Raw genomic sequence first — 57,671 nt, 5'->3', positions numbered from 1 at the left:
AATTCCTTTGTAAAAGGTAATGTTTTTCAAATCGTCAAAAATCATACTCTTTCCTTCGTTTCTGATAGTTAACTAAAATCATTCTTAAGTTAATAAGTGTCTGACAAAACTTCATAAAGTAACTGCATACCCTCCATTTTGTAGACACTTATAACCTCTATATTCTCTAAATCTATAAAATATATTTCTGTATCTTGATAGATTGATTTTCCTATACTCAATGAAAATTGAAGACCAAACTAGGAAGCTAACCGCAGGCAATACTTAAGTATGGCAAGGTGACGCTGACGTAGTTTGAATTCGATTTTCGCAGAGTATTATCCTTTAACCGCTCCCATAGTAATACCCTGTGTGAAGGATTTTTGGAAGACTAGGAAGACTGTTACGATTGGTACAGCTGCAAGAGCGGCACCTGCCATGATCAGACCATAGTTGGTTGCCATTTCAGCCTGCATGGTCGCAACCCCAAGTGAGATGGTCAAGTTTTGACGTGAAGTCAACATTACCAATTGCATGAAGTAGTCGTTCCAAGTGTTGATGAAGGTGAAGATTGCAAGGGCTGCAAATCCTGGTTTCACAATTGGGAAGGCTACGCTCCAGAAAGTGCGAATCTCACCACAGCCATCAATTTTAGCTGATTCAAGCAATTCTGTTGGGATGTTTTCGCTGAATTGTTTCATGAGGAAGACACCAAACGGCCATCCAATCAAAGGCAAGATAACTGCCCAAAGAGTGTCATGGATTCCCATGAAGTTGACGATACGTACCAATGGCACAAGGACAACTTGTTTTGGAAGAGCCATAGCAGCGATGAAGATGGCAAATAGGATACGTTGACCATAGAAACGTTTTTTAGCCAATACATAACCTGCTAGAGAAGAGGTTGCACAGACTAGGAACATGGTTACCAATGAGATAAATACTGAGTTCCACATCCATTGCATAGCAGGGTTTTGCACCATGAGTTGTTGGAAGTTTTCCATGGTTGGCATTTTAGGGAACCATTGTGGTGGAATTACGATTGTGTCTGGCTGAGATTTAAAGGCACCTGTCAAGATCCAGTAGAATGGAAAGATGAACAGCACAGTCAACAAGAGCAAGATAATAGTTGAAATAACAGTGAAAGCTGTTAAGGGTTTCTTTTGTGTAGATTGCATAGCTGTCTCCTTTCGTTAGTATTCTACATCGTTTCCAAGCACTTTAAATTGAACAAAGCTGACGATAGCAATCATAACCGCTAGGAATACACCGATTGTGTTGGCATATCCATACTCTGTCAATTGGAAGGCTTTTTCGTAAAGGTAGTACATAAGTGTACTTGTTGAGTAGTTTGGACCACCTGAAGTCAAAAGCTGAATCAAGGCGAAACACTGGAATGAGTTGATTGTTGTAATGATTGCAATATAAAGGGTTGTTGGAAGAAGGCTTGGCCATTTAATCTTCCAGAAAACTTGAAACTCAGTTGCACCGTCAACACGCGCCGCTTCAACCAGTGAATTGTCAATATTCCCCATAGCAGCGATATAAAGGATAATCGGCTGACCAACTGAAGTTGTCAAAAGGATAATCATAATCGCCATCAAAGCCCAGTGTTTGTCTCCTAGCCAAGAAATGTTCTGGCTGATGATATGACTTGACTTGAGGACAAAATTTAGAATCCCTGATAGTGGGTCATAGATCCATTTCCATACAACTGTTACGGCAACGCTACCTGTTACAACAGGAAGGAAGAAGACGAAACGGTAGAAAGATCTGGCAATAGCATTTTGGTGATAGGTTTGTGATGCTACAAAGAGCGAGAATAGAACAACAACTGGCACAGATCCAATAACCAGGATAACCGTGTTGATCAAAGACTTCATAAAGACAGGGTCTTTAAACATACGGATATAGTTGTTTAAGCCTACAAACTCAAAGTTTGTCATAGAGTAATTAAAGAAACTTGTAATGAATCCCATTACCATAGGAGCCAATACAAAGATGACAAAGAAGAACAACACTGGTGCTAGGAAAGCATAGGAAATCACTGTTTCCCGCATACGAATTTTATTGACTTTCACAGTCGGCACCTCTCTTTCAAATAGAATAATTTTTTGACTTTCTTGAACTGTTTTAAAATCAAAATGAAATTTTTTAAGATTCGCTTATGTAAGAACTTCATTTTAATTTCGTGACAGTTCCTTACATTTCAAACAAAAGCCTCCCTTTTCTTACATAGACTATGCACAGGGAAAAGGGAGGAATCAATCTGATTTAGTGCTTATTGTTTTGTAGCTTTTTTAATTGTTTCGTTAGCTTTTTCAGTGAAGGCTTTCAAAGCGTCCGCTGGTTTTTCGTCACCATTTGATACAGATTGCAACATTGGGAACCAAAGTGTTCTCATTTCAGCAAAACCATTGATAGTGTTGTAATATGGTGAGTAGTATTTAGTCCAACCACTGATTGTTTCCATACGTTTGTCTTCATAAAGTTTGCCAAATGAAGTACGAACTGGGAAGGCACCTGTACGAACAACGTCTTTTGGACCCCATTCTTTATCATCCGCCATAAATTGGATGAATTTCTTAGATGCTGCAACTTTCTTGTCATCTTTGTTGTTGAATACTGCAAATCCGTTTACAAGGTATTCAAGAGATGGTTTGCCTGAATCTGATGGGAATGGTACTTCTACCACTTCTACTTTACTTGCTTCCAAGAGTTTAGCTTGGATACCGTTTTGAGCTGGTGCCCAAAGGATTGTGTAAGATGTTTGACCGTTGGCAAAGTTTTGGATATCTGCTCCACCGTCAAATTGTGAACCGTTGTTCAACAAACCGTCTTTAATCCAGCCAGCTGCTTTTTCAAGACCTTTGACGAATTTAGGATCATCAGTTGTATATTTTGTTACATCTTTATCTGTTACAGAAGCTCCATAAAGGTTAGAGATGAAGGCTCGTGTTCCTTGGTCTCCCCCTTGACCAGAACTGAACAATGAACCTGGTGTGTAACCTTTGTCTTTAAGCGCTTTCAAAACTTTTTCAAAATCATCAGTAGTCCAACCTTCTTTTACAAGGTTTGCAACTCCAGCTTCTTCCAACATTTTCTTGTTCATAGCCATGTAGAATGGTGCTGAACTAATTGGATACATGTAGGCTTTATCTCCAGCCTTACTTGCTTGTACGATATTTTCATTGTTGACATCTTTGACAAATTCATCTGTGAAAATATCATTCAATTCAGCTAATTTACCATTTTTACCGTATTGGATGATACGTCCTGGTGCGTCAAAAAGTACGTCTGGAGCTGTTCCTGCTTCGATAGCTGTTGTGATTTTTTCAGGACCTGACTTGAAGTCGATGGTTTCCAATTTCACTTTTACATCTGGATTTGCTTTTTCAAAAGCTTCGATGATTGATTTTTCATATGTTCCAACGCCGTCACCAGTTTTTTCTTGAGTGAAGACTGGGAATGCCCACCAAGTGATTTCTGTTTTTCCGCTATCGCTACCAGATTTTCCAGCATCTTTACTTCCACCAGAATTACCACATGCAGCAAGGCCAAGAATCGCAGCACCCGCAAGTACTGTACAAGCTAGTTTTCTAAATTTCATTTGTATTCTCCTAATTGATAAGCGTATCCATATTGGATAATGAGTTCTTGCATTTGTATACGTTTTCATTTCATCCTACGCATCCACCACTCTCCTCTGTTTTAAGATTGTGTTATTTAAGACCAGCAACGAAGCGTTCTGTAATCTCTTTTGGTCTAGTAATAGCGCCACCAACAACGATACCTCGCACTCCGTATCCCAGGATTTGTTTGGCTTGTTCTGGTGTATGAATTTTCCCTTCGGCAATGACATCTACACCAGCATCACAAAGTTTTTTGATCAATTCAAAATCGGGACCATCCACTTTAGGACTGTAAGATGTGTATCCTGATAAGGTTGTTCCGACAAAGTCAATTCCTGCTTCAACAGCCGCCAATCCTTCTTCAAAAGTACTTGTGTCAGCCATCAAGAGCTGGTTAGGATATTTCTCCTTAACCTGACGAATGAACTCCTGAATCTCTAAACCATCATAGCGTTCGCGTTTAGTACAGTCTAGAGCAATCACTTCAATATCTAGTTCTGCTAGTTCATCAACTTCTTTCATAGTAGCCGTGATGAAGGGTTCTTGAGGTGGATAATCTCGTTTGATAATCCCGATAATCGGAAGTTTTGTAACCTCCTTGATTTCTTTGATATCACGAACACTATTTGCTCGGATACCGACTGCTCCACCTTGCTCAGCTGCTTTGACCAGCAAGGGAATGACTCCTCCCGCTTCTGTATAAAGCGGTTCGTGAGGAAGGGCCTGACAAGAAACGATGATTCCATCTTTGATTTGTTCAATCAAGGCTTCTTTAGTAATCTGTGGCATCCTCTTTCCTCCTTTTCTTTGTTCTTATGAGTTTATTATATATCATTTATGAAGCGCTTTCAATACTTTGTAGTAGGATAGATTACAGTTTCAAAAGTATTTTATAGAACAGCTGTTTCTGAAAGTAGTTTCAGATAACATAAATATCCGTATATACAACCAAATGAACTAAAACTAATCATGACCACCCGTCAAACGGGTGGTTTGAACCAGGGCAATAAGCCCAAATTACCAGCCAGCGCCTAAAGACGCTGGCTTTCACGTTGTTCAAGCCTTATTGTTCTTGACTCATCACTTGCCTCTTAAAGAGGCTTTGGTATTACTTACCACTATCCCTAAAGAGATCCTCATATTCTTCTATACTTAATTTATCTAGTGCTATATCATGCTTTACTCGTTCTCAAATTTTCATACTCGTGAAGAAATCATCCACTGGATAATTTCTTTAATCTTGACTCTATTTCAATTGTGGCTTTATTAAGCCCTACTGTACTTACATAATAACCTTCCGCCCAGAAATGCCGATTCCCAAACTTGTACTTGAGATTGGCGTGTTTGTCAAACATCATGAGTGCACTTTTACCTTTTAAATACCCCATGAAACTTGAAACACTTATCCTTGGTGGAATACTTACTAACATATGTACATAGTCTGGCATTAAGTGACCCTCGATAATTTCAACTCCTTTATAACTACACAAGCGATGAAATATTTCGCCAAAACTACTTCGATATTGATTATAGATGACTTTTCGTCTATACCTAGGGGTGAACACAATGTGATAGAACAGTGCCACTCTGTGTGCGATAAACTATGAGCCTTTTGTGCCATATTTTTCTCCTTTCGCTTTACAATTGGATTGAACACCTTTATTGTATCGCGTTCGGAGTTTTTTTGGTATAACCTTCGACGCGCACCCGCATAGCGGGTGGTTTTTTTGAGGCTGGGACAAAAAGATTTTGATTTTAGGAATTCTTTATTATGACATTTTAAAATCGATAGATTAGACAAAAAAGCGAACAAAACAGAATTCTGAGTGTCAGATGACTCGTTTTGTTCGTTTTTTATATTTAAGGTTAGACTTTTGTCCAAGACTCGGACTAATAGTCACATAATAAGAATCACAATAAGCTCATTCATAAATGGTTACCTAAAGAAACTAAGAAAACGACTCCTAAAGAAGTCGCATTCATCAAAAATTGGATTAACAACTATCATAAAAAATGCTTGAACTACAAGTCTCCCAGAGAATTTTTTGTTGCTAACTAACTTGAAATTTAGCGTTTATATTTGAACGACAAGTCTAACACAAAGATGTTTTCTTATGTCTATAATTAATTAGCTTTTATTTACTCAAGAAGTTCCAATTAAATTTCTTATAAAAAATTGTATAGCGATTTTGCCTATTCTCGCTATGTTCATATAAAATTCCGTATTCTCCGTCACCTAAGTCTTGTAATGAATTATATGCAAATTCCCCACCTTGAATTAGATTATGCTTCAGCCAAGTTAACTCGCCATTTTTCTCAACACGTGCCAAGTGAACTAGACCATCTTTTCGTTCGCGTCCTGGTCCAGCAGCATTGCTAAGAATAATATACTCTTTCCCATCATGCATAGTATGAATAGCTGACATTTGCACATAGGCATCTTTTACTTCTGGATAACGTTTTATTGTTTTCTCCCAAGTCACTCCACCATCTTTACTAGTAGCAACCTGAAGATCTCCAGTCAAGCCACGCATGAAGAGTTTGACATCACCATTATTTAATTGAAGAACAGTTGATTCTGTATTTTGAGCGCCACTATTATTCATATTAGACGAGTGGATGACACTATTTCCAACAGGTCGATTATCATTTGGGGCTTCTCCAGCATGCCAAGTTACCCCATGATCATCCGAATAAATTAGACGCGAAGACTGCGAACCACCTAAATGCGAAATACTGTTTGTTGTATAAGCTGGTACCAATATCCGTCCCTTATGCTCACCTGTACGTAATACAATACCTGTTCCAGGACCTGTTCCAAGGAATTTCATCCAATCTTGTCGAATCCCTGGTGTGATATCTTTCGGTGCAGACCATGTTTTACCATCATCATCACTATAAGACATCCATAAATAGCTAGTATTTGCAACTCTAAAAGGATTTTTCGTACTTTGTGCAAAGTAAACATTACCAATTAAATCCTTCCCTTTATACAAATCACCTTTGTCGCTATATCCTAGTTTTTTGGGATTTACTACAACATGATAATCTGTTTTTTGATTTTTAGAATTATAAACTTCACCATTTTCACGAATTGTATAATATCCTTTTTCGCCTGTTTTATATAAAATTTGATACGTTTTATCCCCTATACGCTCGTATGCTTTTTCAGGTTTAGCAGGCATACCAAATACTGCTTTTCCTTCTGGGAACATATCATAAACCGAAAAGATTCTCTTAGTTTCCGGATCTTGAACTAATACCATATCAATATTTAATGGCGACGGAGCAGTTTTGTCTTTGGCATCTGGATTATCACGAAGATTAGAAATTGTTATTCTATCTCCCCACGTCTCTCCTCCGTCCTGACTTCGACGAACTACCATACCAATATCTCCCCAATCTGCGAATTGTAAACGTCTTTCATCCGCTCCGGCAATTAATGTGCCTTTATCTGTTTTTAGCAGTGCTGGAATTCGGTAAGTATTAATTCCATCCTTATTCAATCCACCATTTACACCACTTACAAAAACTTCCTTCTTCTCTGTAATTTTTGCACTTTCCGATGATTTCACTTCTAAATCCGCTATAGGTCCTGATACAGATGTTCTACTTTCTAAAGTAGTTTCAACCTTATTTGCATCAATATTAGTATTGGTTTCTTGTGCTAATACTGGTGAAATACCAGACAAGACCGAGCCGATAACTATAGAAGCAACTCCGATAGTAAATTTTCTAATACCATATCGGTTTTTACGATTAATAAAACTCTGATTCATATAACTCCTCCGACGCTTTTGCTAAGCGCTTTTTTAAAATTTTTGAATTAGTTAAAAAGTTAGCACTGGAAAGCAATTCAACTAATACGATTGCTTATTCTTGATTAATCTATGACTCTCTAAAAGTAATTATTTTATTTCCTAAAAATCTAGATTTTTCTTTATTATACAATAAAACAATATATTTTTCTACATTAATCTACAATAGATTCTATTTTCAGAAATATTTTTATACTTCTATCTTCTTTAAACGTACTTTCGACTTCTATAACAAAAAGAGAAATAATATATTCTCCAATGTCATTAAGTTAGGACTAGGCTTTCTCCTTCAATAAAGAGTGTAAACGATAACTCCTGAGCCTTTTGTTCCATATTTTTCTCTTTTCGCTTTACAATTAGCTTGAACACCTTTACTGTATCGCGTTTGGAATTTTTTGAGTATAATCTTCGACGCGCACTCGCATAGCGAGTGGTTTATTTTATATGAACATAAAAGTTCAAATAACAACTGAAGAAAAATTATCTATCTTTTCGCTTATAAGAAATCATTACTCCAAGGATCATTCCCACAAAACCAAGCAAAACTGTTGTTATTGATTTATTTTCACCTGTATTTGGTAACTTAGACTGCTCATTATTACTTACTTTATTCTCTAATCGATTAGATTCAGAGTTTTCATTTGTAGATAACAATTTAGATGACAGTGAAACTTCTTCAGCCTTGTTCTCTTCTGTAGGATTTTTAAATGGTGGATTGTCAATGGAGTGTCGGAAAGTCATCGCATAAATACTAGAATTGTTAATTTCAAAAATAATCTTTCCATCTTTTTGTTCGAATTCAATAGTGTGTAGTTTCCCTTCTGGATCTACAGCATAAACATTCTCAACTGACTGATCCGTAGCAAAAGTAACTAGGACTTTTCCGTTAGGCTGAACAGTTCTAGCAGCTGTATCCTTCAATTGAAGATCAAATGCTTTATAGTTTAATGAACTTAAATCACTAACTTGAACTTCTTGAATTTGAATACCTATCACATTTTTCAATACTTCTTCTGAAGCTTGAATTTGCACACTTCCTGCTTCATTTTTGAAAATACGTTGTGAACTAGCAATTCTTGTGATAACTTGTTTCATTGTTGCTTCATTCTTACTATCTCTATTGTTATCATGCATAGGACTTGCTACCACATTCACTCCGCCTGTGAAGTTCTGTTTTTCAACTGTTAGGGCCGAGTCTTCTGCTATTGCTAATGAACCCTTATACTCTGGCATTTCTAGTATAGGAGATTCACCTCCGTTCACTCCGCCTGCGAAGTTTGGAAGGTAATGGATCTCAGCATCCGCACCATTCACGCCACCTTTAAACTCTGGCTTAGCTACTGTAGGAGCTGGAGAATTACCTAATGTGGATAGGAAGCCTCTGTACTCTGAAACTTCTGTAACGAGGGAGGCGCCTCCATTCACTCCGCCTGTAAAATCTGGCTTAGCTACTGTAGGAGCTGGAGTGTCTCCTAATGTGGATAAAAAGCCACTATACTCTGGAACTTCTGTAACAAGGGATTCGCCTCCGTTAACTCCGCCTGTGAAGTCATGCCGTTCAACTGTTGGAGCCGAGTCTTCTCCTGAGCTTGATAATGTATCACCCATATACTCTGGCTTAGCTACTGTAGGAGCTGGAGTGTCTCCTAATGTGGATAGAACACCGCTATACTCTGGAACTTCTGTAACAAGTGAGTCGCCTCCATTCACTCCGCCTGTGAACTCATGCTGTTCAACTGTTGGGGCCGAGTCTTCTCCTGAGCTTGATAATGCACCCGTATACTCTGGGATTTCCAGTATAGGAGATTCAGTGAAAGGAACTCCTCCTGTGAAATCTGAAAGATGATAGACCTCAGCATCCGCACTATTGACTCCACCTCTAAACTCTGGCTTAGCTACTGTAGGAGCTGCAAAGTCACCAGATGTACCTAAAATACCAGAATCTTCTTTTCCACTATCTTTTTTTGGATCTAATTTCCCAGCTAAATCCTTATCCGAATCCTTCTTAGAAGGTTCCACTTCTTTATCTTCCACATAGACAGGATCTTTTGGTTGACCCTCAATATAAGAACGAACCCAATCCAGCTGCTCTTTTGATAAAACCAAACCACCACTGCGGCTTCCTACAACACCATTTTGGTGAACTCCAATTAAAGCACCTTTATCATTATAAAGACCACCACCAGACGCTCCAGGTTTCGTACCTCCATAGCTAATTCCCTCTATTCCAGAACCGAAGTCTGTAATTCCTACTACTTTGCTATCTAAAACTGGACTTAGCTTGTTATCTGGAAAACCATAGACCGAAACTGAATCCCCCTCTGCAACTTTCGAAGATTGTTTTACAACCTCTACAGGAGTTGATCCTTTTACCTCTTCTTTTAATCGAACCAAAGCTAAGTCATTTTTAAATCCAAATACTGAATCTTTCTTATTCCAATAAACAATATCATCATCTGAAAAATTCACAGACAACCCATTCGGTAAAGTTGCTTTATACACTGTATTGGTGCGACCAGATTTAGTAACTACCTCAGAACCTTTAACTGTTAAGAAATTATGAGCGACTGTTAACACCAAATTTGGTGCAATTAAAGTACCTGACCCCGACCCATCTGGCGTTTGAATGTGCGTTGTAGCATAGAAATTTTCTGAGCCATTCGGAGCTTGTAACACCTCTTTACTAGGTACAGGTAAATTCGATTTACCACTCAAATCGACTTTACCAACTTCAGTTCTTGCAAAATCCGAAGATGAACTAGACGAAGGAGTTACCGAATCTACTACCGCTCTTATAATTGTATCACCCAAAGCTAACTTACTGACATAGTCATCAGGCCAACTTGTATCACTTGCTAATTTGTTAATTGGCACTCCGTTATAAGATACCACTTTAGCTGTTGGAGAAGTTGCTATTAACTGTTTGAAGTCCGGATTTTGTCTTAAATGAAAATTCAAACCACTTCCAACAGGTCCTTCCTGAACAACCTTATCTGAAATCAAACGAGTTCCTTTAGTGTCTTCCACTCGAAGTAGAACACGACCTTTTTCTTCACCTTTTACTAAGGTAGCACGACCTTTTTCATCAAAACTATACCAAGCACCGTCAATCTCAGACTCTACATCTTTTAAAGCTATATGATTTTCATCATAGTAGTAACGGTTTGCACCATCTATATACCAGCCTGTGATAGCATATTTATCAATCATTGACTGAATCCAAGCTCTGTGCTTTTCCGTAAAGATAGTACCACCACCAATACGCTCACTCTCAGAAGCACTTGGAGTATTTGTTCCGTGCTGGTGGATACCGACTACCTCTCCCTTATCATTAAACAAAGGAGCACCTGAAAAACCTCCTAAAGCTGAGGAATGATAAGTGACTGCACCACTCTCTTTATTGATACTGCTTACAGTTGTTGAGACTGAATAAGCCTTACCGTCTTTCAAGCGAGCTTTATTCTCTTCACTTAAATTTGGAGTCGAAAAATCATTAGGGTAGCCGACCATAGAGATGCTATCACCCGTAGAAACCTCTTTATGACTTAGCTCTCTTGGTGAATCTTCTCCACCTGTCATAGCTTCTACAGGCTTTTTAGTAACTACTACCGCTAAGTCATTACCATATTCTTTACCAAAATTCTTCTCATCATACAAATGAATAGAACCCTTTTCAAGAGCTTCCGATACACCAGAAGTAGGTACTTTATTGCTCTTCTCCGTCTCTGAGTTCATCACCACATAACTACGAGCAGACTCCCCACCACGCAATACCGCAGACTTATCCTCTTGGTTTTTATCATAGTAGTTATGAGCTACTGTTACCATCACATTCGGCGCTACAAAGACACCGCTTCCTGATGCGGTTTGTTTTCCACTTGTTCCGCTATCATAAGTGGTATAAGTCATAGCAACACCTTCTGCAGATTTACTATGAACATCCACATCGTGAATATCGCTACCACCTTGAATGACATCAGCATAAACAACCCCACCACCAATAACTGGTAACTCTGGTGCAGCTAAGCCAAGCACTGCTGATAATGTCAAGCAACCAACCAAACCATAAGCTTTGGATTTACGAAATTTCCCTAAACCCTTTAAACATACAAACATACATTACCTCACTTTAACTTTCAAAGTTAATTTATCCAAGTATATTCTAAAAAATAAAATATTACAGTTTCCATTAGCATAACACTCTCTACTTTGATTCTTACAATAAAAATAGACATAGACTATTTTGCTACTTTACAAATGATATTTAAGTACTGTATCTCCAAGAATATAGTTTTTTATAAGATATTATCCTAATCAGAAAACCATGTTATACATAAACTTATATATAAATGTTCATTTGTAGCGAAACTGTATATTTTCTTATAAATTATAACACATTTCACAGGCGATTTTCAATGTATTGAAAGAACTTATACCAAACTAGATAGAAAATGAATTGTTTGACACCAAGGTCAAGAAAAAAACTTATACTAAATGAAAATCAAAGAGCAAACTAGGAAACTAGCCGCAGGCTGCTCAAAACACTGTTTTGAGGTTGCAGATAAAGCTGACGTGGTTTGAAGAGTATAAGATAACTGATCACTCTCCGCTGATTCATACTAATTAAAAATCAAAAAAACAGAAATTGCAGCTTCGAAGTATTCGTATTATAGTCCATATTAAGAACTCTATCATTCTTTCTCTAAAATACAGTGATAGCTATAAAAGCTGTTGAATTTCAAAGTATATATGAACTAGAATATTTGCTGACTAGACTCTGTACAAAAAGAGAGCTACTGGGCTCTCTCATTCATCATTTTATATACTTAAAAGGAATCTCACTACCACAGAGCCAATTGTAGACTTGGTCATTGACAAATACATTCATAGCTTCATGGGCATACTCCGGCATGATGCGATGGGCTTTATCGCAGGTCAGACGGTTGTATATCGCAAACTGGGTAATAGGATAGCAAACATCATCGTCCAAGCCCGTAATCATCTTAACCTCACCCTTGATACGATGGGCAAGATTTTTCACATCGATATAGGCAAGGGTCGCCATGATTTTCTCCTCAGTTTCATGGAAGGGGTCGTGAAACTTGAAATAACGGAAAAGTTCGTCGTAAGCCTCGCTAGTATTACCAATCTCAAGCACTCGTCTGAAGTCTGACAAGAAAGGATAGATGGCAACTGTTTTCTGAATCCGAGGATTGAGCGCTGCCGCAACCAAGGCTAGAGCCCCTCCTTGCGAGGCACCATAGCTAGAAAGGCGCTTCTCATCTACCTGAGGCAGACTAGTAACAATTTCGACCAACTGGTAAATATCCAGATAAATATCCTTATAAAAGAGGTGATCCCGACCTTCCACAGCCCCACGGATAATATGTCCCTTAACCGTATTTCCTAGAGGAGAACGCAAACCGTCCTGTGAATAACCTGACTGGCCCCGCACATCCATGGAAACAACACCGTAACCAGCCACGGTGAAGGCCAGCATGTCGGCCCAGTCCCAGCCACGTCCCATATAACCATGGAAATGGAAGATTATCGGAACCTTCTCCTCACTCTTTGGAAGAACGACGCGTGCATAGACCTTACCTTCATTACTTCCTTCAAAAGTGAGCTCATAGCACTTGACTTGAGGAATGTGGAAATTTCTTTCCTCCAAGTTGTAGGCTGGAAAAGTTGAAACTTTTTTCACTTCCTCATCCCAGAAAGCATCAAAGTCTTCTGGAACCTCATCTCTTCCTAGATAGGTCTTAATTTCTTCTAATAAAGCCGGATTTTTCATAGCATGCTCCTTTTATTTTGTAATCGTTATCACAACTGTAGCATATCTAGAAAAGCAATGCAAGAAAGAAAAGCAAATAGAAAGTGATTTTAGATTCTTTACTTTTAGGATGATGGACTGAAAGTAGTTTTAGAAACGAAAAAAGAGCATTTCTGCCCTTCTTCTCTGTTCAATCTTATTTTGTTGCTTCTTTCTTTTGGAAAGTGGTTTGGTAATTTACTTTAATCGTTACTGTCATGTGAGAGTCCTCGTTTCTTTTTGATGACTCTAGTATAAGGGCCAAACCTGAAAGCTAGCTTAAGATTTCCTTAGAGAAAGCTTAATCCAGATGTTCTCTCTTTTCCAAATGAAGAGCAATCATGCGCCACTCTGGATCCTCTTGCCAGCCTTCTATGGAACTAATGTAGCTAGCAACCTTTCTGGCTTCTTCTAAAATCGGAAAATCCTCGATAATATCAGCCACTTGGAACTCTGGGAGACCTGACTGTCTGGTTCCAAAAATCTCACCTGAACCCCGCATTTTCAAATCTTCCTCCGCAAGGACAAATCCATTGGTCGTTTCTGTCATGATGCGCATGCGGTCTTTCCCAGAATCAGTCTTGGGATTGGCAACGAGAACAGCATAGGACTGCTTGTCTCCCCGACCGACACGACCTCTGAGCTGGTGAAGCTGGCTGAGCCCGAAGCGATCCGCATCCATGATAATCATGACGGTCGCATTGGGAACGTTGACCCCAACCTCAATAACCGTTGTCGAAACCAGAATATCTGTTTTTCTCTCTTTGAAATCCTGCATAATCTGGTCTTTTTCGTCACTCTTCATCTTACCATGTAGAAGAGCCACTTCTGCCTTACCTGCAAAATGAGCTGTCAACTCCTCAGATAAGGCAATAGCATTTTTCAAATCCAGAGCTTCTGATTCTTCAATCAAGGGAGAGATGACATAGGCTTGAGAACCTTTTTGAATTTCCCCCTCTAACCAAGTCAAGACCTGAGGTAATTGCTCATGTTTGACCCAGCGTGTCACAATAGGCTTCCGTCCTGCTGGCATCTGGTCAATAATGGAAACATCCATATCGCCAAAGGCTGTGATAGCCAAGGTTCGTGGTATGGGAGTCGCCGTCATCATGAGGACATCTGGGTTGTCGCCTTTTTCTCTCAGAACACGCCTTTGCCCTACACCAAAGCGGTGCTGCTCATCGATGATAATCAAGCCCAGACGAGCATAATCTACCCCATCCTGAATCAGAGCGTGGGTTCCGATAATCAAATCAGCTTCACCCTCGGCAATAGTCTCCAAGACTTCTCTCTTTTCTGCAGCTTTCAAGGAACCTGTCAAGAGAGCCAGTTTCGAGTTAGGAAAAAGGTTCTGTAAACTCTCAAAGTGTTGCTCTGCAAGGATTTCTGTCGGTACCATGAGGGCTGCTTGGTAGCCAGCCGTCACTGTCGCATACATAGCCAAGCCAGCGACTACCGTTTTCCCGCTCCCCACGTCCCCTTGTAGAAGACGATTCATGTGGTGGTCGGACTTCATGTCGGTCAAAATTTCCTGCAAACTCTTTTCCTGAGCTGGGGTCAGGGAAAAAGGAAGGCTTTCTTTGACTGCTGTCACTTTTTCCTGAGACCAATCCAGAACCAGACCGCTTCCCTGAACTCTATTTTCAGACTTGAGCATCTGCAACTGCATTTGGAAGTAAAAGAGTTCCTCAAACTTGATACGGCGAAGGGCCTGCTTGTATTCTGGCAAATCCTTGGGGAAATGCATGGCACGAACAGCCTGACAACGGGACATGAGTTTGTATTTGTCCAGTAAAGACTGGGGAAGATTTTCCTCAATCAAGAGGTCCAGTCCCTGATCAAAAGCCGTCTTGATGACCTTGACCAGACTTGCCTGACTGATTCCCTGAGCCAAGCGATAGACAGGTTGGAGGTCATCTTCCACCTGAGCCAGGACCTTCATTCCTGTCAGGCTGGCCTTGGCACGGTCCCACTTCCCAAAAACAGCAAGGGTTGCTCCCAACTCTATCTTGTCTGCTAGATAGGGCTGGTTAAAGAAATTCACCGCAAAAACAACTTCTCCCTGCTTGAGGCTAAAGCGCAGACGATTGCGCTTGAAACCATAATACTGGACACTAGCAGGAGTCACGACTTGACCAGAAAGAACCGCCTTCTCACCGTCTTCTAGTTCCAATACTTGCTTGGTTTTGAAGTCTTCATAACGGAAAGGAAAGTAGAGCAAGAGGTCTTGCAAGTTTTCAATTCCTAGTTTAGCGTACTTCTCTGCTGACTTTGGTCCCACACCAGGTAAGACATGCAAGGGTTGATGTAGATTCATGCTCCACTCCTTTCTTTTCTAATAATATTCTCTCGGAATGCGATCGCTGAGAAGACAAACCACCTCATAGTTAATAGTCCCACGGTAGGTCGCTACCTGAGTAGCTGTGATCTCCTTGCCCCCATTAGAACCAATGAGGGTGACTTTTGTTCCCAGCGGATAAACCTTAGGCAGACGAATGGTAATCTGGTCCATCGAAACCCTGCCGACAATTGGACAAGCTTGCCCATCTACCAAGACAGAGAAATTCTGCATGTCTCGTGTCCAACCATCCGCATAGCCAATTGGTACCGTCGCGATGACTTGCTCGCTATCCGCTTGATAAGTTGCTCCATAGCCCATGCAAGCTCCAGCTGAAACTGTCTTGACATGAACCAGAGCAGATTCCAAGATCAAGGCTGGTTTCAAGTCATAGGGCAAGTCCAAGACCTCTCCGCTAGGATTAAGACCATACATGGCATCTCCCATACGGACCGCATTAAAAATAGTCTCTGCATGCCAAAGGGTCGTTGCCGAATTACTGGCATGAACCAGCTCTGGAACTTCCTTCATACTGGCCAAAATAGTTTTAAACCGTTCTAACTGGGCATTAAAGTAGTCATCTGATTCCTCGTCTGCAGTAGCAAAGTGGGTAAAAATCCCTTCAACGCGAGCACCATGTTGTTGAAGCAAGGCTTGAGCCTGATCAGCTTCACTGGCATCTCTAAAACCAATCCGTCCCATCCCTGAGTCAATCTTGAGGTGAACTGTCAATCCAGTTAGGTCCGCTTCCTTATCTAAGAGTGCTTGAATCCACTCCAGTCCAGCCACAGTCAAGGTGATGTCATATTCTTTAGCAAGAGAAACAGCTTCGATTTCAGAAACTCCTAAAATTAGGATTTTCTTCCTGAGTCCAGCCTGTCTGAGTTCAATGGCTTCATCAATATTGGAAACGCAAAAAATATCAACATCATCTTGAATCGCCTTGGCAACGGCAACAGCCCCATGCCCATAGGCATTAGCCTTGACTACTGCAAATTTGAGCGTTCCTTGAGGTATATGAGCCCCCATTTGCTGAATATTTTGTCGAATAGCTCCCAGATGAATCAGAGCCTTGGTTGGTCTATGTGGACTAGCTTTCATGATTTTCCTCCAAAATGACACTGGCTGTCACAAACTTATCGGTATGGCTGATAGACAGCCAAATCTTTCCTGAAAATGGTGACTGACTAAAATAAGGCGCCCCGCGTTCATTGTTCAAGACTTCTAAATCCTGAAAACTGAGCTTTCCAATACCAGATCCCATAGCCTTGGAAAAGGCTTCTTTAGCCGACCAGCGACCAGCCAAATATTCAACCTGTCTGCGCCCTTTAAGACTGTTAAACCGTTCCATTTCCTTAGCGGTCAGCACGCGCTTGGCAAAGCCTTCATGTCGTGTAACTGCGCTTTCTATAGAAGCCAATTCTTCGATGTCAATTCCGTGTCCAACTATCATTCTCATCAAAAGGAGTTGAGATTCCCCAACTCCATCCTTTTCACTTATTTTGTCAAGGTAGCATAGATTTCTTCTACCAAAGCCTCTGTATTTTCCCAACCTAGGCAAGGGTCGGTAATAGAGCAACCAAAGACCTCTGGTTGGTTTTGACGACCATCTGCTAGGTAAGATTCAATCATAAAGCCTCGAACCGTCTTTTTGATTTTCTCGTTCCAATCACGATTTTGCAAGGTCTGGCGAACAATTCGAATCTGTTCCATATATTGCTTGCCAGAATTATCATGGTTGGTGTCAATGAGGATAAAGGGATTTTCAAGTCCCATGGCTTCATAGCGTTCAATGGCATTTAGCAGGGTTTCATAGTAAAAGTTAGGCTCATTTTTCCCATATTCATTAACTGCGCCACGAAGGATGACGTGGGCCAAGGGATTTCCTGAAGTCTCAACTTCTTGGCCATGAAAGAGGAAGGTCTGTTTGTTCTGAGCGGCATAGATACCGTTAAACATAACACCAAGATTTCCTGAGGTTGGATTTTTCATCCCCACTGGTGCATCAATTCCTGAAGCTACAAAGCGGTGCTCTTGGTCTTCCACAGAACGAGCCCCAACAGCATGGTAGCTGACCAAATCATCCACCAAGACCAGATTTGATGGATAAAGCATCTCATCTGCCGTTGTCAAACCTGTCTCTGTAATCACGCGGTAGTGCAACTGGCGCACAGCCTGCAAGCCGTTAATCAAACTTGGAGCTTTTGAAGTATCTGGTTGGTGTACCAAGCCTTTATAGCCGTCTCCGTTTGTACGAGGTTTAGCAGTATAAACACGCATGACCATGAAAATCTTGTCTGCCACCTTCTTTTGCAAGGCAGATAAACGACTGGCATATTCCAAGACAGCCTCTTCATTGTCAGAAGAGCAAGGACCAATCACCAAAAGGATACGGTCATCTTCTCCTGAAATAATGTCTGCCAATTCTCTATCACGGCGCTCCTTTAGTCGCAAGGCTTCCGCAGACAATTGGGTTTCAGACTTGATTGCTTCAATATCGATTTCTTGACCTTTTTCAATAAATGCCATCTTATTCTCCTAGCGTTTGGTAGATTTCTCTGACAAGGGCTTCTGTATTTTCCCAGCCTAGGCAAGGGTCTGTGATAGACTTGCCAAATACTTCCGGTTCGTTTTGACGGCCGTCTTCTAGATAAGACTCAATCATAAAGCCACGAACGTACTGCTTGATTTTTTCATTCCAATCACGGTTAATCAAGGTTTGGCGAACAATTCGAATCTGATCCATGTATTGCTTACCAGAATTATCATGATTGGTATCTACAATGATAAAAGGATTTTCCAAGCCCATTTTCTCATACTGTGAAATGGTATCCATCAAATTATCATAGTAGTAGTTAGGAATATTCTTACCATACTCATTGATTGCTCCACGAAGAATGGCGTGCGAAAGCGGGTTCCCAGTTGTTTCCACTTCTTTTCCTAGGAAAAGGAAACTTTGTTTGTTTTGAGCAGCATAAATCCCATTAAACATAACATTGAGATTTCCAGATGTTGGATTTTTAAAGCCAGTCGCGAAATCTGCCCCACTTGCCACAAAGCGGTGTTGCTGATCTTCAACCGAACGAGCACCAACTGCCATGTAAGAAATCAAATCATCTACAAGCGGAAGATTTTCAGGATAAAGCATTTCATCAGCTGTCGTCATACCTGTTTCTGTGATAACACGATAGTGAAGATGGCGAACGGCTTTGATTCCGTTGATAAGACTAGGCGCTTCTGTCGCGTTAGGCTGGTGAATCAAGCCCTTATAGCCATCTCCGTTAGTACGAGGTTTGGCAGTATAAACACGCATAACCATAAAGATACGGTCTGCTACTTCTTCTTGTAACGCTGCCAAACGTTTAGCGTACTCAAGGACAGCTCCTTCATTGTCAGATGAGCATGGCCCGATTACCAAGAGAATCCGCTGGTCTTCTCCACGTATAATGGCTTCTAGCTCTTGATCGCGCTGTGATTTTCTCTCCAAAGCTTGGCCTTCTAATTTTGATAAGGCACGAACTTCTTCAATATTAATTTTAGGACTTTTTGCTGTAAATACCATAACTCATCTCCTTATAAAGCAAACGGATACCAAGTAAAAAATTACTTTTCACAAGGTATCCGCCTCTAAACTATCTCATTTTATTGTCTTTTCCCGTGACAGTTTTTAAACTTCTTACCAGAACCACATGGGCAAAGTTCATTCCGTCCAATCTGGCTCAAATCCAGATTTTCTGGCATATTTGCTTGGTGGGCAGCGATATTGCGAGTCGCTGTTGTACTGATATGGTGTTCTGCTTGTGGTCTTTCTTGTTCATGAATTTGTGCTTTCATCATCAAGCGTGTCACATCAAACTCAATCGAACCAATCATGTCATTAAACATACGGAAACCTTCTGCCTGATACTCAACAACAGGGTTGTTCTGAGCATAGCCACGAAGTCCAACCGCGTTACGCAATTGATCGAGGGCATCGATATGATCTGTCCACTTGTTATCTACCACTCGTAGAATCAAAACTTTTTGGAATTCTTTAACTGCTTCTTCATCACGTAGTTTTGAAACCTGACTATCGTAAACCTTCAAGGCACGTTGGAAGAGCTCTTCCTTGATGGCCTTATCAGACAAGCCTGACAAGTCTTCCATCGTAATCGAATCTTCTGGAAGCAAGTTGTACTTAGCAAAGTTCAAAATTGCCTCGAGTTTTTCATCTTGTTTGGCACGCGCATGACCATCAACGACACGACCAATCGTGCGTTTGATCATAGCCTGAATTTCAGGTGCCAAGTCACGATCTGCAGTGATGACGTCGTAACGTTGAGCGTAGATAATCTCACGTTGTTCACGCATGACATCATCGTATTGAAGGACTTGTTTACGGGTATCGTAGTTATTTCCTTCAACACGTTTTTGCGCTGCTTCAACCTGACGCGTCAACATACGAGACTCAATCGCCTCTTCAGACATGTTGAGACGTTCAAAGATTCCCTTCAAACGTTCAGAACCAAAACGTTTCATCAAATCATCTTCAAGAGAGAGATAGAATTGTGACTCACCTGGGTCTCCTTGACGACCTGAACGTCCACGAAGCTGGTTATCGATACGGCGGCTTTCATGGCGTTCTGTACCAATAACACAAAGCCCCCCCAATTCGCGAACCCCTTCACCAAGCTTGATGTCGGTACCACGACCGGCCATGTTGGTTGCGATAGTAACGGCACCACGTTGACCAGCATTCATGATGATTTGAGCTTCTTTATAGTGGTTTTTAGCATTCAAGACTTCGTGAGGAACGCCAGCTGCAACCAATTTCTTAGAAATGTAGTCACTAGTTTCAACCGCTACTGTACCAACCAAGACAGGCTGACCTTTTTGGTAACGAGCCTTAACGTCTTCGACAACCGCCTTAAACTTAGCCTCGATACTTGCATAAAGAAGGTCTGAGTGGTCAATACGTTGAACAGGACGGTTGGTTGGGATTGGAATAACACGAATGTTGTAAATTTCACGGAATTCTTCTTCCTCAGTCTTACCTGTACCCGTCATACCAGACAATTTCTTGTACATACGGAAAAGGTTTTGGTAAGTGATTGAGGCAGATGTCTTGGTTTCATCCTGAATTGGCACACCTTCTTTAGCTTCAATGGCTTGGTGCAATCCATCAGAATAACGACGACCTTCCATGGTACGACCTGTAAATTGGTCAACGATCAAGATTTCTTGTTCTTCGCTCACAACATAGTCAATATCGAGAAGCATGATATAGTTGGCACGAAGGGCGTTATCGATAAAGTGAGTCAAAGCTACGTTTTCGATGTCATAGAGGTTTTCAAGTTTGAAGTAGCTTTCAGCCTTGTCAATCCCTGAATCAGACAAACCAATAGTCTTAGACTGCACATCGATGATGTAGTCGTCTTTGTCCAAAGATTTTACATAGTGGTCTGCCATGTGATACAACTGACTAGTTTCAACTGCGTTAGCACCTGATACGATCAAAGGTGTACGCGCCTCGTCAATCAAGATTGAGTCAACCTCATCGACCAAGGCATAGTTAAGCGGACGTTGTACCATGTTTTCAGCGCGAACAACCATGTTGTCACGAAGGTAGTCAAATCCGATTTCTGAGTTAGTTGAGTAAGTAATATCACACTCATAGGCTTCTTTTTTCTCCATTGGAGATTTGGCAGCCAAGTTAATCCCTACTGACAAACCCAGCCATGAGTACAATTCACCCATCTCAGTCGCGTCACGTTCTGATAGATATTCATTAACTGTAACTACGTGAACCCCTTTACCTGAAAGAGCATTGAGGTATACCGGCATAGTCGCAGTCAAGGTTTTTCCTTCCCCTGTACGCATCTCTGGCACGTCACCATGGTGAAGAACGATTCCCCCCATAACCTGAACCTTATATGGGAAGAGACCTAGGACACGTTTGGCACCTTCACGGACAACCGCAAATGCTTCATAAAGCAATGAATCCAGTGATTCTCCATTTTGATAACGTTCTTTAAATTCAACTGTTTTTGCTTTGAGTTGGTCATCTGTCAAAGCAGCCATTTGGTCTTCGTATTTGAAAACCTTGTCAGCCATCTTTTCCAGACGACGGATTTCTCCTTTATCATTTTCGATAATTGTTTTTAAAATATTAGCCATGTTTTTCCTTACTTTAAATTCCGAATATTTTAGAATGTTCTTTTAATTTTAGCACAATTACTGATTATTTTCAAGGAAGAATCCCCATTTTGAAAAGGAAAAAGAGGTTAGTTTCCAAGCTAACCTCTCTGACTTTTATGATACTTTAATTGCCAAAAATTGGCAAAATGGCAAATAGGATAAATAGATTAATCCAAAGAGAAAAACAGCAGATAAGTCCAAAAACAAAGAGACTGACTTTCTTGGACAGCAAGGCCATCAAAATAGACAGAATACCAAAAACTAGCAAGATTTTCTGCATGATTAAGAGATTGATAGATATTCCCAGAACTGGTTTATCCCAAGGAACAAAGAAGAAAGCAAGCCAGATAAGCAGAACTACCCCAATATAAATCTTGGAATAGCGTGTAATAAATGATTTTAGATGTGCCATAAGCTACCTCCTATAAATAAAAACCGATATATATCAATGCCTTCCACATTTAGACTTCCCTAGTTCCCGTCTCAAGCGAAACATTTTTTTGAAAAAGATATAGGTTACCCAAGAACTGGAAAAAGCAATAAGTAGTAATAATAGCCAAATGCCCCAAGACTTGATGTCTGCCACATTTCTCAAGACGATATTGAAAAGCAGGACTGAAAAAACTGTCCAAGCAAGGCTAAAAAGAGCATAGAGGGTGATGTAAATCCAGTAAAAATAGTAAAAAATTGGGAAAAATTTACTATCTCTGTTGGCCTTTTCAATCCAGCTGAAAAAGTAAAAACAGGGTAATAAGATTAACAATTTAAACAAATGTTCCATCATCAACACCTCTTTTTGATAGCGTTTTCTTTACCTTCATTCTATCAAAAAAATCTGGAAATGTCATTCCAGATTCTACTTTTTTATTTACGTTTTCTTGCGATGAGATGGATTGGTGTTCCTTCAAAGACAAAGGCCTTGCGGATTTGATTTTCCAAGAAACGCAGGTAAGAAAAGTGCATGAGCTCTTCTTCGTTGACAAAGATGACAAAGGTTGGTGGTTTAGTTGCCACTTGGGTCGCATAGAAAATCTTGAGGCGTTTTCCTTTGTCTGTCGGTGTTGGGTTGATGGCAATGGCATCCATAATGACATCGTTCAAGACAGCTGATGGAATACGTGTGTTTTGACTTTCACTGATTTGCTTGATCATCTCAGGAAGTTTGTGGAGACGTTGCTTGGTCAAAGCGGATACAAAGATAATCGGTGCGTAAGGCAGGTATTGGAACTGCTCACGGATATCTTCTTCCCAGTTTTTCATAGTGTGGTTGTCTTTTTCAAGTGTATCCCACTTGTTGACCACGATAATCATCCCTTTACCAGCTTCATGAGCAAATCCTGCGATACGCTTGTCGTATTCACGGATACCTTCTTCCGCATTGATGACCATCAAGACCACATCCGAGCGGTCAATAGCACGCATGGCACGCATGACAGAGTATTTCTCAGTATTTTCATAAACCTTACCAGACTTACGCATACCAGCTGTATCAATCATGGTAAACTCTTGACCATCTGTATCTGTAAAGTGGGTATCAATAGCGTCACGAGTTGTTCCAGCAACTGGACTAGCAATGACACGGTCTTCTCCCAAGATAGCATTGATCAAGCTTGATTTTCCGACGTTAGGACGACCAATCAAGCTAAACTTAATCACATCTGGGTTTTCTTCTTCATATTCATTTGGAAGATTTTCTACGATGGCATCTAGCACATCCCCTGTACCGATACCATGGACAGATGAGATAGGCAGCGGTTCACCCAAACCAAGAGCATAGAAATCATAGATATCATTTCGCATCTCAGGGTTGTCCACCTTGTTAACCGCGAGGATAACTGGTTTGTGGGTCTTATAAAGCTTACGGGCTACGTATTCGTCTGCATCGGTAATCCCTTCCTTACCAGACACGACAAAGACGATAACATCTGCTTCTTCCATGGCAATTTCTGCCTGGTGCTTGATTTGTTCCATGAAAGGAGCATCGACATCATCGATTCCTCCTGTATCAATCATGCTAAACGAACGATTGAGCCACTCACCCGTTGCATAGATACGGTCACGTGTTACTCCTTCGACATCTTCTACAATGGAGATTCGCTCACCAGCGATCCGATTAAATAGGGTTGATTTCCCAACATTGGGACGTCCTACAATGGCAATAGTTGGTAGGGCCATAATTTCTCACTTTCTACAATAACTTCTTCTGTTCAAGATTTTTTCTAGTTGAGCTTGGTTCAGCTTGACCAAACTGTTCTGCTAGACGCTGACTCCAGCTTGTGGTTGCACGCGCCCCAGCATAGTCAGCCTGTACACGGTCATAAGCTTCGATTGCATCAGTTGACTGTTCTCGGTATTCTTCCTCAAACACCACTTGATTCAATGGCAAGCGAGGTTTGACTTCATGTTCTTCATTTGGTATTCCTAGTGCCATCCCAAAGACAGGATAGGTGTAGTCAGGCAGATTAAAAAGCTCTGCCACCTCTTCTGACTTGTATCGAACTAAACCGATAATCACACCACCATAACCCAAGCTTTCAGCTGCCAATAGGGCATTTTGACCAGCAAGAGCCGCATCGACTGAACTAATCAAGAGACCTTCTACACCTTGAGGTTGGAAGGTATCCATATGGAGTCGTGCTCCCTTTTCTGCTCGGTTTAAATCTCCGACAAAGAGAAGAAAAACAGCAGACTGGCGAATGGCTTCTTGAGGCACCAATTCATACAAGGCATCTTTCTTTTCTTGACTTCGTACCACAATCACAGAGTAGGATTTGAAATTCTTCCAAGACGAGGCCATTTGGGCTGCTGTCAGGATTTCAGTCAAGTCTTCCTGAGGAAGGGCTTGTTCCTTAAATCTTCGAACAGACTTATGAGCTTTCATCAGTTTAATCGTTTCTGTCATCGACGGTTTACTCCTTCTAAACGAGTCTCCTCGGCCAAATAACGGATGCGTTCCATGACCCGTCTGGCTTCCCAGATTTCATCAGGTCCTTGTTTCACTTTAGCAAAATGCTTCTCCAAATCTTCAAAGTCGAAGTTGGACGTGAAAAAGGTCGGTAAATTTTCCTGCATCCGATATTGGAGAATGACTTGCAGGATTTCATCACGCACCCAAGGTGTTGATTGCTCAGCACCAATATCATCTAAAATCAGGACTTCAGACAGTTTAATCTCATCCACCAAGGTCTTGACATTACCATCACCGATAGCATTTTTGACATCAATGACAAAGCTAGGATAGTGGAGGAGAGTTGATGAAACACCGCGTTTTTCTGATAAATCATGGGCTAAGGCAGCCACCATGAAACTTTTACCCACACCAAAGTCTCCATATAGGTAAAGACCTTTTCGAATAGCTGGATATTGCTCCACGAAGGCTAATAGCTTTTCAAAAACTGGCAAGCGCCCCAAATCATCCAAGTCAACTTGAGCCAAACTAGCTTTCCTAAGACTAGCTGGTAGATTGATTAACTTGAGACGGTTCTTAATAGCCGCTTCTTTTTCAGCTGCAATTAGTTCCGGAGTTTCTTCATAAGAAACATCCGCATAGCCATGATTCATAACCAAAATAGGCTTGTAGCCTTTGGCAATATAATCCGTATCACCACGGAGAAACTTGTCACGCTCTGTAATATACTGATTAAACTTAGAGATACTGCGATTCAATTCCTCTGGACTGAGGGATTCTTGCTGGATAAAGGCCGCAACATCAGGATCCTTCATGATTTTCTGGACTAAATCTTGATAGTGAAAACGACTTGGTTGACGTTTGAGTACGTCTCCGACACTTTCCATCTAATCTCCTCCTTTTTCTAATCGAGCTAATAGTTCTTGTTTCTTACGTTCTAGTTCCAGACGAGTTTCCTCGCTGGTTTCATTTTTATAATCTGGATTGCTCCACTTGGGTACATTGGACTTGGCAGGACTCTGTTTACTGCCTTTTTGAGCCTGGCTCTTCTGCCCTCGCTCACGGATGCGTAAGACTGCCTCTTCTGCCGAATGAATCTTTTGATAGGCATAGTCATTGGCTACCTTCATGGCATATTTCTCATTGATATTTGCTGAATCCACCTTATTAAAGGTCAATAAGAGAATAATATTGATAACTTCGTCCAGCAAGCCCAAGCCAGCCATCTGTTGCAAGAGTTCTCTTTCTGTTTGGGTAATGGTCCCCTTGCGTGTTTGCTTGATTTCTGCCAGGAACTGCAAGGCCGTTTTACTTTTGGCTTCCTTGATAATGGTTGCTTCCTTAGGACTAAAGTCAGAGGAAATCAGTTTTTGAGCGATTTTTTCCCGCATGCGTTTGGTTGAAATAACCTGGGAAACAGCTGTTGACTTGGCCAATTGATAAGTTTCAAACCAAGTCCATTTTTTTTCCTCAGCAATGGCAAAGAGGTTTAAGACGTCGGATTGCTCATCCGCAAAGCGAAGCCCATCTCGAGCCATAAGCTGACGAAAATGGTCCAAGTCAAAATCGTTGGCCACTTTCTTCTTGAGACTAAGGTCTTCTTGACTTCCCAGTTCTGCCAAGTCTGGAAAGACTTGATTGAGTGAGACAGGTATTTCTTCTCCCTCAGCACTCTCAACTTTCAAATCCTCCACAGCGGTATCGCCAATCTTTTTCTCCAAGAGTCTACGATAAACAGGATGTTCCAAGAAATCCTGACTTGAAAGGGGAGCATGGAGAGCTAGCTGATAAACATCCCCCTTTTGATAGAGGGTTAAGAGATTGAAAGCAGATAGGATTTTCAAGGATTTTAAGAGTCTGTCCATCCCAAAGTTGAGATGATTGAGAATACTTGAAAAAAGATATTCCTTTCTGCCATTATCCCAAAAACTGATTGTATAAAGATAAAGGCTCAGCGCCTCCTGACCGATAATCGGGAGGTAGCACTGTACCAGAGATGAGGTATCTTGCGACACCCGATTATTCTTTAGATAAGAAAAACGGTCAATTGGCTTCATTTATCTTTCCTTTTTCTTTTTAGAGGACTGGGTGATTTGTTGGAGTAAGCTCTCTAACTCACTGACATCCTTAAAACTACGATAGACACTGGCAAAACGCACATAGGTAATCTCATCCAACTCAGCCAACTCCTCCATGACGAGTGAACCAATGTCCTCACTTTGAATTTCATTTTCATTTCGACCACGGAGTTTCTGTTCGATACGATTGACTACCATGTTGATTTCATCACTTGACACAGGACGTTTCTGGGCTGAGCGGATAATTCCATTAAAGATTTTATCTCTGGAGAATTGTTCCCGTGTGCCATCTTTTTTAACAACCACTAAGGTTCTTTCTTCTACCCGTTCGTAGGTTGTAAAACGGTGCTGGCATTCGTCGCACTCGCGTCTTCTACGAATAGTGTTCCCTTCTTCTGCTTGGCGACTATCGATAACACTTGACTTGGTAGCCCCACATTTTGGACAACGCATCCTTTCCCTCCTTATCGTTTTCTTTTCATTATACCATTTTTTAAGCGATTCCCAAAACAATTCTTCTTTTTGCTTGACAAGTTTTTTGTTTTGTTGTATTATTTAATTAAGACAAAAGGATAAAAGAAAGGAGACCAAGATGTCCTGGACATTTGATAACAAAAAACCCATTTATTTACAGATTATGGAGAAAATCAAGCTTCAGATTGTTTCCCATACACTGGAACCCAATCAACAACTTCCAACCGTGAGGGAATTAGCTAGCGAGGCCGGGGTCAATCCCAACACCATCCAAAGAGCCTTGTCAGACCTCGAACGAGAAGGATTTGTCTACAGCAAGCGAACAACTGGACGATTTGTGACCGAGGATAAGGAGCTAATCGCCCAATCACGCAAACAATTATCGGAAGAAGAATTGGAACACTTCGTTTCCTCCATGACCCATTTTGGCTATGAAAAAGAAGAACTACCAGGCGTAGTCGGTGATTATATTAAAGGAGTTTAAGCCTATGTCATTACTAGCATTTGAAAATGTATCCAAATCTTATGGAGCAACCCCAGCCCTTGAAAATGTTTCTCTTGACATCCCAGCTGGAAAAATTGTTGGTCTCCTTGGACCAAACGGCTCAGGGAAAACAACCCTGATTAAACTAATCAATGGCCTCTTACAACCAGATCAAGGACGCGTCCTTATCAACGATATGGACCCAAGCCCAGCAACCAAGGCCATCGTAGCTTATTTGCCAGATACGACCTATCTCAATGAGCAAATGAAGGTCAAAGAAGCCCTAACCTACTTCAAGACCTTCTATAAAGATTTCAATCTTGAACGCGCCCATCATCTGCTTGCAGACCTAGGCATTGATGAAAATAGTCGTCTCAAGAAACTATCAAAAGGAAACAAGGAAAAGGTACAACTGATTTTGGTTATGAGCCGTGATGCTCGTCTCTATGTTCTGGACGAACCCATTGGTGGGGTGGACCCAGCAGCCCGTGATTATATCCTCAATACCATCATCAACAACTACTCCCCAACTTCTACCGTTTTGATTTCTACCCACTTGATTTCAGATATCGAGCCAATCTTGGATGAAATTGTCTTCCTCAAAGACGGAAAAGTCGTTCGTCAAGGCAATGTAGACGATATTCGCTATGAGTCGGGTGAATCCATTGACCAACTCTTCCGTCAGGAATTTAAGGCTTAAGCAAAGGAGATTATTTATGTTTTGGAATTTAATTCGCTACGAATTTAAAAATGTTAACAAGTGGTATTTAGCCCTCTACGCTGCTGTTCTAGTCCTTTCTGCCCTTATCGGGATACAAGCACAGACCTATAACAATCTGCCTGTCAAAGAAAGCCAACCTGTTTTACTTACTTTTCTAGCCCTCGTCTTTGGTGGCTTGATGATTACACTTGGAATTTCAACTCTTTTCTTAATCATTAAACGCTTTAAAGGCAGTGTCTATGACCGACAAGGCTATCTGACTTTGACCCTTCCAGTATCTGAACACCATATCATCACAGCCAAACTAGTCGGTGCCTTTATCTGGTCGATGATTAGCACTGCTATCCTAGTTCTAAGTGCTGTTATTATTGTGACCATAACGGTTCCAGAATGGATACCTCTTTCTTATGTGATTACATTTGTAGAAACACATCTCCCTCAGATCTTTCTTACAGGTATATCCTTCCTACTAAATACCATTTCCAGCATCCTCTGCATCTACTTGGCTATTTCCATTGGACAGCTTTTCAATGAATACCGTACAGCACTCGCTGTTGCAGCCTACATTGGTATCCAAATCGTCATTGGATTTATTGAACTTTTCTTCAATCTTAGTTCTAATTTCTATGTCAATTCACTTGTAGGACTTAATGATCATTTCTATATGGGAGCAAGTACATCCATTATCGAGGAACTCATTTTCATAGCTATCTTTTACCTCGGAACCTACTACATCTTGAGAAACAAGGTTAATTTGCAATAGTTTCATAATCATAGTTTCATAATCAAAAAGGATAACATCTCATCGTAGAGAGGCTATCCTTTTTCTTTTATCTCATTTTCCGTCTAACTTTATTTAAAAAACAAATCCTTTTAAATCTGATTTAAAGGTCTTGTTTAATTTCTCTATTGTGACACTATCATTATATTCCTTACATATTTTCATAGCTTTGGAACATTCTTTTTTATTTCTTTATCATCCACTCTAAAATTAGTGAAATAGTAATTTTTATGATATACTAGTGATAATAAATTGTTATCGGTAGGAAAATGTCATGAAGTTTATCAATCGTAAAGAAGAGCTTCGTAATTTACAAAAAGATTACACTAATAATTTGAATCGTGGATTGAATCAAGTTTATATCATTAAAGCTGATTCAGGCATAGGGAAATCCGAATTTATTAATGAAATATCTAAGAAGCTAAACTTATCTTTTATAGAAGTTCTTCCATTAGATGATAGCAATGTTTTTTCAACATTTAAAAGATTTGTTATAGAATTGGATAAGCTCAGTAGCGAGTATGGTTATGATGATTTTAAAGAATTTTACACCAAAAAAATGACTAGTGATAAAGCTATTAAAATATTGCTGAAAATTTCAGCAATATTTGGTAAAGCATTTATTGGAACATTTTTTAAAGATAATAATGTTGGACTAGAAGTATCAGAGATTGACTTACCTTCATTGATAGAAGAACCTACTCAATATGAGACATTTGTGCTAAAAGCTCAAGTGGAAAATCTTTTTGAATATGCTAATTATGTTCTAAAACAGAAAAAATTATCTATTTTGTATCCACAAGCCTCTCAGATTGATCGTTCTTCTTTGGATTTATTTAATAAATTAATAGTGGCTTCTCAACAATGTCTGTTTATTTTTGAGTGTGACGATAACAGAGTGGAGCAGTATTTGAAAAATAGTAGTAAATTTTTTCTTAAAACCTATCACTTAAATCGACTTTCTAATGAACATATTCTTCATTACATCCAACAACTAACTGAAAAGTTAGAATTGCATTATGAGCAAATTGATTTTACAATTTTACATGATAGTATTGAAAAAGGAGATTTAGCAGAAATCTCCACAATTTTAAAGGATTTTGATGATAGAGTACGGTTGGATCGGACAGTAAAATTACAGACGATTAAACAAATTGTTGAAGAATTATCAGACAAACAAACAGCCCTTTTAATCTTACTTTCCTTAACAAAGAATAGGTTAGCTCAAGTTGATTTGATGGAAATTTTATCCCAACTATACGGGGAGTTTGATTCGGAAAATATTGATTTTCTAGTAAATAAAGATTTACTAGAACGAAATCACTCTTCCTTATCAATCCCTAATTTTATAGATATGGTTGTTAGCCCTACAACATTTTTCCCTAAGTTAAGATTAGCTCTAAGCTCTCTGTTAGTTAAGTATATTAACCAAAAATTATATGAAACCAATAATGCTGAATATCTTGATATTTTAGTTGACCATTATTTACTTCACCGCCAGTTTTTACAACTCAAATCTATTTTCCCTAAAATTCGAGAGAGATTGATAAGAATTGATTCACAAGAAGGTCGTGTAGCTTATTTTGAAAAATTCAATCTACTACAGCATGATGTAAAAACAATTGATGAAGATTTTATACTGTCACTTGTAAAAATTGCCTATGATGCTAATTTGTATCAACAATCCCTATCTTTCATTAATTTCATCTCTCACAATACTGATAAGGTTGTTTTTGGAAAAGCATTATTACTAAATCGATGTGAAAAATTTGATGCTTCTATTAACTATATTGAAAAAAATATAGTTAAGCTAGATAAAAACTCATCACAACACTTCCAGCTTTCTTTAGTTTTAATAATGAACTTAGTACAAGTTGAAAGAAGAGAAGAAGCAAAACGTATTTTCGAGGAATTAAGTACGCAAAACACTCATCCACTATATCCCTACTTAATCAGATTATCTAATGTTTTTTATAGCCAATTTTCTGACCGTATAAAAATTGTTCAGTCAATTACGGAGAGAATTTTTAAGGAGCAAGATTCTGAATTTTCAGGACTTCATGCTATCTATCTAGCTTACTTATATGCTGTAGACAGAGATGTTTCTCGTGCCGAACAATCTTTAATAACTGCTCGAGACTATTTCGGTGAATCGCTTGTATATAATCATATGATTCTTCATAACGAGGCTACAATAAAATTTTATAGTGGAGATATTGATGAAGCAATACCAGAGTTACTTAATAGCGCAAAAATTACCGCATATGATGAATATGATCGATTTGCCATTTACAATAATTTAGTTGTTTATTATCTCTTAAAGGATAGAGTAGGTAGTCTTGAATGTCAGTCAATTGTTGTTGAATTGGAGGAACTCATCTCAAAGACATATTTTAAGCGTTTTTTGGATAAGATTTACTACAATCTCTATCATTATTATCAAAAAATGTATAACCTCGAAAAAATGGAAGAATACAAAAATAAAATAGAGGAAGATATTATTAAGAATGATTACGAAATGAAGTTAATGTATGAAACTTCGTGGAAACTACCCCTTAATTTAAATGATGAGTAAAGAGTGTTTGTATCATTTCATCATACGTATAGCCATTTATGTTGAATGTTTTAGGTACAACAGATTTTGGATATAACCCAGGATTGGCGTTGATCTCTATTAGATAAAATTCTGCATTTTTTATTCGACCATCTACTCGTATCAATTTATTAGGAGACAAGTTCTTATAAAGTTGCTTTAAGTTGATAATATCTTTATCGCTTAAATAGCAACTTTTTTCGATTTCTACACCAATTTTTTGTTTAATTTCTGAAGTATAAGCCTGATACTTGAATCCACTAGATTCTGGAAAAATAAGTTCAACTTCTTCAAAAAATAACTCTCCTTCATTTTCCAAAATAGTAATAGCTACTTCTCTCCCTTCAATGTATTCCTCTACTAGAATACCATCAAAGTCCTTCATTAATTGCTTGAGTGCCATATCTGCCTGTTCCATATTTTCAACAATAGAGTTTTGTGTAATTCCTATTGATTCTGATTCATAGTTCGGTTTAATAATAATTGGATATTCAAAGTTCGCTAGAATTTCTTTAGTGTATGAATGAGCAAATACTAACAAGCTTTTTGGGACTTTTATACCAAAATTTTCTGCAAATTTCTCTGTCATAAATTTATCTTGACATAAAACTTGTGCATATGGGTCTGGGTTGAAATATTTAATTTTATAATTTTCACAAAATGCTGGGACACTCATGTTTCTAATTCGACTGTTATATCCAAAATCAAAATTTAACACAAAGTCGTCTAGATGATTAAAAACACTTTTTTTGAATCTCTCAAAATTATCGTAAAATATGATTTCATCAATAAATTTAGAAAAACTTTTATGGAGAATATCTCTCAATTCATTGCGAGTGTATTCTCTATTTTCGATAATTTTTGTTTGAATGGATGAATCTGGGTTAACATTTAAAATGACTACTAATCTCATAACTTCTCCTACCGATAACAATTTATTATCACTATACAAAGCACTCAAATAGGTTTATAATAGCATGATTATTGATAAAGGAGATTTTTATGGATTATAAACTTATTTCTACTTACTTAGATTATTGCAAAACTCATAAGCGTTTGAGTTCACACACGATTCGCGCTTATAAGAATGATCTTATGCAATTTTATAACTCAGACTATGATAATGTCGAATCCTATATAGAACACTTGACACAATCTAACATAAAAACGAATACATTAAGAAGAAAAATTGCTTGTATGAAGGTATTTTATAACTATCTAAAATACCAGAACATAATTGAAGAGAATCCCTTCAATCAATTGCGTTTTCAATTTAGAACTGAAAAAATATTGCCTAAAACGATTCCGTATGACATTCTGAAAAGTATTTTTTTATATTTAGAGCAGAGAGTAGTTCTATCTAAAACTGATTATCAAAAACAACACGCTGAAAGAAATCTACTAATTATTTCACTTTTACTTTCAACAGGCATCAGAATTTCTGAACTTTGCAACATTCATCTCAAAGATATTAATCTTTCCAATAAGACAGTCCATATTATAGGAAAGGGTAAGAAAGAACGTATCCTATTTTTAGGAGATCAAACAACCTTCAATTTATTAGAAACATATATAAATAAAACCGGAAATGAAGCCAATGATTTCTTGTTTCCAGGGAAACATTCACTTAAACCATTGTCAGAGCAAAGTGTACGTTTAATTTTAAAGAGAATAGTTGAACAAAACAACTTATCTAGAACTATTACACCACATATGTTTAGACATAGCTTTGCAACAATGCTTCTAGATAATGATGTAGATATTCGATACATTCAACAAATTCTTGGACACAGTTCTATATCAGTCACACAAATCTATACTCACGTATCGCATTCAAAACAAAAAGAAATACTTAGTTCTTTTAATCCTGTATCAGCAATTCATTCTGATAAAAAATGAACACTCATTAAACACACTTATTTCATATATTTATAATTTTTTTGCTATATCCTAATAAGCATTGATAGTATATATCCCCCCAAAAATTTACATTTTTATATGAAGTATTTGTGATAAAGGAGTATAATGACTTTAAAACTAATTACATGTATATCGATAAGGAGGTCAACTCTTTATGCTGAAAAGATTTGTTACTAAGAAACACCTCTTACTTTACTTCTTTTCTATTGCCATTACTTGGTTGGAAGCAATTATCACGCCAGCCCTTGTTCAGAATATTGTTGCCAGTTTTACCAATCAAGAACTAGGTATTCTTTGGAAAGTATTAATTCTAGGAATCCTTGGAAACCTCATCCTCTTACTAGGTTTGGCTGGGAAACGCTATTACTACGCCCGTTTGATTACTGATTTCAAATATGGAATCAAGAGTGCTATTTTCAAGCGATTTTTAAACAGTTATGAGATTGATGAAAAGGATATTTTGTCTGACCTAGAAAACGACGTCAAGCAACTAGAAGAAAGCTATATTGAGCCAACGGTTATCATCATTTCTTCTCTGGGCTTCACAACTGTGTCCATTCTCTATGCCTTATGGACCAATTTTTACCTGGGCTTGATTTTCATCCTCTTCTACTCCTTTCCTGTACTCTGCAGTGCTATCGGATCAAAGCGTTTGGATTCACTTTCTGAAAAGCGGTCCACTGTTAACCAGAGCTACTTAGCAAGCTTGACAAATTTTATTGGTGGTAGCCAACAAATTCGCCATTATCAGGGGCAAGATTTCTTTTTTACTCGCTATCAAAAGCAATTACAAACCAGTCTAGATGCCGAAATCAACTATGAAAAGCAACGAACTTTAAACAGTCTCTTGATCAATAGCATCGATGCCTTTTGTTCTATCACACCTATCGTCATCGGTGGCTTTATGACCTACTATAATTATTTAGATGCGGCGAGTTTTGTGGCCATCTATCTAGTTTCCCATAATATCGGCTATCAATTCCAAGAGTTGGCTTACTTTACCAACACCCGAAAAGCGAATCGAACTCTTCTCAATAAATACCAAAAACTTTTGAACCATTCTGATCCCATCTCGCCTAGAAGCATAGAAAACATTTTCCCTATCCAGCTTAACAGCATCTCCCTAGAAAAAGATGGGAATATCCTCTTATCTCCGATTTCCATACACATCAAGCAAGGAGAAAAAATCGCCATTATCGGGGAAAGCGGCTCTGGTAAAACAACCCTGCTCAATATCATTCATGGAGAAAAGACACCGACAAGTGGTCAGATTAGCTTTGCTGGTCAGAACCTGTCACGTCAAGAAATCACAAGCTTTAGTTCCTATATCCTCCAAGATAGCCATTACTTTGACACGCTATCTTTGGAAGACAATATCCTTCTGGGACTGGATAAAAATAAAGAGACTTTAAATCATATCCTCAAGAAAACAGGATTAGAACATTTGAAAAATCGAACGCTCAGAAATGATAGTCTATCTGGTGGCGAGAAACAACGCTTAGAAATCGCTCGCGCCCTCTACCATGATAGCCAACTCATCTTAGCAGATGAGATTAAGGCCAATCTTGACTTGGAAAATAGCAGAAAGATCAGTGACTTACTCTTCTCCCTACCTCAAACAGTCATTGAAGTCATTCACCACTACACGGAAGAAGACTTAAAAAACTATGACCAAGTCATTCACTTAAGCAGAGAAAAGTAATAGTCTATAACATACGATTTTAAAAAGCAAGGAACTCGAATTCCTTGCTTTTTAACTCAATATCAAACTGGCTACGATAGGGCTGACAAAGACATAGAGAATACCGGTGACACCGATAGCCAAGCCACCCATGGCTCCTGCTACAGAGCCGTATCGGAAGGCTGTTCCCGTTCCGACTGCGTGACCTGTTCCTCCAAGAGAAAGACCAACAGCTACTGGATCATCTATTTTCAACCACTTCAAAAGGGTTGGGCCGATGACACTGGTTAAAATCCCAGTCGCCACTACAACCACCAAGGTCACAGTCGTCAAACCTTGCAATTTTTCTGTAATTCCTACTGCCATAGCGGTTGTCACTGACTTGGGAAAGAGAGAAATGGCTAGGAAAAAGTCCATTCCAAAAATCTTAGCTACAAGGGCTGTGAAAGAGGTATTGACCACTACTGCTAACAGACTACCAAAGAGAATACTCCGAGCATGGTGCTTCATCAAATGAAAACTCTTATAAAGCGGAATCCCTAGAGCCACGGTCGATGGGACAATCAAGTTGTTCAAATAAACCCCACCTTGGTAGTAATCTTGGTAAGAAATACCCGTCACTTTTAGAAAGATGATAATGAAAACAGCTGACAAAAGCAAGGGCGTTGTCAATGGATGAGGAAAACGTCTGTAAATCAGCATTCCCACTAGATAAGCTAAGATAGACAGGGCAAGCCCAAACAGGGGATTGGAAACAAATTCACTCATTTAGCATCTCCTTTCTCATAATCTCCCTCAAACCGTCTCTTGATAAACTGAACTACCAAGGCTATGAGGATAATATTGATAACAGCTGCAAAAAAGACAATCAAGACAATTGGCAAGAGATAGGGAGCAATCACATCAAATTTCTCCATGATTCCCACTGCTGGTGGCAAAAAGAGAATGGTCATATTGGCCAGCAAGAAATTCCCCACCATGTTGACATGCCTGGTTCTCAGCCACTTAAATTGCAGGGCTAGAAAGAGAATAATCAAACCGATAATACTGCCTGGGATGGGCAAATGAAAGAAACTAGAGATTCCCTCTCCGATTAGAGAAATCACAAAGAGAATCATTAATTGAACATATAATTTCATCCTATACTCCATGAAATAGACTTCTTGCATACCAGTTTACTCTTTTTTCAGAAAATTTCAAGGAAATGCACAAGGGATAATGAAAATTAGATATGGAAAGGGGATACAAACAATTCTTGACTTGTGAATTTAGGATAAAATATTCCAGCGTCCTTCTTGCCAGCATTCTTGAAAAGTAGTATAATTATTGCATGCGCAATCATCTTGTAATACAGAGACTGTCCGTTAATGGACATTCTTCTATTTACAACTCTAAAAAGAAAGGAGATACTATGACCTATTTGGAAAAATGGTTTGACTTCAATCGTCGTCAGAAAGAAATTGAAAGTCTCTTGGAAGAGACCATTGCCCAGCAGAGCGAGCAAAGTCTGACCTTGAAAGAGTTCTACCTGCTCTACTATCTGGACTTGGCTCAAGAAAAATCTCTACGCCAGATTGACCTCCCAGATAAACTTCATCTGAGCCCGAGCGCTGTTTCTCGGATGGTAGCTCGCTTGGAAGCCAAAAATTGCGGTCTACTTAGTCGCAGGTGTTGTGATCAAGATAGACGCTCTAGTTTTATCTGCCTGACAAGTGATGGGCAAAAGACACTGGCCACACTACAAAAGGCTGTTGAAAAAAGCTTGGAAACTGGTTTGGATTTCTTGATTTAAGATGATTTTAGTAAAAAGTTGCGTGCGCAATCATTTTTCTTGACATTCTCTTTTACAAGGAGTAAAATAAAATCATCATTAAACAAAGGAGTTTTAAACATGATTGAAATTACCTATCTAGATGCCAGCAAGAATGAAAGAACTGTAACTTTCGAATCTTATGAAGACTTTGATCGTTCGCAACAAGCTTGCCTTATCGGCGTCGCAGACTACTACCCTGTCCAAAAATTAACCTACAACGGTCATGATTTGGACTACCATGGGACTTACGGAGATGTCTTCTTCTATCTCATGAAACAAGATTTAAGCCAATATAACTAAAAAAGGAGAAATACAATGGCAAAAGCAATTACAGATGCAACATTCGAACAAGAAACAAAAGACGGTTTGGTCTTAGTAGACTTCTGGGCAACTTGGTGTGGTCCATGTCGTATGCAAGGTCCAATCTTGGACAAATTGTCTGAAGAACTTTCAGAAGATGTCTTGAAAATCGTTAAAATGGACGTTGATGAAAATCCAAACACAGCTCGTGCTTTTGGAATCATGTCTATCCCAACTCTTCTCTTCAAAAAAGACGGTCAAGTGGTGAAACAAGTTGCTGGTGTTCACACAGCAGACCAAATCAAGGCCATCGTTGCTGAATTGAGCTAATCACATTAGAGACCAAGTACTTGCTTTGGTCTCTTTTTTCTTGCCCTTTGCCATTTTTCAAAAAATATGCTAGACTATAGGTAGAATATTACGATGTTTGGGACATGCCATCGCTAAAAAAAACCTTGACTTGGTATTTTTTAGCTCCCTCAAGGGAGCTTTTTGCGTGCTCTAAACATTTCCCATTTTGGAAGGAGTACTATGAAACGTCAATCAGCCTTGGTCGTCTTTAGTGGCGGTCAAGATTCTACAACCTGCCTCTTTTGGGCTAAAGAACACTATGAAACAGTCGAAGCTGTCACCTTTGCCTACGGTCAACGCCACCATCTTGAAATTCAAGTTGCCCAAGAAATCGCTAAGGAACAGGGGATTCGTCATCACATCCTAGATATGTCTCTACTGGGACAAATCACTGAAAATGCCTTGACCTCTGATCTGGAAATCGAGCAAAAAGAGGGAGAGGTGCCTAATACCTTTGTTGACGGTCGCAACCACCTCTTTCTGTCCTTTGCGGCAGTTCTTGCCAAGCAACGAGGCATTAAAGATATCGTGACAGGTGTCTGCGAGACAGACTTCTCAGGCTACCCTGATTGTCGGGATGTCTTTGTCAAATCTCTTAATGTTACCCTCAACCTTGCTATGGATTACGACTTTGTTATCCAAACACCTCTCATGTGGCTAGACAAGGCTGAAACTTGGGAATTAGCCGACCAACTCGGTGCCTTTGACTATGTTCGTGAAAAGACCTTAACCTGCTACAACGGAATTATCGGGAGCGGCTGTGGAGATTGTCCAGCCTGCCACCTACGGCAACATGGTCTAGATGTTTATCTCTCACAGAAAGGAGAAGCCTAATGTTTTTTGCACCCAAAGAAATCAAACAGGAAACTGGGGAGTCTCTTGTCTACAATCCTCACAGAACCTTGGTATCAAAAGAGTTTACCTTCGATGCTGCCCACCATCTCTTTCACTATGAGGGAAAATGCAAATCCCTTCATGGTCACACCTATCATCTGCAGATTGCTGTCAGTGGATTTTTAGATGAACGTGGCATGGCCTATGATTTCGGAGACATCAAAGCTATCTATAAGAACTACTTAGAGCCCCACTTGGATCATCGCTATCTCAATGAAACCCTGCCCTATATGAACACGACTGCTGAAAATATGGTTTACTGGATTTTCCAAACCATGAACCAAGAGTTGCCAGACGAACGTGGTCTCCGTTTGGAATACGTTCGCCTCTATGAGACTCCGACTGCCTTTGCGGAATTTAGACGGGAGTGGTTAGATGACTAGGGAACGTGTCCTCAAACTACCAGTTTTGGAAATTTTTGGCCCAACCTTTCAAGGCGAAGGCCGTGCAATCGGGCAGAAAACCATGTTTGTCCGCACTGCTGGTTGCGACTACCACTGCGACTGGTGCGATTCTGCCTTTACTTGGGATGGCTCTGAAAAGCCAACTCGCATGACAGCTGATGAAGTAATCGCTGAGTTAGATAAACTAGGAAGCTATGACTACGTCACCCTATCTGGGGGAAATCCTGCTATCCTAGCAGCCAACATGGCTGAACTGGTCACCAAGCTCAAGGAACGTGGTGTCACTCTGGCTGTTGAGACCCAAGGCTCTCGCTGGCAAAATTGGTTAAAAGACATCGACCAAGTCACCCTGAGTCCCAAACCACCTTCATCAAAAATGGAAGTCAACTTTGAAACTTTGGACTTTATCGTTTCCCAACTAGATCCAGACAAGGTCACCTTTAAAATCCCTGTCTTTGATGATGCAGATTTAGCCTTTGCCAGAGGCATACAAGAACGCTACCAACCAGATGTTCTCTTCTTATCAGCAGGAAATCCTGAGCCCAAGGCTACGGGTAATATTGTCCAAGACCAACTGGACCGTCTCAAAGAACTCTGGGAACGCATCGCTGCCGACGATAGCTGGGGCAATGTCCGCGTCCTTCCTCAACTGCATACCCTCCTCTACGATAATCAACGTGGTGTTTAAAATTAGAAAGAAAAAATCATGTCACAACAAGAAGAAATGAAAAACCTCAGCCTCCTCGGCAACAAAGAAACCAACTACATTTTCGAATATCAACCAGAAGTCCTCGAATCCTTTGACAATCGTCATGTGGAAAATGACTATTTCATCAAATTCAACTGCCCTGAATTTACCTCACTGTGCCCAATTACCGCTCAACCAGACTTCGCAACCATTTATATTTCCTACATTCCTGACAAGCTCTGTGTCGAGTCAAAATCCCTCAAACTCTACCTCTTTAGCTACCGAAACCATGGAGATTTTCATGAAAACTGTATCAACACCATCGGGAAAGACTTGGTTAATTTGCTAGACCCTCGCTATTTAGAAGTCTGGGGAAAATTCACTCCGCGCGGTGGCATTTCAATCGACCCCTACTACAACTACGGTAAACCTGGAACTAAGTATGAAGGCTTGGCAGAACAACGCCTCTTCCAACACGACCTTTATCCAGAGAAAATTGACAACCGTTAAACTCTTCGGAAATCTCTTCAAACCGCGTCAACGTCGCCTTGCCGTATGTATGGTTACTGACTTCGTCAGTTTCATCTACAACCTCAAAATCATGTTTTGAGCTGACTTCGTCAGTTCTATCTACAACTTCAAAACAGTGCTTCGAGCAGTCTGCGGCTAGTTTCCTAGTTTGCTCTTTGATTTTCATTGAATATAAACAGATACGAAAAAGCCCTGTTCCTCAAAACGAGGGGCAAGGCTTTTTGAGTTTCAATTATTCTTCTGTTCCTAGGAATTTTTTTGCAACGAGGGCTGCAAGAACTCCACCAGCGATTGGTGCAAGGATGAAAATCCAAACTTGTCGAAGGGCTGCGCCACCTACCAAGACAGCTGGTGCCAAGCTACGAGCTGGGTTTACTGAAAGTCCAGTGATGTTCAATCCAACAAGAATCATAGCCATCAATGACAAACCTATTACCAAACCAGCAATCGCGCCATTTCCCTTTCTTTCTGAAGTCACGGTCATGATAACCAAAACAAATAAGAAAGTTGCGATGACTTCAAACAAGAAACCGCCAAAGACAGTGACACCGTTTGCCAAGGCATTTTCACCAAGACTAGCAGTTGACATCCCTGAGTTAGCCAAGAGGAAGAAGACAGCGCCAGAAGCAATAAAAGCTCCAACAACCTGACCAAGGATGTAGTTGACAAGGTCTTTTGATGACAAACGTTTGTTAACAAACATAGCGATCGAAACAGCTGGGTTCAAATGAGCCCCTGAAACAGTTCCGATTGAGTAGGCTGCAACTACGATTGCCAGACCAAAGGCAAAGGCAATTCCAAGGTGACCAAGGCCATCAAGACCATTTCCAAAAACAACAGCTCCTGTTCCGATGAACACAAGCATGAAAGTACCGATTAACTCAGCGACAAATTGTTTCATTTTCTTTCTCCTTTTTTCAAAAACTAGATACTAGTCTATCAAAAGAGGGAAAGGGTTTCAAGAAAATTGCTTGGAAAGTTTTTTGAAAATCTGACTCGCTTTTTCTTAGTATTGAAAAGACTGGATAGCTTCTTTCAAGTCATCTTGTAAACTATTTCTCTGGTCAAGTTGGACATATACTTCCAACAGACAGGATCTGAAGTTGGAAAATTTATAAAAATCTTCCCTTTCTTCTATCGGAAAGTCAACATCTTTTATCCAAGAAGCTACTTGCTCTTGCTCCAACTTCCCTTGTAAAATAGGTTCATAGATCACTCTTGCTAAACGCCAATCCTCATCATCTGTAAAACGAATCGAAATTCTTTTAAATAGTTGGCCAAGTATATCAAATACTTCATGAACTCTGGTTTTAGGAAAGTTTGGATGACAAACCACCTCTGTCAGTAAATCGGCTCCATGTGCAAAAGCATGAACCCAACCATACTAACTTGAAAAACCCCTTGTATCCTTTTCTTTTGAAAGATAGTACAAACCTTGATTTAAAAGAACATTACGAATTTCTGCTTTTAATACCTGATAAAAAATCGATTGCTGGTTGGCATCCGCAGACAAGAGATTTACATAAACAAGTGCCCTAAAAGAACGTTCAAGTGTTGGCAGGCCTACCTTATCAATCTCTTTATCTAACCCTCCATCAGATAAAATTTCCTCAGCAATGAAATAAAATTGTTCCTGTGTAAATAGCTCTTCCTGAATCCCTCTAGCAAAGCTTGTAAAAACAAGGTCATCGCGAATTTCTGGAGAAGAATCTCCCAAATGGTCAAGCAACCACTGGATTTCTTCCTCATGATAACTTGGTTTTTCTTCTGCTATTTTTCTAAGTAACTCTTGATACATGGTCAATACCTCTACATTTCTAGCAACTTGATATAATCTAGACCCCATTTCTCGACAGCATCTAAAACAACTCTGAATTCCTGTCCCATTTCGGTTAAGCTGTACTCAACTCGTGGTGGAACTTCGGCATAGACCTTTCGTTGAACAATCTTATCCTTCTCTAATTGACGGAGATGACGGGTCAAAATAGTTTGAGTAATCCCAGGCAATAATCTCTGCAATTCTTTAAATCGTTTGGTACCCGTACTCAACTGATAAATGATTACCAGTGCCCATTTCCCCGTTAAAACCCTCTGCGTTGTCGCAAATGGACAAATACCATACTCACTCACTTTACTTGTCATAAAATATCTTCTTTCTATTTTTTTAAAAAAATTTATCTTTTAGTATCAATAAAAGTACTATTTTTGATACTAGCTATCAAAAAAGTGTCTACTTGTTTTTTTGTATGTAACTGTTACAATTATATCATAAAAAAGAAATGGAGAATATATATGTCAACAAACTTAGAAATTTTCAATGCTTATAATCAAGCTTTAATTGCTGGTGACTTTCCTGGTGTCTTTGAAACGATAGCAGACGATATTGTCTGGCATCAACCTGGTAATCATAGTCTATCTGGTACAGTTGTTGGTAAGGACAAGCTAGGAACTCACTTGGCTACATTTGCTGAGAAAACTAATGGGACCTTTAAGGTGGTAACAAATTGGGTTTCTGACAATAAGGATTTAATCGCAGCCAATGTTACTTTTCTTGGAACACGGGCTGATGGTACTGAACTCAATATGAACGGGATTGACCTCTTCCGCATTGAAGACGGAAAAATCAAAGAAGTTTGGCTCTTCTCTTCAGATCAAGCTGAAGAAGATAGCTTTTGGGGATAATTTAAGAGGCCAGGACAAAAAATTTTGATTTTAGGAATTCTTTATTCTAAATTTTTAAAATCGATAGATTAGAAAAAAGCGAACAAGACAGAATTCTGAGTTTCAGATAACTCGTTTTGTTCGCTTTTTATATTTAAGGTTAAACTTTTGTCCCAGACTCTTTTAATTTACTCTCCCAACTGGGCACTGTAGGCGATAATCTGGTCAACTGTGTCAGACAAGAATTGGATTGTATCACGAAGTGGTTTGTCTGTTGAAATATCAGCACCGATAATCATGGCTGACTCAAGTGGTGTCTTGCTACCACCTGATTTGAGGAGATTGATCCAATCTTCAGCTCCAGTTTCTGAGTTTTTAAGATGGAGGTAACCTGCAGTCGAAATCACAAGTCCAGCTGAGTAGGTATAACTATACAAACCCATGTAATAGTGAGCTTGGCGCATCCAAGTCAAAGCCGCATCATCATCGATTTCAATGGCATCTCCCCAGAAATCCGTCAAAACTTCCTTCATAATGCTGTTAAGTTTGCTTGCCCCAAAGGTTTCGCCTTCTTCAATCAATGTATACACCTTACGCTGGAAGGCTGCTTCCAAGAGGTGAGTAATGAAATTATGGAAGTAAGTATCTGTCAAACGGTGAGCAAGGGCGAAACGTTTTTGACGAGGGTCGTCAGACTGGTGCTCCAAGTAGTCACTGAGAAGCAATTCATTGAAGGTTGACGGCGCTTCGACATAGTAGGTCGACATGTGGGCGTTGAAGTAGCTTTGGTGATTATCCGAAAAGATGAATTGACCAGAATGCCCGATTTCATGGATCAAGGTATAGACATCACTCAAACGGCCTGTCCAGCTCATGAGGACATAAGGGTGCACGCGATATGGATCCGCCGCATATCCACCAGAATCCTTACCACTATTGGCAGCAAAGTCCACCCAGCGCTCTTCTTGATAGCGAGCAACTTCCTGACAATATTCTTGCCCCAAAGGTTCTACTGACTTCATGACCAAATCATAGGCGTCATCAATAGTCACTTGAGGATTGAGGGCGCTATCCAAGTCCAATTTCCAGTCTGCAAAAGTCATCTTTTCAAGACCATTCACCTTGGCAACGTGTTTGAGATATCTCTGAGCAACTGGCGCAAAATCCTTCATGATGAGGTCAATCTGACGATCAAACATAGCACGATCTACTTCTTGTTCAGCTAGAAGATAGTCAAAGACAGAGTCGTAGCCCTTCATATCTGCCAAGATTTTTTCAGACTTGACTTGGGCTAGATAGGCTGCTGCAGCCGTATTTTGGTGCTTACGAAGACCTTCTGAGAAGGAACGGAAAGATTTCTCACGAACCTCAGCGTCCTCATGATTTTGGTAGAAATTTTCATAGGTCACAAAGCTGTTTTTGTAGGTCTTGCCATGGGCTTCAAAGTCAGCCATTTCAAAATCCCCAGCTCGCATCTTAGTATAAATGTCCTGTGGACTGTAGAAAACTTCACCGAGATTAGTCAAAGCTTTCTCCACATCCGCCCCTAGATAGTGGGCTTTTTTGATTTTTGCCTGACGAATAGCTGCTGTCAAATGTGGCAATTCACCCAAACGGTCCAAGACTTCCTCGTCCGCTGCCACCAAGGCATCGTCAAAAAAGGTCAAGGCTACACTGGCATCTGTTTCAAATTCCATCCCAGCTTGGGCAATATTGGCAAATTCTTCATTGCTATAGTCTGTCGTCTGCGGCATAAAGGCATAATTGCCGATATGGCTCATCTGGATATAGATTTGCTCCAATTCCGCAAATGCCTTTTCAAAATCTTCAAAAGTATGAAGATTTCCCTTGTAATCACGGCTAAATTGGTTAATATCTTCGCGAGCCTTCTCGATTGCACGCAAGAAATCCTCACGGTCTTGGTATAGGGCTGTTAAATCCCAAAGTTCCTTTTCTGGAAATTCTGAACGATGTTTTTGTTCCATTTTCTTCCTCTTATTTCTCTAATTCTAATAAAACACTAAGGGCTGACAGGGCATAAAGCGGTGCTGTTTCTGCTCGCAAAATACGAGGACCAAGACCTGCCAAGACTGCTCCTTTAGCTTCAAAACTCTCGATTTCTGCAGGTGAGAGACCACCTTCTGGACCAAAGATAAAGAGCAATTTAGCTCCTTTTTCCAGTCCAGCAACTGCTTGTATAAGTGCGGCGGCTTCTCCTTCTTTTGCCGACTCTTCATATGCCACTACGATAGAGTCAAACTGGTCAAACTGAGCTAGAAAATCTGCTTTTTTCTCGAAAAGTTTGATACTTGGAACCATATTACGCTTGCTTTGCTCTGCTGCTCCAAGGGCGATTTTTTCTAGTTTTTCAACCTTTTTACCCAATTTCTTGCCATCCCATTTGGCGACCGACCAATCGGCAGGAAAGGCCCAAATTTGGCTGGCACCCAGTTCGGTTACTTTTTGAGTGATAAACTCCAGCTTGTCTCCCTTAGGAAAGCCGGATGCGATGGTCACTTGGACTGGCAGTTCCACATTGTCATCTAGTTCTTCTACCAATTCAAACTGACGATTTTCCACATCCAGCACACGCGCCAAGCGCTTGATGCCATCCTCAAAGACTAAGGTCACCTCGTCATCTTCTTTCAAGCGCATAACCTGAAACATATGCTTGCTGGTTTCCTTGTCCTCGATGGTGACAGGAGAGATAGCACTGCCTTTGACAAAATACTGTTGCATGCTAGCCTCCAATCACACCGGAAATATCCTTGGTTTTCTTGAAGACGCAGGCATTCCATTCCCCTTGAATCATGTGGGTTTCAAGGAAAAATCCAGCTGACTCAGCCGACTCGCGCACCATGTCCCACTTGTCCTTGATAATCCCACTCATGATGAGGTAGCCTTCATCCTTGACCAAGCGATAAGCATCATCCGTCAGATAAACGAGGATATCCGCCAAGATATTAGCTACAATCACATCTGCCTTAATCTCCACACCCTTGAGCAAATCGCCTGGCGCTACATGGATGTTTTCCATATCTGGATTGAGCTCAATATTTTCCTGAGCCACACGAACTGCCACATCATCTAGGTCATAGGCGAAGATTTCCTTGGCACCAAGTAGCGAGCTAGCAATGGAGAGAACCCCTGAACCAGTCCCCACATCTAGCACCGTTTCGCCACCACGAAGAACCTGTTCCAAGGCAAAGAGACTCATCTTGGTTGTTGGATGCGTCCCCGTACCAAACGCCATGCCTGGATCTAGCTTGATAATCTTTTCTCCCGCAATTGCCTCATAGTCTGTCCACGACGGCACGATAGTCAAATCATGAGTAATTCGAGCTGGCTCATAGTATTTCTTCCAGTTGTCCGCCCAGTCTTCCTCAGCCAAGGCAGTCGTACCCATTTTTACCTCTCCCAAATCAATAAAATCTTTCAATTCTGATATGCGAGCCTGCAAGTCCGCCTCAACCTCTACCACATCCACCGTTTCAGGGTAATAGGCTGTCACAACGATTTCTTCTTGCTGCTCTACCTCTGGGAAAATCTCGCCGAAGCGGTCCACATTTCCCACATAGTCCATACTGTCTTCAATCGCAACACCTTGCGCTCCCAGCTCAATCAAGAGATTGGAAACTAATTCCTCTCCATCACGCTTCACTGTAACTTTTAACTCTTGCCATGTTTCCATTATTAAGATACCAAGCCCGTAAAACACAAAACCAAAATAGGAAATTCTCTGAAGACGCTTGTGTCTAAGAGAAGTTTATCTTTTTGGCACAGTGTTTAGGGCGGGTTCAGTTTAGAAATGTAACCGAACCATCCTTTCTAATCACTTACTTTTAAATAATCTTTTAATCTCTCTCGCAACTGAGGCACAACTTGACTGGAAGTGAGAAACTCCTCAACATTCATCAACTGATAGCCCTGTCCTTCATCACCAAAGGTGATATTGTCAAATTGTTCTTGACTGATCTGACCGACCATAAAGACCGACTGTCTGCCTTCATAGAGCATGCTGGGATAGACCTTGCTCCAGAGCAGGCAATCCTCATTTAAATGAATTCCCAGTTCTTCATAAACTTCACGCGCCACGCACTCAAAAGGGCTCTCGTCCCCTTCACGACCACCACCTGGCAACTCCCACATATTGGGACAAGGGATATCGTCCTTGTCATCACGCAAAATCGTCAGTAGCTTATCCCCACAAAAGAGGGCAATTTTAGAACCTGTGAAATCAGAAATTTCTATTTCCATATTAGACTCCTTCGGTTAATTCCTTTTCCAGCTCGGCTAACCAGTTTTGATAATAGCTTTTCTCATCCCGTAACATCCGACTGCTATTCATTTTATGTCTAGCAATCTTCATAGCCTTGTGAGTTTGAACTACATCTTTCTTCACCTTAAATTGATACCAAGCTTGAATGACCTGCATATCTGCTGTTTTTATAGATAAAAAGGATTTGACCCCTCGAATACTTGCATATTCTTCCGCCTTCTTATTATCTCCTTCTATCAGAGCAATTTGAAGAAGGTATAATTGAGAAATAGTTTTAGACATTGGATTATCTGTTTTCTCTAACACAGACTGAAACTGTTGCTTTGCAAACTCTATATTATCATCCAATATGAATACCAATCCCTGAAGAGTCTGAACACTTTCTGCAAAACTCCCTCTCACCTCCTCATCAACAGACATGATAAAGTCTTTTAAATCATATTCTTGAGGAGCTAGCAAGGTCTGGGCAGAATGCCTCAACATCAGGTAGGCGTATTTCGTATTTTCAGGACGTTGTAGCAATTCCCAAATTTTTGCTCCATCGGTAATCCCAACTGGCAAAATGTTATTTAGGAAGAAAGACAAATTAAGAAAAATCCAAGTCCCTGCAAAATACCAGCTTCTTGTCAAAAATCCAAACACTATCGCCAACAATATCAAGCTGAGATGAACCATCAAGCCTCCTGAAAGCATCAGGATGATTCTTTGATCGCTTTCATCCTCTTTTAAACCAATGTATTGAGCACCAACATTTTTCAGAATGGCTGTTCTACTAAGATGAAACCTGCCTGACTTTTTGGTCAAAATAAAATGTCCTAATCCAAAAGCCACCAGCCGATAGCCTGTCAAGTAGCCACAAAAAGCATGTCCCAGCTCATGAAGAATAAAGATTAAATACATGCTTAGAAGAGCGAAGGCATAACCAAAAGTAAAGACTAAAACTGCGGAATATCCCAGCTCTGCAAATGCTATTGTTCCACAAGCACAAGCCAGCATAATAAAGACAACAGCTAGTACATAAACCAAATAAATCCCAATTTTCTTCATAAAATCTCCATCCAACTCCTAGTATCTCGGATAAGGATAAAACTCTCCCTCTTCCAAGCCTACTTTTCCTTCTTCAAAGACTTCTTGGTTCCATTCCATGACAAATTCTTCTGCTTCTGGGTCTTCCAAAAAGTCCATAAGGGCATCTAGCCCAACCTCAGCAGTATCTTTAAGGAATAGCGCAAAATAAGCTAAAAACTCACGAGAAAAGCCTTTTTTAGGTAGGTAAGGAATGACCGTCAAATAGTCTTCCTCATTGATGGTTGACTTGGCAGGATTGTAAAAAAGCACTGCTTCTTCAAAGAGAATATCATCCGATGAAACCTCTCCGTCTTCATCTACCATCTCCACACCTGCAGCATTTTGCGCTTCCAATAGAAAACTCACTTCTACCGCGTGATTGCGCTTATCCCAACTAATCTCAAAGTCAAATGGAAAATTCTTCTCCAACTCTTCCTCTAAAACATCTAAAAATCCATATGTTGCCATTTTGTCCTCTTTCTATGCGACTCTTAAATCGCCCCGATTGCTCGGAATTATGCTAAAATAGATACTACCATCTTACCACAAAATTATTTTATGTCCTAATTATACCATATTACCTCATTTAATCCCTTGATATCAGTGATTTTCTTAAACGGTTGATTTCCTTATTTTTTCCAAAAACTCAACACAAAAAACCCTCGAAAGGGCTAGCAAATCTATAGGATCAATAGACAAGTAACTAGCACAATTAGATGTGCTTTTTTATTGGCCATTCCCACGATGTCACACTTAATCTTATGCTTGTATTTTCTTATCTGCAATAGCGTCTGTCAAAGTCTGAGAAAAGTTAAGTCCCATTTCTCGTCCCAACTTATCTGCCCATCTTGGTATGGTCAAGGTCTTTTTAATTGGTTCTTGACTTCCTAAGTACTCTGATACATCAACAGATACCATAGAAATAAACGATTTATCAAGGTCATAGGTTGACACGAAATCTTCATCATCTTTAAAAGGATCATTATCAATTAAAGACAAGCTATTGATATCTGATGGCTGGGGCAAATCTCCATCACTCTCTATCAAATCTGCAACAGTTATACCTAACCACTCCGAACCCATAGCCAAAGCCTCAGAAATCCCCTCGCCTTGTGTAGCGGAGTATTCAAAATCCGGGAAATGGACAAAATAAGTCGCTTTTACCCCATCTGTATCATCATAATAAAATAAAGCTGGATACGTAACTAACATCTCACTACCTCCATATCAAAAAGCAGGGGCTGAATTTTACAACCCAGCTTGCTTTCTTATCCCTCTTTCAGTGTACTTATTCAGCTCACCATGGGGGATTGTGATAGGTCTTTCCCCTTGCTTCTCCATTTTAATATGGGAGCCTTTACCGCCTCTAGTCTTTATCCAACCATGGGCCGTAAGGAGTTTGACCATCTCTTTTTGTGTCATAGGCATAGCGCTTTTACCTCCTGACAACACCATTATAACACGTGCTACACGTATTGTAAAGAATGAAACGTATTATTCTCTTATACCATCAAAGATCCTAGATTCAGTTCTAAGAGCTTCTAATTTATTCATACCTATTTTTCTAATTAGTAGTAAAAACTGCTTCTTTATCGAGCAATTCATCATCTGTATAGTCAATTGTAAAAGTATCTCGAACTAAGACAGATTGAGGCGGAGTTGAATGAATCATAGGAACACTGCGGACCCTATATTTTTTATCTCCAATTTTTACAAACTGATACTCTTCGAAAATCAAATTCAAACCACGTCAACGTCGCCTTACCGTATATATGTGACTGACTTCGTCAGTCTTATCTACAACCTCAAAACAGTGTTTTGAGCAGCCTGCGGCTAGTTTCCTAGTTTGCTCTTTGATTTTCATTGAGTATGATTAACTCTCAAGTCTTCGAAATCAGGATTTTCAACAGTTATTACAAGGAGGCGATTTACTACTTTAAAAACATCAATTATTCTATTTTTCATATTTTTCTAATTCATAATTATTAGAATGAACTTCTTGGTAAGCAAAATCAAGTTTAGGTTTAATGTTTTCGTACAAATCTAAAATCTCTTTTGGAGTATCTTCACGGAAGATAAATTTTCTTTTTCCTGAAATAACTTGATCACTAAAAATCCATTGTCGAATTTGTTTTGTAAAAATCAAAATTTCCTGACTTGGTAATTCCATTACTTATCACCTCTCCTTCATTATAATTCATACAATAATATTTAGCAATATTATTTCTCAAGTCAGTAATTCCACTTCTTTAGGCTCAACTATCATATTTTGATCTTTAAGGAAAATCAATTCTCTCATGCTGATACCTCTCCTCATCAAATTAAATAGTCAAAAAGCTTCTATCTCGCTCCCGGAATGTTACAAAACCATTGAAATATCACAACTAATAGGCTAGAATGGACATAGTAAGATACATTAGATAAGTTATACTGCTCAAAAAATATGAAATTAAAATCCACGTTAGAAAGGACTGCTATGTCAGACAATCTCGCACTTCGCATGCGCCCTAAAACCATCGACCAGGTCATCGGTCAGGAGCATCTGGTCGGACCTGGAAAAATTATCCGTCGCATGGTGGAAGCCAACCGCCTGTCCTCCATGATTCTCTACGGTCCTCCGGGAATAGGCAAGACCAGTATTGCCTCAGCCATCGCTGGGACTACTAAGTATGCCTTTCGAACTTTCAATGCGACAGTTGATAGTAAAAAACGACTGCAAGAAATTGCAGAAGAGGCTAAATTCTCTGGTGGTCTCGTCCTATTACTAGACGAGATTCATAGACTAGATAAAACCAAGCAAGACTTCCTCTTGCCTCTCTTGGAAAGTGGACTAGTCATCATGATTGGGGCTACAACTGAAAATCCCTTCTTCTCTGTCACTCCTGCCATTCGTAGCCGTGTTCAAATTTTTGAGTTAGAACCTCTGTCTAACCAAGACGTCAAAGAGGCTCTTCAGATAGCTCTAAATAACCCTGAACGTGGCTTTGATTTTCCAGTAAAACTAGATGAGGATGCGCTGGATTTCATTGCGACCTCTACAAACGGAGACCTTCGTTCTGCCTTTAACTCGCTGGACCTGGCTGTTTTCTCTACCCCTGAGAATGACGAGGACATCCGCCATATCACCCTTGATGTCATGGAAAATAGCCTGCAGCGGAGCTACATTACCATGGACAAGGATGGAGACGGTCACTATGATGTTCTATCTGCCCTGCAAAAGTCTATCCGTGGCTCAGATGTTGATGCCAGTCTTCACTATGCTGCCCGCTTGATTGAGGCTGGTGATTTGCCAAGTCTCGCTCGTCGCTTGACCGTTATCGCCTATGAAGATATCGGTTTGGCCAATCCTGAAGCCCAGATTCATACCGTTACTGCTCTTGATGCCGCTCAAAAGATTGGGTTCCCAGAAGCTCGCATTCTCATTGCCAATGTCGTGATTGATTTGGCCCTGTCTCCAAAATCCAACTCAGCCTATGTAGCTATGGATAAGGCACTTGCTGACCTCAAAACATCAGGGCACTTGCCTATTCCGCGACACCTGCGTGATGGGCACTACAGTGGAAGCAAGGAACTGGGGAATGCCCAAGACTATCTCTATCCACACAACTATCCTGGAAATTGGGTCAAGCAAGACTATCTACCAGAAAAAATCCGCAATCATCACTATTTCCAAGCAGAAGATACTGGTAAATATGAACGGGCTTTGTCTCAAAGAAAGGAAGCTATCGACCGTTTGCGAAAAATCTGAAATCCTTTTCAAAAAATTGCACTTTTCTCTTGATTTTTTTCGAAAAAGTGGTATCATATAAACATAGAAACGCTGTGGTGTACGACTTCACACTTAAGTGTTGACCGACTATTTTTTGTATTATTAGGGAAACAAAAGTCTTCTAACAGCATGTAGGCCGTCTCACACGGAAACAGCTTCAGTTAGAGCGAGTTGCCCACCTGCTTAATTGCGCGGGTTCAATACAAACCGTGAAGTTTCGGCACCAATACAGCTTTTTTCTTTGCCTCCTTAGCTCAGCTGGCAGAGCAGCGGACTCTTAATCCGTGGGTCACAGGTTCGATCCCTGTAGGGGGCATAATATATAGTTTAGAAACGTTGTTAAATCAACGTTTCTTTTTGATTTGGTCAACTTTTGGTCAATATTTCTATTTTTTAACTAAACTCGTCAAAACTGCACGAACTTTGTTATTTTCAATATCTGCTTTTTCCTTTATCAAATGACCGTAAGTCTCAGTTATTTGTTTAATATCTCGATGACCCATTAACTTTGACACTGCCCAAATATCAACACCCATTGCTAACATTGTTGAACAATACGTATGCCTTAAACCTGTACTTGTCATAGTTTGCGGATAAATTTTCAAATCTTTTAAAATTTGTTTCAGATGTTTATTAACTCCTGCATTTGTTACAACATTATAATTCAAATCAACAAAAATCATATTTTCATTATTTGAAATTGTGCCATTTTCAATAAATACAGATTGCTCTTTTTTTAGTTTTTTTAAAATATCTAAAGTATCACGGTCAATTGGAACTGTACGAACTGAATCCTCAGTTTTTGGTTTTGTCCAACATTTTTTTATAGTGTCATATCTGCGGTATGTTTTTATTTCTGAACTTTCCCACAATACACAATCCCATGTAAGGCCTGCAACTTCTCCTGCACGTAATCCTGTTTTTAATTGAATCAATAGCAGATACGGTACAATTGAAGTTGTTAAATCAAGATTGTTTTCTAAATATGTCACTAACTTTTGATAGTCTTCAAAGCTATGAATATATTTTTCATCTCTTCGCTTCTTTGAAAGGCGACCAGATAAAATGACACCTTCAGTAAAATCTTCTATATTGAGCTTATCTCTTTTCGCAAATACAATAACATTTCTAATTTCCGCATTCATTCTACTAACATTGTCTCTGCTATTAGTTTCAGCGTACTTGTTAATAAATTCTTGATATTCGCTCGATTTAATTTTTAAAGCTGGTTTGTCTTTAAAATATGCTTGAATGAATTTACCACGTATTAGATGCTTATTGAAAGTAGATTCCGCTTTGCCAAGTGGTTTAACTGTTAATTCTAGCCATTTTTCCCAAAGGGCATAGAATGTAATATTTTTATCAATTATTGCACCATTAAGCAATTTTAACTCAAGAGCTAACGCTTCAATTTCAGCCTCTCTTTTTGTCTTAAATCCTGAATTTGAAGCCACTACCTTTTTATTTTTATCAAAAATCCTATAATCCCATAAATTCTTTTTTCCTCGTTTTCTGAATGAAACAGACATGATTACCTCTTTTCTAAAGACGATAACCAAGATATTATCTTGATTATCGTATCATAAAGTAAAGATTTCTGCAAAGTTTTCTTCAAAAAATTCTTTTGTTTTGCTTGCTAAGAAGTAGTACCGTCCACCTTGATTGTCTGGATATTTCACAAAACCATCTTTATTTTTATCAATATCGATTTTTGACCGAATAGCTGGCTGATAAAGAACATTTTTTAATAACCAAGGTCGAGAGACTGACAACATGTTTAAGACCTCATCTAAACTAATATATTGCCCCTGTGAAGCCTTATTTTTTAAATTGAGATATTCTTCCTTTTCTACAATGATATGAGAAGAAGGTAACTGTACTTCTAAATTTTCTATTTTAATTGAAATTTTATCTGTCATATAAATTTCCTTTCATTGTCTTACTTAAATACGTTCCACGGCTCTTTTTCTTTCTTTAGTTCATCTTTTCGATTATTTAGAAAAATAATAGTATCAGGAGAGGGCTTGTACTTTGTTTTGAAATGAATCAAAACATGCTTGAAAAATTCCTGAATTGCTTCTTTACCGTAAATCTTTTCAATCTTGTATAAAAACGATTCTAAACCGCTGTTTTTCAATAAGTAAATATAGGTAGATAATAAATCATTTTTTCTTCTTGGTTTTGACCTCAATAAATCAAAATCAGTCGAAACATACTCCAGCATAACCTTTGAAATATCCCACAATTCATCATTTTTGAAAAATAAATATTTGTCCGTAAATCGTTGAAAAATAAGGCTCGATAGTTCTTTATCATTCCGACATTTCAAAATATCTAAACCAGTTTGATTAGCGTAAGCCTGTCTGATTGACATTTCAAATCGCACCCAATCATCACATTTCAAGGCTTCATCATAAAAGATGCCCTTCTTTTTCTCCTGCTCCAGTTTTTTATCATAGATTCGTAGTAGTAGAGAGTTTCCTTTGTTTGCTTTGCTACCAACATAGATTGTTTCTACTCTGTTGTTTGTGTTAATCGTACTGATATTTGACTGATTTTTTCTTAATTTGATTGTATTTGTAAAACTGTCAACGTATTTTGATTTGATTATTGACTTGTTTAACTCCTGATGAATCTGATTTACTTTCAAACCTTCATCTATAAAATCAACCGCAAAATCAATTTTTGAAACTCTACAACTACCGCTAAAATAATTTTCTAATTCAAAAAATTTTTGAACTAATCGACGATACGAAATTTTTTGATTATCTTCTTCACGTCGTTTCATGTAATGTTTTAAGCCTTGACCTGAGAATTTGAGAAGCACTCCCATTCGTGGGCTGTCAGTGTTAAAACATAACAAAATATCAAAATCATCAAAATTGACAATATAATTGTAGCCTGCAAATCCTTTTTCATTTAACTTGTAATTAACCGTGTACTTTTCTAATTCCAATAATTCATCAATTTTTAAACAAATATTTGAAGCAAAGGCTACATAATCAGTCATCATCTCATTAAATTCAGGCAAAAATACAAATGAAATTTCATCAATGTCACATTGAATCATACAAAATAACTCCTTTTTTATTGTTTTGTAGTTGACCCCGTTAGGGGTGGGGACTGGGATGGGGGTCATTACTAAACCCCCATGAATCCTAGTACCCCATTATTTACGATTTTTTCTTAATCGTTGACCGTATAAAAATGCTCGTTTAAATGTACTAATCTTTTCCAATCCGTGCTCATGTAGATTGATATTCCAAAATTTCCGTGGTTTGCTGAACTGTCCATCAGTAGTCATGATATAACCTGAAAATCGTGGTGCATGATTATCAATGTTATCTGTTTCTCCAAATACCATTCGAGCTAATTCGTCTGTAATAGCGCCATTTGATAAACAGATACGAACACCTAAGTTATCTCTAATAGCTGTTGAAAGCAACTCAGACCGCGGTTGTTGCATGCAGATACAGATATAGACACCACTAGAGCGAGAGCGAGACACAATAGACAAAACCAAATCTTGAACCCTTTTTCTCATCTTGTTATCTGTAATACTTGAAAGCATGGCTGAATATTCTTCGATAATACAGAGCTTCATCTTCATCTCTTTACCGAAATTAACGAAAGTTGCGCCAGTAATATCATCACGTGCCGATAGATTTGCAATTTCTTTTTCACGTTTAATGACTAATTCCAACAATTCTTCAAAATATGCTAAAATCTCTTCACTGTCTGATAAAATAACCCCAACTGGTAGAAAATCCCATGAACTGAACTCAGATTTCACATCTAAGATTGTTAAATCAACTTCTGAATCAAACATAAAAACTTGAGTAAGTAACGATTTTAAGAATGTTGTCTTTGAACTTGACGTGTTACCAATAATTAAAGAATGTATATTCTTCAACAATGAGAATGTCAAACCTTTTTCAACTGTTATTTCAAAATCATGGATTGGTCTTAATTCTGTGATATGTTTAGGCTTCAGCTGTCTTGCTTTAGCTTCTACAATATCATCTAATAAGTAAATGAACTCTGTATTATCTTCACTTAACCAATAATCTAAAACAATCAAAGAACGATTTTTACCCACTAAGCACGCTGATAACATTTCCGCAAACTTTTCTAAATCGTCAGTAGTTTGGTCAGCTAATTTTTTGATTTTTACCGTGATGCGCCTGCTTGACTTCGAGAAGTCAGCATGCGCTTTACTAACATCTATGAATTTGCTACCAACTTTACGATTCGCAGTTACTGAATCCAACAATGCCTTGTGTGTTTGTCGTTCTATCAATCTTAATTTATGATACAGAGATAATGAGCCAATTTTTGATAGTCTCAAAACAAATCGAACCAGTAAAACAAGATTAACAAAAAGCAAGACAGCTATTCCCATTACTTCAAAAATGAATCCAAATTTTAAAATACCAATACTTATTCCTTTAAATACTAACCATCTAACAACAATCCCAACCGATAGTAACCCAACTCCAAAAATTTGGAGTAGAGTTACAAAACTTGGGGAATTCGGCATTAAATGACCTGTATTTTCATTTAACCTGTACCTAATCATAAATACCTACATATCTCTTTCATTTCATTTAACATGTTGCGGCGCTTGAATTCCAAATACATATACGAGCGAATAAAATCAGTGTAACGTCCATCTGAGTAAACTAAACTCAAATTCACGAAAGATGAAACTCGTCCTTCAACTTCAGAATTAATGTATGCTGATAAAATCTTTCGTAGTTCAATGGGCAAGTCTAAAGCTGATAAATCATCTAATTCTTTATAAATATCTTGCATATCTATTTCCTCACGACTTTAAACTAACTTCTTTGATATCTTCAGCCCAAACTTCAATAACATCAAAACTTTTGAACTTATAGCGACCACGTGGATTGACTAACTGATACAAATGTCTGAACTGAATCTTGTTCGCAATTTCTAAAGTTGGGACAACAAGACTAATCAATTTAACTGTTCCATCATCTTTGGGCATTGATAAAAATACTTCATAACCAATTGATTTGTCAGAAAAAACTGGGGCGTTTTTACCATTTTGATTTTTTTCGAACCCTATGATTGGGAAAAATGGTTTTGGTTCTGTAACACTGACTGCAACGCAAGTTGAAATATTAGTAAGGGTTTGGGCAGTGCGACGGTCATTTACAATTGAACCTTCTGATTGATTTGATTTGTTTCCGAACAAACCACTTTGTAGTAAATTTTGGTTAGCATTAACCATAATAATTTTCCTCTGCTAGCTTAAAGCTAGTTCTTTCTGTTGAATTTTTCTTGTAAATATTTGAATCTTCTTATTTACATTTCAAGTGTATCATGATTAAAATTGACTGTCGATTGAGAGAAAAAACAGACATTTAAAAACATTCTCATACAACTTTTTAATCATGTGACATGAAATGAAATTGAGTGATTCATCATTACAAGACTAGTGTAGCAAAAATTTAATTGTATTTCGTTGAAATAAAACAGATGGAAATATTG

57 protein-coding genes, 1 tRNA gene and 4 pseudogenes (1 of these 62 only partly in view) are annotated in these 57,671 nt (G+C 39.2%); 17 read left to right on the top strand and 45 right to left on the bottom strand.

Translation table 11 applies throughout. From position 1 onward, the window contains the following. The 6 genes and pseudogenes from B7695_RS09130 to tnpA form a co-directional block, all read right to left on the bottom strand. Positions 1–45: the beginning of a NanQ anomerase/TabA/YiaL family protein gene (locus tag B7695_RS09130; protein WP_084891260.1), read on the bottom strand. The gene continues 408 nt to the left of window position 1, outside the view; 45 of the gene's 453 nt are visible here — the first part of the coding sequence; it begins with the start codon at positions 43–45; its stop codon lies beyond the left edge, outside the window. A 272-nt stretch (positions 46–317) separates the two neighbouring features. Continuing rightward, positions 318–1,157: a carbohydrate ABC transporter permease gene (locus tag B7695_RS09125; protein WP_033676563.1), complete on the bottom strand. Its 840-nt coding sequence runs from the start codon at positions 1,155–1,157 to the stop codon at positions 318–320. Positions 1,158–1,172: 15 nt separating this feature from the next. Continuing rightward, positions 1,173–2,039 (bottom strand): carbohydrate ABC transporter permease, encoded by an 867-nt coding sequence (locus B7695_RS09120; RefSeq protein ID WP_162489574.1) that lies wholly within the window; start codon positions 2,037–2,039, stop codon positions 1,173–1,175. 221 nt (positions 2,040–2,260) lie between these two features. After that, a complete protein-coding gene (locus B7695_RS09115; RefSeq protein WP_084891258.1) occupies positions 2,261–3,589 on the bottom strand; it encodes an ABC transporter substrate-binding protein in 1,329 nt (442 codons plus the stop codon). A 112-nt stretch (positions 3,590–3,701) separates the two neighbouring features. Continuing rightward, entirely contained in the window at positions 3,702–4,400 is a 699-nt protein-coding gene (locus B7695_RS09110; RefSeq protein WP_049539978.1) for an N-acetylmannosamine-6-phosphate 2-epimerase, read from the bottom strand. A 319-nt stretch (positions 4,401–4,719) separates the two neighbouring features. Next, positions 4,720–5,232: pseudogene (gene tnpA / locus B7695_RS09105) on the bottom strand (IS200/IS605 family transposase). Between the two features lie 282 nt (positions 5,233–5,514). Here tnpA and B7695_RS09095 point away from each other — a divergent pair. After that, positions 5,515–5,695: pseudogene (locus B7695_RS09095) on the top strand (IS30 family transposase); the annotation flags it as partial. A 54-nt stretch (positions 5,696–5,749) separates the two neighbouring features. Here the strand turns inward: B7695_RS09095 and B7695_RS09090 are convergent. The 16 genes and pseudogenes from B7695_RS09090 to nrdR form a co-directional block, all read right to left on the bottom strand. Then, positions 5,750–7,378, bottom strand: a pseudogene (locus B7695_RS09090) (exo-alpha-sialidase); the annotation flags it as partial. Positions 7,379–7,909: 531 nt separating this feature from the next. Next, the gene (locus B7695_RS09085; RefSeq protein WP_084891254.1) at positions 7,910–11,545 is read right to left on the bottom strand and encodes an SIALI-17 repeat-containing surface protein; all 3,636 of its coding nucleotides are present in this window, start codon (positions 11,543–11,545) and stop codon (positions 7,910–7,912) included. A gap of 697 nt (positions 11,546–12,242) precedes the next feature. Then, positions 12,243–13,223 carry an acetylxylan esterase gene (locus B7695_RS09075; RefSeq protein ID WP_084891252.1) on the bottom strand — a complete coding sequence of 327 codons (981 nt, stop codon included), beginning with the start codon at positions 13,221–13,223 and terminating at the stop codon, positions 12,243–12,245. A 319-nt stretch (positions 13,224–13,542) separates the two neighbouring features. Further along, positions 13,543–15,558 carry an ATP-dependent DNA helicase RecG gene (recG, locus tag B7695_RS09065; RefSeq protein WP_084891250.1) on the bottom strand — a complete coding sequence of 672 codons (2,016 nt, stop codon included), beginning with the start codon at positions 15,556–15,558 and terminating at the stop codon, positions 13,543–13,545. Between the two features lie 18 nt (positions 15,559–15,576). After that, positions 15,577–16,680: an alanine racemase gene (gene alr / locus B7695_RS09060; RefSeq protein ID WP_084891248.1), complete on the bottom strand. Its 1,104-nt coding sequence runs from the start codon at positions 16,678–16,680 to the stop codon at positions 15,577–15,579. Beyond that, the gene (gene acpS / locus B7695_RS09055) at positions 16,670–17,032 is read right to left on the bottom strand and encodes a holo-ACP synthase (protein ID WP_192855776.1); all 363 of its coding nucleotides are present in this window, start codon (positions 17,030–17,032) and stop codon (positions 16,670–16,672) included. The genes alr and acpS overlap by 11 nt, the downstream gene beginning before the upstream one ends. A gap of 44 nt (positions 17,033–17,076) precedes the next feature. Further along, positions 17,077–18,108 carry a 3-deoxy-7-phosphoheptulonate synthase gene (locus B7695_RS09050; RefSeq protein WP_084891244.1) on the bottom strand — a complete coding sequence of 344 codons (1,032 nt, stop codon included), beginning with the start codon at positions 18,106–18,108 and terminating at the stop codon, positions 17,077–17,079. 1 nt (position 18,109) lies between these two features. Continuing rightward, a complete protein-coding gene (locus tag B7695_RS09045; protein ID WP_084891242.1) occupies positions 18,110–19,141 on the bottom strand; it encodes a 3-deoxy-7-phosphoheptulonate synthase in 1,032 nt (343 codons plus the stop codon). An 80-nt stretch (positions 19,142–19,221) separates the two neighbouring features. After that, positions 19,222–21,735, bottom strand: a complete 2,514-nt coding sequence (gene secA, locus B7695_RS09040; RefSeq protein ID WP_033676535.1) for a preprotein translocase subunit SecA — start codon at positions 21,733–21,735, stop codon at positions 19,222–19,224. 145 nt (positions 21,736–21,880) lie between these two features. After that, positions 21,881–22,168 (bottom strand): hypothetical protein, encoded by a 288-nt coding sequence (locus B7695_RS09035; RefSeq protein ID WP_084891240.1) that lies wholly within the window; start codon positions 22,166–22,168, stop codon positions 21,881–21,883. Positions 22,169–22,201: 33 nt separating this feature from the next. After that, a complete protein-coding gene (locus B7695_RS09030; protein WP_192855775.1) occupies positions 22,202–22,537 on the bottom strand; it encodes a hypothetical protein in 336 nt (111 codons plus the stop codon). A gap of 83 nt (positions 22,538–22,620) precedes the next feature. Further along, entirely contained in the window at positions 22,621–23,931 is a 1,311-nt protein-coding gene (der, locus tag B7695_RS09025) for a ribosome biogenesis GTPase Der (RefSeq protein WP_001207696.1), read from the bottom strand. Positions 23,932–23,944: 13 nt separating this feature from the next. Further along, positions 23,945–24,658, bottom strand: coding sequence for an NADPH-dependent oxidoreductase (locus B7695_RS09020; RefSeq protein WP_084891236.1), 714 nt, complete (start codon positions 24,656–24,658; stop codon positions 23,945–23,947). Beyond that, positions 24,655–25,551, bottom strand: a complete 897-nt coding sequence (gene dnaI / locus B7695_RS09015; protein WP_084891234.1) for a primosomal protein DnaI — start codon at positions 25,549–25,551, stop codon at positions 24,655–24,657. Before dnaI ends, B7695_RS09020 begins: the two co-directional genes overlap by 4 nt. Next, positions 25,552–26,721, bottom strand: coding sequence for a DnaD domain protein (locus B7695_RS09010; protein WP_084891232.1), 1,170 nt, complete (start codon positions 26,719–26,721; stop codon positions 25,552–25,554). Continuing rightward, positions 26,722–27,195, bottom strand: coding sequence for a transcriptional regulator NrdR (gene nrdR / locus B7695_RS09005; protein ID WP_001203672.1), 474 nt, complete (start codon positions 27,193–27,195; stop codon positions 26,722–26,724). It abuts the gene before it with no gap. 139 nt (positions 27,196–27,334) lie between these two features. On the opposite strand from nrdR, the gene B7695_RS09000 reads away from it, so the two are divergent. The 4 genes from B7695_RS09000 (at position 27,335) to B7695_RS11265 (ending at position 31,777) form a co-directional block, all read left to right on the top strand. Further along, positions 27,335–27,700 carry a GntR family transcriptional regulator gene (locus tag B7695_RS09000; protein WP_000119149.1) on the top strand — a complete coding sequence of 122 codons (366 nt, stop codon included), beginning with the start codon at positions 27,335–27,337 and terminating at the stop codon, positions 27,698–27,700. Positions 27,701–27,704: 4 nt separating this feature from the next. Next, entirely contained in the window at positions 27,705–28,400 is a 696-nt protein-coding gene (locus B7695_RS08995) for an ABC transporter ATP-binding protein (RefSeq protein WP_004256110.1), read from the top strand. 16 nt (positions 28,401–28,416) lie between these two features. Beyond that, positions 28,417–29,184 carry a hypothetical protein gene (locus tag B7695_RS08990; protein ID WP_084891230.1) on the top strand — a complete coding sequence of 256 codons (768 nt, stop codon included), beginning with the start codon at positions 28,417–28,419 and terminating at the stop codon, positions 29,182–29,184. Positions 29,185–29,476: 292 nt separating this feature from the next. After that, entirely contained in the window at positions 29,477–31,777 is a 2,301-nt protein-coding gene (locus tag B7695_RS11265; protein ID WP_084891228.1) for a hypothetical protein, read from the top strand. Here the strand turns inward: B7695_RS11265 and B7695_RS08980 are convergent. Next, positions 31,758–32,708, bottom strand: coding sequence for an ATP-grasp domain-containing protein (locus B7695_RS08980; RefSeq protein WP_084891226.1), 951 nt, complete (start codon positions 32,706–32,708; stop codon positions 31,758–31,760). The genes B7695_RS11265 and B7695_RS08980 overlap by 20 nt on opposite strands. Positions 32,709–32,797: 89 nt before the next feature. Between B7695_RS08980 and B7695_RS08975 the strand changes: the two genes are divergently transcribed. Further along, positions 32,798–33,694, top strand: coding sequence for a tyrosine-type recombinase/integrase (locus tag B7695_RS08975; RefSeq protein ID WP_084891225.1), 897 nt, complete (start codon positions 32,798–32,800; stop codon positions 33,692–33,694). Between the two features lie 175 nt (positions 33,695–33,869). Next, positions 33,870–35,417 (top strand): streptosactin export ABC transporter GggC, encoded by a 1,548-nt coding sequence (gene gggC / locus B7695_RS08970; protein ID WP_084891223.1) that lies wholly within the window; start codon positions 33,870–33,872, stop codon positions 35,415–35,417. Positions 35,418–35,468: 51 nt separating this feature from the next. On the opposite strand, the gene B7695_RS08965 is transcribed toward gggC, so the two are convergent. Both B7695_RS08965 and B7695_RS08960 read right to left on the bottom strand, forming a co-directional pair. Continuing rightward, entirely contained in the window at positions 35,469–36,164 is a 696-nt protein-coding gene (locus tag B7695_RS08965; RefSeq protein WP_001288952.1) for an LrgB family protein, read from the bottom strand. Then, entirely contained in the window at positions 36,161–36,535 is a 375-nt protein-coding gene (locus tag B7695_RS08960) for a CidA/LrgA family protein (RefSeq protein ID WP_000781325.1), read from the bottom strand. Before B7695_RS08960 ends, B7695_RS08965 begins: the two co-directional genes overlap by 4 nt. Before the next feature lie 272 nt (positions 36,536–36,807). Here B7695_RS08960 and B7695_RS08955 point away from each other — a divergent pair, with 272 nt between their 5' ends. From B7695_RS08955 to queF, 7 genes are all read left to right on the top strand, one after another. After that, the gene (locus B7695_RS08955) at positions 36,808–37,188 is read left to right on the top strand and encodes a MarR family winged helix-turn-helix transcriptional regulator (protein WP_050236971.1); all 381 of its coding nucleotides are present in this window, start codon (positions 36,808–36,810) and stop codon (positions 37,186–37,188) included. 99 nt (positions 37,189–37,287) lie between these two features. Beyond that, positions 37,288–37,509: a DUF4649 family protein gene (locus tag B7695_RS08950; RefSeq protein ID WP_000570256.1), complete on the top strand. Its 222-nt coding sequence runs from the start codon at positions 37,288–37,290 to the stop codon at positions 37,507–37,509. Positions 37,510–37,524: 15 nt separating this feature from the next. After that, complete coding sequence (gene trxA / locus B7695_RS08945) at positions 37,525–37,839, top strand: thioredoxin (protein WP_001029579.1); 315 nt, start codon at positions 37,525–37,527, stop codon at positions 37,837–37,839. A 201-nt stretch (positions 37,840–38,040) separates the two neighbouring features. Further along, positions 38,041–38,694, top strand: a complete 654-nt coding sequence (gene queC / locus B7695_RS08940; RefSeq protein ID WP_050241900.1) for a 7-cyano-7-deazaguanine synthase QueC — start codon at positions 38,041–38,043, stop codon at positions 38,692–38,694. After that, positions 38,694–39,137: a 6-carboxytetrahydropterin synthase QueD gene (gene queD / locus B7695_RS08935; protein WP_000464567.1), complete on the top strand. Its 444-nt coding sequence runs from the start codon at positions 38,694–38,696 to the stop codon at positions 39,135–39,137. Before queC ends, queD begins: the two co-directional genes overlap by 1 nt. Continuing rightward, positions 39,130–39,846, top strand: coding sequence for a 7-carboxy-7-deazaguanine synthase QueE (gene queE, locus B7695_RS11260; RefSeq protein ID WP_192855772.1), 717 nt, complete (start codon positions 39,130–39,132; stop codon positions 39,844–39,846). The genes queD and queE overlap by 8 nt, the downstream gene beginning before the upstream one ends. An 18-nt stretch (positions 39,847–39,864) precedes the next feature. After that, entirely contained in the window at positions 39,865–40,356 is a 492-nt protein-coding gene (gene queF / locus B7695_RS11255) for a preQ(1) synthase (protein WP_000082587.1), read from the top strand. On the opposite strand, the gene B7695_RS11540 is transcribed toward queF, so the two are convergent. From B7695_RS11540 to B7695_RS08910, 4 genes and pseudogenes are all read right to left on the bottom strand, one after another. Continuing rightward, positions 40,283–40,543 (bottom strand): hypothetical protein, encoded by a 261-nt coding sequence (locus tag B7695_RS11540; protein ID WP_084891221.1) that lies wholly within the window; start codon positions 40,541–40,543, stop codon positions 40,283–40,285. The two genes, queF and B7695_RS11540, sit on opposite strands and share 74 nt — an antisense overlap. Positions 40,544–40,609: 66 nt before the next feature. Continuing rightward, complete coding sequence (locus B7695_RS08920) at positions 40,610–41,278, bottom strand: MIP/aquaporin family protein (RefSeq protein ID WP_084891219.1); 669 nt, start codon at positions 41,276–41,278, stop codon at positions 40,610–40,612. A 105-nt stretch (positions 41,279–41,383) separates the two neighbouring features. Continuing rightward, positions 41,384–42,175: pseudogene (locus B7695_RS08915) on the bottom strand (DUF2785 domain-containing protein). Positions 42,176–42,186: 11 nt separating this feature from the next. Continuing rightward, positions 42,187–42,519, bottom strand: coding sequence for a winged helix-turn-helix transcriptional regulator (locus tag B7695_RS08910; RefSeq protein WP_084891217.1), 333 nt, complete (start codon positions 42,517–42,519; stop codon positions 42,187–42,189). A 150-nt stretch (positions 42,520–42,669) separates the two neighbouring features. Between B7695_RS08910 and B7695_RS08905 the strand changes: the two genes are divergently transcribed. Continuing rightward, complete coding sequence (locus B7695_RS08905) at positions 42,670–43,059, top strand: nuclear transport factor 2 family protein (RefSeq protein ID WP_084891216.1); 390 nt, start codon at positions 42,670–42,672, stop codon at positions 43,057–43,059. A 167-nt stretch (positions 43,060–43,226) separates the two neighbouring features. Here the strand turns inward: B7695_RS08905 and pepF are convergent, their stop codons facing one another. The 10 genes from pepF to B7695_RS08855 all read right to left on the bottom strand — a co-directional run bounded on the left by pepF (position 43,227) and on the right by B7695_RS08855 (position 50,555). Beyond that, entirely contained in the window at positions 43,227–45,023 is a 1,797-nt protein-coding gene (gene pepF / locus B7695_RS08900) for an oligoendopeptidase F (protein WP_084891214.1), read from the bottom strand. A 10-nt stretch (positions 45,024–45,033) separates the two neighbouring features. Next, on the bottom strand, positions 45,034–45,777 hold the full coding sequence (locus tag B7695_RS08895) for a 16S rRNA (uracil(1498)-N(3))-methyltransferase (RefSeq protein ID WP_084891212.1): 744 nt from the start codon (positions 45,775–45,777) through the stop codon (positions 45,034–45,036). A 1-nt stretch (position 45,778) separates the two neighbouring features. Then, positions 45,779–46,729 (bottom strand): 50S ribosomal protein L11 methyltransferase, encoded by a 951-nt coding sequence (gene prmA, locus B7695_RS08890; RefSeq protein ID WP_084891210.1) that lies wholly within the window; start codon positions 46,727–46,729, stop codon positions 45,779–45,781. A gap of 137 nt (positions 46,730–46,866) precedes the next feature. Continuing rightward, positions 46,867–47,295: an NUDIX hydrolase gene (locus tag B7695_RS08885; RefSeq protein ID WP_084891208.1), complete on the bottom strand. Its 429-nt coding sequence runs from the start codon at positions 47,293–47,295 to the stop codon at positions 46,867–46,869. A 1-nt stretch (position 47,296) separates the two neighbouring features. Next, positions 47,297–48,364, bottom strand: coding sequence for a M50 family metallopeptidase (locus B7695_RS08880; RefSeq protein ID WP_192855771.1), 1,068 nt, complete (start codon positions 48,362–48,364; stop codon positions 47,297–47,299). Between the two features lie 18 nt (positions 48,365–48,382). After that, positions 48,383–48,853, bottom strand: coding sequence for a DUF3013 family protein (locus tag B7695_RS08875; protein WP_084891205.1), 471 nt, complete (start codon positions 48,851–48,853; stop codon positions 48,383–48,385). 291 nt (positions 48,854–49,144) lie between these two features. Further along, entirely contained in the window at positions 49,145–49,597 is a 453-nt protein-coding gene (locus tag B7695_RS08870) for a type II toxin-antitoxin system HicB family antitoxin (protein ID WP_033676492.1), read from the bottom strand. A 36-nt stretch (positions 49,598–49,633) separates the two neighbouring features. Then, positions 49,634–49,813: a type II toxin-antitoxin system HicA family toxin gene (locus B7695_RS08865; RefSeq protein WP_001132287.1), complete on the bottom strand. Its 180-nt coding sequence runs from the start codon at positions 49,811–49,813 to the stop codon at positions 49,634–49,636. A gap of 136 nt (positions 49,814–49,949) precedes the next feature. After that, the gene (locus B7695_RS08860; RefSeq protein WP_084891203.1) at positions 49,950–50,129 is read right to left on the bottom strand and encodes a hypothetical protein; all 180 of its coding nucleotides are present in this window, start codon (positions 50,127–50,129) and stop codon (positions 49,950–49,952) included. A 210-nt stretch (positions 50,130–50,339) separates the two neighbouring features. Continuing rightward, positions 50,340–50,555 (bottom strand): hypothetical protein, encoded by a 216-nt coding sequence (locus B7695_RS08855; protein WP_084891201.1) that lies wholly within the window; start codon positions 50,553–50,555, stop codon positions 50,340–50,342. A gap of 306 nt (positions 50,556–50,861) precedes the next feature. Between B7695_RS08855 and B7695_RS08850 the strand changes: the two genes are divergently transcribed. Together B7695_RS08850 and B7695_RS08845 are read left to right on the top strand one after the other, a co-directional pair. After that, entirely contained in the window at positions 50,862–52,133 is a 1,272-nt protein-coding gene (locus B7695_RS08850; RefSeq protein WP_084891199.1) for a replication-associated recombination protein A, read from the top strand. Between the two features lie 264 nt (positions 52,134–52,397). Then, a tRNA-Lys gene (locus B7695_RS08845) sits at positions 52,398–52,470 on the top strand. Between the two features lie 70 nt (positions 52,471–52,540). Here B7695_RS08845 and B7695_RS08840 read toward each other — a convergent pair. The 6 genes from B7695_RS08840 to B7695_RS08815 form a co-directional block, all read right to left on the bottom strand. After that, a complete protein-coding gene (locus tag B7695_RS08840) occupies positions 52,541–53,683 on the bottom strand; it encodes a tyrosine-type recombinase/integrase (RefSeq protein ID WP_084891197.1) in 1,143 nt (380 codons plus the stop codon). A gap of 51 nt (positions 53,684–53,734) precedes the next feature. Beyond that, complete coding sequence (locus B7695_RS08835; protein ID WP_084891195.1) at positions 53,735–54,073, bottom strand: DUF771 domain-containing protein; 339 nt, start codon at positions 54,071–54,073, stop codon at positions 53,735–53,737. 20 nt (positions 54,074–54,093) lie between these two features. Beyond that, positions 54,094–55,293, bottom strand: coding sequence for a replication initiation factor domain-containing protein (locus tag B7695_RS08830; protein WP_239822280.1), 1,200 nt, complete (start codon positions 55,291–55,293; stop codon positions 54,094–54,096). A gap of 30 nt (positions 55,294–55,323) precedes the next feature. After that, on the bottom strand, positions 55,324–56,454 hold the full coding sequence (locus B7695_RS08825) for an FtsK/SpoIIIE domain-containing protein (RefSeq protein WP_205008487.1): 1,131 nt from the start codon (positions 56,452–56,454) through the stop codon (positions 55,324–55,326). A 275-nt stretch (positions 56,455–56,729) separates the two neighbouring features. Then, positions 56,730–56,969, bottom strand: a complete 240-nt coding sequence (locus B7695_RS08820) for a hypothetical protein (RefSeq protein ID WP_049513278.1) — start codon at positions 56,967–56,969, stop codon at positions 56,730–56,732. A 10-nt stretch (positions 56,970–56,979) separates the two neighbouring features. Further along, positions 56,980–57,411, bottom strand: a complete 432-nt coding sequence (locus tag B7695_RS08815) for a hypothetical protein (protein WP_049513276.1) — start codon at positions 57,409–57,411, stop codon at positions 56,980–56,982. Positions 57,412–57,671: the final 260 nt, after the last annotated feature.

Origin of the sequence: Streptococcus mitis (genome assembly GCF_002096845.1) — a bacterium.
Lineage (GTDB): Bacteria > Bacillota > Bacilli > Lactobacillales > Streptococcaceae > Streptococcus > Streptococcus mitis_A.
This window is presented reverse-complemented; position numbering and strand designations above follow the sequence as displayed.

Bases quoted from the DNA above. Each gene is read 5' to 3' on its own strand.
- B7695_RS09125 (WP_033676563.1), bottom strand. From the start codon at position 1,157: ATGCAATCTACACAAAAGAAACCCTTAACAGCTTTCACTGTTATTTCA.
- B7695_RS09120 (WP_162489574.1), bottom strand. From the start codon at position 2,039: ATGCGGGAAACAGTGATTTCCTATGCTTTCCTAGCACCAGTGTTGTTC.
- B7695_RS09115 (WP_084891258.1), bottom strand. From the start codon at position 3,589: ATGAAATTTAGAAAACTAGCTTGTACAGTACTTGCGGGTGCTGCGATT.
- B7695_RS09110 (WP_049539978.1), bottom strand. From the start codon at position 4,400: ATGCCACAGATTACTAAAGAAGCCTTGATTGAACAAATCAAAGATGGA.
- B7695_RS09085 (WP_084891254.1), bottom strand. From the start codon at position 11,545: ATGTTTGTATGTTTAAAGGGTTTAGGGAAATTTCGTAAATCCAAAGCT.
- B7695_RS09075 (WP_084891252.1), bottom strand. From the start codon at position 13,223: ATGAAAAATCCGGCTTTATTAGAAGAAATTAAGACCTATCTAGGAAGA.
- recG (WP_084891250.1), bottom strand. From the start codon at position 15,558: ATGAATCTACATCAACCCTTGCATGTCTTACCTGGTGTGGGACCAAAG.
- alr (WP_084891248.1), bottom strand. From the start codon at position 16,680: ATGAAAGCTAGTCCACATAGACCAACCAAGGCTCTGATTCATCTGGGA.
- acpS (WP_192855776.1), bottom strand. From the start codon at position 17,032: ATGATAGTTGGACACGGAATTGACATCGAAGAATTGGCTTCTATAGAA.
- B7695_RS09050 (WP_084891244.1), bottom strand. From the start codon at position 18,108: ATGGCATTTATTGAAAAAGGTCAAGAAATCGATATTGAAGCAATCAAG.
- B7695_RS09045 (WP_084891242.1), bottom strand. From the start codon at position 19,141: ATGGTATTTACAGCAAAAAGTCCTAAAATTAATATTGAAGAAGTTCGT.
- secA (WP_033676535.1), bottom strand. From the start codon at position 21,735: ATGGCTAATATTTTAAAAACAATTATCGAAAATGATAAAGGAGAAATC.
- B7695_RS09035 (WP_084891240.1), bottom strand. From the start codon at position 22,168: ATGGCACATCTAAAATCATTTATTACACGCTATTCCAAGATTTATATT.
- B7695_RS09030 (WP_192855775.1), bottom strand. From the start codon at position 22,537: ATGGAACATTTGTTTAAATTGTTAATCTTATTACCCTGTTTTTACTTT.
- der (WP_001207696.1), bottom strand. From the start codon at position 23,931: ATGGCCCTACCAACTATTGCCATTGTAGGACGTCCCAATGTTGGGAAA.
- B7695_RS09020 (WP_084891236.1), bottom strand. From the start codon at position 24,658: ATGACAGAAACGATTAAACTGATGAAAGCTCATAAGTCTGTTCGAAGA.
- dnaI (WP_084891234.1), bottom strand. From the start codon at position 25,551: ATGGAAAGTGTCGGAGACGTACTCAAACGTCAACCAAGTCGTTTTCAC.
- B7695_RS09010 (WP_084891232.1), bottom strand. From the start codon at position 26,721: ATGAAGCCAATTGACCGTTTTTCTTATCTAAAGAATAATCGGGTGTCG.
- nrdR (WP_001203672.1), bottom strand. From the start codon at position 27,195: ATGCGTTGTCCAAAATGTGGGGCTACCAAGTCAAGTGTTATCGATAGT.
- B7695_RS09000 (WP_000119149.1), top strand. From the start codon at position 27,335: ATGTCCTGGACATTTGATAACAAAAAACCCATTTATTTACAGATTATG.
- B7695_RS08995 (WP_004256110.1), top strand. From the start codon at position 27,705: ATGTCATTACTAGCATTTGAAAATGTATCCAAATCTTATGGAGCAACC.
- B7695_RS08990 (WP_084891230.1), top strand. From the start codon at position 28,417: ATGTTTTGGAATTTAATTCGCTACGAATTTAAAAATGTTAACAAGTGG.
- B7695_RS11265 (WP_084891228.1), top strand. From the start codon at position 29,477: ATGAAGTTTATCAATCGTAAAGAAGAGCTTCGTAATTTACAAAAAGAT.
- B7695_RS08980 (WP_084891226.1), bottom strand. From the start codon at position 32,708: ATGAGATTAGTAGTCATTTTAAATGTTAACCCAGATTCATCCATTCAA.
- B7695_RS08975 (WP_084891225.1), top strand. From the start codon at position 32,798: ATGGATTATAAACTTATTTCTACTTACTTAGATTATTGCAAAACTCAT.
- gggC (WP_084891223.1), top strand. From the start codon at position 33,870: ATGCTGAAAAGATTTGTTACTAAGAAACACCTCTTACTTTACTTCTTT.
- B7695_RS08965 (WP_001288952.1), bottom strand. From the start codon at position 36,164: ATGAGTGAATTTGTTTCCAATCCCCTGTTTGGGCTTGCCCTGTCTATC.
- B7695_RS08960 (WP_000781325.1), bottom strand. From the start codon at position 36,535: ATGAAATTATATGTTCAATTAATGATTCTCTTTGTGATTTCTCTAATC.
- B7695_RS08955 (WP_050236971.1), top strand. From the start codon at position 36,808: ATGACCTATTTGGAAAAATGGTTTGACTTCAATCGTCGTCAGAAAGAA.
- B7695_RS08950 (WP_000570256.1), top strand. From the start codon at position 37,288: ATGATTGAAATTACCTATCTAGATGCCAGCAAGAATGAAAGAACTGTA.
- trxA (WP_001029579.1), top strand. From the start codon at position 37,525: ATGGCAAAAGCAATTACAGATGCAACATTCGAACAAGAAACAAAAGAC.
- queC (WP_050241900.1), top strand. From the start codon at position 38,041: ATGAAACGTCAATCAGCCTTGGTCGTCTTTAGTGGCGGTCAAGATTCT.
- queD (WP_000464567.1), top strand. From the start codon at position 38,694: ATGTTTTTTGCACCCAAAGAAATCAAACAGGAAACTGGGGAGTCTCTT.
- queE (WP_192855772.1), top strand. From the start codon at position 39,130: ATGACTAGGGAACGTGTCCTCAAACTACCAGTTTTGGAAATTTTTGGC.
- queF (WP_000082587.1), top strand. From the start codon at position 39,865: ATGTCACAACAAGAAGAAATGAAAAACCTCAGCCTCCTCGGCAACAAA.
- B7695_RS11540 (WP_084891221.1), bottom strand. From the start codon at position 40,543: ATGAAAATCAAAGAGCAAACTAGGAAACTAGCCGCAGACTGCTCGAAG.
- B7695_RS08920 (WP_084891219.1), bottom strand. From the start codon at position 41,278: ATGAAACAATTTGTCGCTGAGTTAATCGGTACTTTCATGCTTGTGTTC.
- B7695_RS08910 (WP_084891217.1), bottom strand. From the start codon at position 42,519: ATGACAAGTAAAGTGAGTGAGTATGGTATTTGTCCATTTGCGACAACG.
- B7695_RS08905 (WP_084891216.1), top strand. From the start codon at position 42,670: ATGTCAACAAACTTAGAAATTTTCAATGCTTATAATCAAGCTTTAATT.
- pepF (WP_084891214.1), bottom strand. From the start codon at position 45,023: ATGGAACAAAAACATCGTTCAGAATTTCCAGAAAAGGAACTTTGGGAT.
- B7695_RS08895 (WP_084891212.1), bottom strand. From the start codon at position 45,777: ATGCAACAGTATTTTGTCAAAGGCAGTGCTATCTCTCCTGTCACCATC.
- prmA (WP_084891210.1), bottom strand. From the start codon at position 46,729: ATGGAAACATGGCAAGAGTTAAAAGTTACAGTGAAGCGTGATGGAGAG.
- B7695_RS08885 (WP_084891208.1), bottom strand. From the start codon at position 47,295: ATGGAAATAGAAATTTCTGATTTCACAGGTTCTAAAATTGCCCTCTTT.
- B7695_RS08880 (WP_192855771.1), bottom strand. From the start codon at position 48,364: ATGAAGAAAATTGGGATTTATTTGGTTTATGTACTAGCTGTTGTCTTT.
- B7695_RS08875 (WP_084891205.1), bottom strand. From the start codon at position 48,853: ATGGCAACATATGGATTTTTAGATGTTTTAGAGGAAGAGTTGGAGAAG.
- B7695_RS08870 (WP_033676492.1), bottom strand. From the start codon at position 49,597: ATGTTAGTTACGTATCCAGCTTTATTTTATTATGATGATACAGATGGG.
- B7695_RS08865 (WP_001132287.1), bottom strand. From the start codon at position 49,813: ATGCCTATGACACAAAAAGAGATGGTCAAACTCCTTACGGCCCATGGT.
- B7695_RS08855 (WP_084891201.1), bottom strand. From the start codon at position 50,555: ATGGAATTACCAAGTCAGGAAATTTTGATTTTTACAAAACAAATTCGA.
- B7695_RS08850 (WP_084891199.1), top strand. From the start codon at position 50,862: ATGTCAGACAATCTCGCACTTCGCATGCGCCCTAAAACCATCGACCAG.
- B7695_RS08840 (WP_084891197.1), bottom strand. From the start codon at position 53,683: ATGTCTGTTTCATTCAGAAAACGAGGAAAAAAGAATTTATGGGATTAT.
- B7695_RS08835 (WP_084891195.1), bottom strand. From the start codon at position 54,073: ATGACAGATAAAATTTCAATTAAAATAGAAAATTTAGAAGTACAGTTA.
- B7695_RS08830 (WP_239822280.1), bottom strand. From the start codon at position 55,293: ATGACCCCCATCCCAGTCCCCACCCCTAACGGGGTCAACTACAAAACA.
- B7695_RS08820 (WP_049513278.1), bottom strand. From the start codon at position 56,969: ATGCAAGATATTTATAAAGAATTAGATGATTTATCAGCTTTAGACTTG.
- B7695_RS08815 (WP_049513276.1), bottom strand. From the start codon at position 57,411: ATGGTTAATGCTAACCAAAATTTACTACAAAGTGGTTTGTTCGGAAAC.